44 protein-coding genes and 1 pseudogene (1 of these 45 running past the window's edge) are annotated in these 57,671 nt (G+C 49.9%); 18 read left to right on the top strand and 27 right to left on the bottom strand.

The annotated features are described in order from the left end of the window. Together DU481_RS08395 and DU481_RS08390 are read right to left on the bottom strand one after the other, a co-directional pair. Positions 1-1,193, bottom strand: partial view of a P-loop NTPase fold protein gene (locus DU481_RS08395; protein WP_350133721.1) — the 5' portion only. 508 nt of this gene lie to the left of the window's left edge; 1,193 of the gene's 1,701 nt are visible here — the first part of the coding sequence; the start codon lies at positions 1,191-1,193; the stop codon falls past the left edge of the window. Then, entirely contained in the window at positions 1,181-4,036 is a 2,856-nt protein-coding gene (locus DU481_RS08390; RefSeq protein WP_350133720.1) for a HEAT repeat domain-containing protein, read from the bottom strand. The genes DU481_RS08395 and DU481_RS08390 overlap by 13 nt, the downstream gene beginning before the upstream one ends. A gap of 322 nt (positions 4,037-4,358) precedes the next feature. On the opposite strand from DU481_RS08390, the gene DU481_RS08385 reads away from it, so the two are divergent. Continuing rightward, entirely contained in the window at positions 4,359-5,714 is a 1,356-nt protein-coding gene (locus tag DU481_RS08385) for a DUF3422 family protein (protein ID WP_350133718.1), read from the top strand. Between the two features lie 18 nt (positions 5,715-5,732). Here DU481_RS08385 and DU481_RS08380 read toward each other — a convergent pair whose 3' ends face one another. Then, positions 5,733-7,112: an L-serine ammonia-lyase gene (locus tag DU481_RS08380; RefSeq protein ID WP_350133716.1), complete on the bottom strand. Its 1,380-nt coding sequence runs from the start codon at positions 7,110-7,112 to the stop codon at positions 5,733-5,735. Positions 7,113-7,406: 294 nt separating this feature from the next. Here DU481_RS08380 and DU481_RS08375 point away from each other — a divergent pair, with 294 nt between their 5' ends. The 4 genes from DU481_RS08375 to DU481_RS08360 all read left to right on the top strand — a co-directional run bounded on the left by DU481_RS08375 (position 7,407) and on the right by DU481_RS08360 (position 14,220). Continuing rightward, the gene (locus tag DU481_RS08375; protein ID WP_107801582.1) at positions 7,407-7,631 is read left to right on the top strand and encodes a (2Fe-2S)-binding protein; all 225 of its coding nucleotides are present in this window, start codon (positions 7,407-7,409) and stop codon (positions 7,629-7,631) included. A 237-nt stretch (positions 7,632-7,868) separates the two neighbouring features. Then, positions 7,869-10,208, top strand: coding sequence for a TonB-dependent siderophore receptor (locus DU481_RS08370; RefSeq protein ID WP_350133715.1), 2,340 nt, complete (start codon positions 7,869-7,871; stop codon positions 10,206-10,208). 127 nt (positions 10,209-10,335) lie between these two features. Beyond that, positions 10,336-12,543 carry a hypothetical protein gene (locus DU481_RS08365; protein ID WP_350133713.1) on the top strand — a complete coding sequence of 736 codons (2,208 nt, stop codon included), beginning with the start codon at positions 10,336-10,338 and terminating at the stop codon, positions 12,541-12,543. Positions 12,544-12,777: 234 nt separating this feature from the next. Beyond that, the gene (locus tag DU481_RS08360; RefSeq protein ID WP_350133712.1) at positions 12,778-14,220 is read left to right on the top strand and encodes a hypothetical protein; all 1,443 of its coding nucleotides are present in this window, start codon (positions 12,778-12,780) and stop codon (positions 14,218-14,220) included. A 139-nt stretch (positions 14,221-14,359) separates the two neighbouring features. Here DU481_RS08360 and DU481_RS08355 read toward each other — a convergent pair whose 3' ends face one another. Continuing rightward, complete coding sequence (locus tag DU481_RS08355; RefSeq protein WP_350133711.1) at positions 14,360-14,971, bottom strand: calcium-binding protein; 612 nt, start codon at positions 14,969-14,971, stop codon at positions 14,360-14,362. Positions 14,972-15,152: 181 nt separating this feature from the next. Here DU481_RS08355 and DU481_RS08350 point away from each other — a divergent pair, with 181 nt between their 5' ends. After that, the gene (locus DU481_RS08350) at positions 15,153-16,697 is read left to right on the top strand and encodes an adenylyltransferase/cytidyltransferase family protein (protein ID WP_350133710.1); all 1,545 of its coding nucleotides are present in this window, start codon (positions 15,153-15,155) and stop codon (positions 16,695-16,697) included. Positions 16,698-16,754: 57 nt separating this feature from the next. Here the strand turns inward: DU481_RS08350 and DU481_RS08345 are convergent, their stop codons facing one another. The 5 genes from DU481_RS08345 to DU481_RS08325 form a co-directional block, all read right to left on the bottom strand. Continuing rightward, on the bottom strand, positions 16,755-17,909 hold the full coding sequence (locus DU481_RS08345) for a S1C family serine protease (RefSeq protein WP_090320329.1): 1,155 nt from the start codon (positions 17,907-17,909) through the stop codon (positions 16,755-16,757). A gap of 31 nt (positions 17,910-17,940) precedes the next feature. Further along, positions 17,941-18,372: a thioredoxin TrxC gene (gene trxC, locus DU481_RS08340; protein WP_350133709.1), complete on the bottom strand. Its 432-nt coding sequence runs from the start codon at positions 18,370-18,372 to the stop codon at positions 17,941-17,943. A gap of 42 nt (positions 18,373-18,414) precedes the next feature. Continuing rightward, positions 18,415-18,732: a chaperone modulator CbpM gene (locus DU481_RS08335; RefSeq protein WP_350133708.1), complete on the bottom strand. Its 318-nt coding sequence runs from the start codon at positions 18,730-18,732 to the stop codon at positions 18,415-18,417. Positions 18,733-18,735: 3 nt separating this feature from the next. Further along, positions 18,736-19,680, bottom strand: coding sequence for a DnaJ C-terminal domain-containing protein (locus DU481_RS08330; protein WP_350133707.1), 945 nt, complete (start codon positions 19,678-19,680; stop codon positions 18,736-18,738). 152 nt (positions 19,681-19,832) lie between these two features. After that, positions 19,833-20,996, bottom strand: a complete 1,164-nt coding sequence (locus tag DU481_RS08325; RefSeq protein WP_350133706.1) for an alkaline phosphatase PhoX — start codon at positions 20,994-20,996, stop codon at positions 19,833-19,835. Between the two features lie 100 nt (positions 20,997-21,096). Here DU481_RS08325 and DU481_RS08320 point away from each other — a divergent pair, with 100 nt between their 5' ends. Both DU481_RS08320 and DU481_RS08315 read left to right on the top strand, forming a co-directional pair. Next, positions 21,097-21,483: a multidrug ABC transporter permease gene (locus DU481_RS08320; RefSeq protein WP_350133705.1), complete on the top strand. Its 387-nt coding sequence runs from the start codon at positions 21,097-21,099 to the stop codon at positions 21,481-21,483. 23 nt (positions 21,484-21,506) lie between these two features. Next, the gene (locus DU481_RS08315; RefSeq protein ID WP_350133704.1) at positions 21,507-21,914 is read left to right on the top strand and encodes a hypothetical protein; all 408 of its coding nucleotides are present in this window, start codon (positions 21,507-21,509) and stop codon (positions 21,912-21,914) included. Between the two features lie 39 nt (positions 21,915-21,953). On the opposite strand, the gene DU481_RS08310 is transcribed toward DU481_RS08315, so the two are convergent. Further along, complete coding sequence (locus DU481_RS08310; protein WP_350133703.1) at positions 21,954-22,868, bottom strand: HDOD domain-containing protein; 915 nt, start codon at positions 22,866-22,868, stop codon at positions 21,954-21,956. Positions 22,869-23,257: 389 nt separating this feature from the next. Between DU481_RS08310 and DU481_RS08305 the strand changes: the two genes are divergently transcribed. After that, positions 23,258-25,636, top strand: coding sequence for a PAS domain S-box protein (locus DU481_RS08305; protein ID WP_350133702.1), 2,379 nt, complete (start codon positions 23,258-23,260; stop codon positions 25,634-25,636). 39 nt (positions 25,637-25,675) lie between these two features. On the opposite strand, the gene DU481_RS08300 is transcribed toward DU481_RS08305, so the two are convergent. From DU481_RS08300 to DU481_RS08290, 3 genes are all read right to left on the bottom strand, one after another. After that, positions 25,676-27,289 carry a multicopper oxidase family protein gene (locus tag DU481_RS08300; RefSeq protein WP_350133701.1) on the bottom strand — a complete coding sequence of 538 codons (1,614 nt, stop codon included), beginning with the start codon at positions 27,287-27,289 and terminating at the stop codon, positions 25,676-25,678. A gap of 196 nt (positions 27,290-27,485) precedes the next feature. Further along, positions 27,486-29,207 carry a flagellinolysin gene (locus DU481_RS08295; RefSeq protein ID WP_350133700.1) on the bottom strand — a complete coding sequence of 574 codons (1,722 nt, stop codon included), beginning with the start codon at positions 29,205-29,207 and terminating at the stop codon, positions 27,486-27,488. Positions 29,208-29,380: 173 nt separating this feature from the next. Continuing rightward, a complete protein-coding gene (locus DU481_RS08290) occupies positions 29,381-30,658 on the bottom strand; it encodes a DUF2130 domain-containing protein (protein ID WP_350133699.1) in 1,278 nt (425 codons plus the stop codon). Between the two features lie 235 nt (positions 30,659-30,893). Between DU481_RS08290 and DU481_RS08285 the strand changes: the two genes are divergently transcribed. Further along, positions 30,894-32,006: an HD domain-containing phosphohydrolase gene (locus DU481_RS08285; protein ID WP_350133698.1), complete on the top strand. Its 1,113-nt coding sequence runs from the start codon at positions 30,894-30,896 to the stop codon at positions 32,004-32,006. 35 nt (positions 32,007-32,041) lie between these two features. On the opposite strand, the gene chrA is transcribed toward DU481_RS08285, so the two are convergent. Together chrA and DU481_RS08275 are read right to left on the bottom strand one after the other, a co-directional pair. Beyond that, a complete protein-coding gene (gene chrA / locus DU481_RS08280) occupies positions 32,042-33,394 on the bottom strand; it encodes a chromate efflux transporter (protein WP_350133697.1) in 1,353 nt (450 codons plus the stop codon). 40 nt (positions 33,395-33,434) lie between these two features. Beyond that, the gene (locus DU481_RS08275; protein ID WP_350133696.1) at positions 33,435-34,526 is read right to left on the bottom strand and encodes an aminopeptidase; all 1,092 of its coding nucleotides are present in this window, start codon (positions 34,524-34,526) and stop codon (positions 33,435-33,437) included. Between the two features lie 392 nt (positions 34,527-34,918). On the opposite strand from DU481_RS08275, the gene DU481_RS08270 reads away from it, so the two are divergent. Next, positions 34,919-35,269, top strand: coding sequence for a DUF3579 domain-containing protein (locus DU481_RS08270; protein WP_350116777.1), 351 nt, complete (start codon positions 34,919-34,921; stop codon positions 35,267-35,269). 68 nt (positions 35,270-35,337) lie between these two features. Here DU481_RS08270 and DU481_RS08265 read toward each other — a convergent pair whose 3' ends face one another. Beyond that, a complete protein-coding gene (locus DU481_RS08265) occupies positions 35,338-37,428 on the bottom strand; it encodes a di-heme-cytochrome C peroxidase (RefSeq protein WP_350133695.1) in 2,091 nt (696 codons plus the stop codon). Positions 37,429-37,657: 229 nt separating this feature from the next. Here DU481_RS08265 and DU481_RS08260 point away from each other — a divergent pair, with 229 nt between their 5' ends. The 3 genes from DU481_RS08260 to DU481_RS08250 are packed head-to-tail and all read left to right on the top strand — an operon-like array spanning position 37,658 to position 43,287. Beyond that, positions 37,658-38,926 carry a TolC family protein gene (locus tag DU481_RS08260; RefSeq protein ID WP_350133694.1) on the top strand — a complete coding sequence of 423 codons (1,269 nt, stop codon included), beginning with the start codon at positions 37,658-37,660 and terminating at the stop codon, positions 38,924-38,926. Next, on the top strand, positions 38,923-40,089 hold the full coding sequence (locus tag DU481_RS08255) for an efflux RND transporter periplasmic adaptor subunit (RefSeq protein ID WP_090320281.1): 1,167 nt from the start codon (positions 38,923-38,925) through the stop codon (positions 40,087-40,089). Before DU481_RS08260 ends, DU481_RS08255 begins: the two co-directional genes overlap by 4 nt. Before the next feature lie 6 nt (positions 40,090-40,095). After that, complete coding sequence (locus DU481_RS08250; protein WP_350133693.1) at positions 40,096-43,287, top strand: efflux RND transporter permease subunit; 3,192 nt, start codon at positions 40,096-40,098, stop codon at positions 43,285-43,287. A 50-nt stretch (positions 43,288-43,337) separates the two neighbouring features. Here DU481_RS08250 and DU481_RS08245 read toward each other — a convergent pair whose 3' ends face one another. After that, positions 43,338-44,594, bottom strand: a complete 1,257-nt coding sequence (locus DU481_RS08245) for a putative Na+/H+ antiporter (protein WP_350133692.1) — start codon at positions 44,592-44,594, stop codon at positions 43,338-43,340. A gap of 327 nt (positions 44,595-44,921) precedes the next feature. Here DU481_RS08245 and DU481_RS08240 point away from each other — a divergent pair, with 327 nt between their 5' ends. Continuing rightward, positions 44,922-46,589, top strand: a complete 1,668-nt coding sequence (locus tag DU481_RS08240) for a sensor domain-containing diguanylate cyclase (RefSeq protein ID WP_350133691.1) — start codon at positions 44,922-44,924, stop codon at positions 46,587-46,589. 44 nt (positions 46,590-46,633) lie between these two features. Here DU481_RS08240 and DU481_RS08235 read toward each other — a convergent pair whose 3' ends face one another. From DU481_RS08235 to DU481_RS08205, 7 genes are all read right to left on the bottom strand, one after another. Continuing rightward, on the bottom strand, positions 46,634-46,834 hold the full coding sequence (locus DU481_RS08235) for a hypothetical protein (RefSeq protein WP_121167464.1): 201 nt from the start codon (positions 46,832-46,834) through the stop codon (positions 46,634-46,636). Between the two features lie 156 nt (positions 46,835-46,990). After that, positions 46,991-47,608, bottom strand: a complete 618-nt coding sequence (gene nudF, locus DU481_RS08230; RefSeq protein ID WP_350133690.1) for an ADP-ribose diphosphatase — start codon at positions 47,606-47,608, stop codon at positions 46,991-46,993. A 76-nt stretch (positions 47,609-47,684) separates the two neighbouring features. Continuing rightward, positions 47,685-47,915 carry a hypothetical protein gene (locus DU481_RS08225; RefSeq protein WP_350133689.1) on the bottom strand — a complete coding sequence of 77 codons (231 nt, stop codon included), beginning with the start codon at positions 47,913-47,915 and terminating at the stop codon, positions 47,685-47,687. A gap of 377 nt (positions 47,916-48,292) precedes the next feature. Further along, positions 48,293-48,724, bottom strand: a complete 432-nt coding sequence (locus tag DU481_RS08220; protein ID WP_350133688.1) for a glycine zipper family protein — start codon at positions 48,722-48,724, stop codon at positions 48,293-48,295. A 242-nt stretch (positions 48,725-48,966) separates the two neighbouring features. Continuing rightward, complete coding sequence (locus DU481_RS08215) at positions 48,967-50,022, bottom strand: cytochrome-c peroxidase (protein ID WP_350133687.1); 1,056 nt, start codon at positions 50,020-50,022, stop codon at positions 48,967-48,969. Between the two features lie 165 nt (positions 50,023-50,187). Next, positions 50,188-52,431 (bottom strand): bifunctional diguanylate cyclase/phosphodiesterase, encoded by a 2,244-nt coding sequence (locus tag DU481_RS08210; protein WP_350133686.1) that lies wholly within the window; start codon positions 52,429-52,431, stop codon positions 50,188-50,190. Between the two features lie 206 nt (positions 52,432-52,637). Further along, positions 52,638-53,030 (bottom strand): DUF4156 domain-containing protein, encoded by a 393-nt coding sequence (locus DU481_RS08205; RefSeq protein ID WP_350133685.1) that lies wholly within the window; start codon positions 53,028-53,030, stop codon positions 52,638-52,640. A gap of 216 nt (positions 53,031-53,246) precedes the next feature. Between DU481_RS08205 and DU481_RS08200 the strand changes: the two genes are divergently transcribed. After that, positions 53,247-53,810, top strand: coding sequence for a LemA family protein (locus tag DU481_RS08200; RefSeq protein WP_350133684.1), 564 nt, complete (start codon positions 53,247-53,249; stop codon positions 53,808-53,810). Positions 53,811-53,822: 12 nt separating this feature from the next. Then, on the top strand, positions 53,823-54,752 hold the full coding sequence (locus tag DU481_RS08195) for a GIDE domain-containing protein (protein WP_350133683.1): 930 nt from the start codon (positions 53,823-53,825) through the stop codon (positions 54,750-54,752). A gap of 21 nt (positions 54,753-54,773) precedes the next feature. On the opposite strand, the gene DU481_RS08190 is transcribed toward DU481_RS08195, so the two are convergent. Then, the gene (locus DU481_RS08190) at positions 54,774-56,264 is read right to left on the bottom strand and encodes a CYTH and CHAD domain-containing protein (protein WP_350133682.1); all 1,491 of its coding nucleotides are present in this window, start codon (positions 56,262-56,264) and stop codon (positions 54,774-54,776) included. A gap of 56 nt (positions 56,265-56,320) precedes the next feature. Further along, on the bottom strand, positions 56,321-57,139 hold the full coding sequence (locus DU481_RS08185; RefSeq protein ID WP_350133681.1) for a polyphosphate kinase 2 family protein: 819 nt from the start codon (positions 57,137-57,139) through the stop codon (positions 56,321-56,323). A gap of 129 nt (positions 57,140-57,268) precedes the next feature. Between DU481_RS08185 and DU481_RS08180 the strand changes: the two genes are divergently transcribed. Then, the gene (locus tag DU481_RS08180) at positions 57,269-57,580 is read left to right on the top strand and encodes a deoxyguanosinetriphosphate triphosphohydrolase family protein (protein WP_350133680.1); all 312 of its coding nucleotides are present in this window, start codon (positions 57,269-57,271) and stop codon (positions 57,578-57,580) included. On the opposite strand, the pseudogene DU481_RS08175 reads toward DU481_RS08180, so the two are convergent. Beyond that, a pseudogene (locus tag DU481_RS08175) lies at positions 57,577-57,671 on the bottom strand (IS1595 family transposase); the annotation flags it as partial. The gene DU481_RS08180 and the pseudogene DU481_RS08175 sit on opposite strands and share 4 nt — an antisense overlap.

The following is a 57,671-nucleotide window of genomic DNA, read 5'->3' as shown; positions in this document are numbered from 1 at the left end:
TACAGCGTGAGGATTGCCGGGTGATGAAATCCATCTTGATCGAGCCGGTTCCATAAAAAGACCGCCAAACGCTGATCTTCGTCGCTCCGCCATTGGCCCTTTTTATCCTTAAACTGCAACCTGCGGATAAATTCTTCCCGCAGTTGTTCCAGTGCCGCCGCATCGGCGGTTTTCTTGCGCCGCTCAAATTCCAAATAGCGGTACGGATTTTTTGCCAATTCTCCCCGGTTGCGGATCAACAACCAGCGCAGCAACAGATTCAAATCCGGTGTATGTTGTCTGGTTTGCGGATTGGTGTGCAATTCCTCCTTCAGGATCGCCATCCGCAGCACCGCTTCATTCCAGATCAATTTCAGCTTGCGCGGGTTATTGCCGAGCACCTCGCACAGCGGCCGGTAAGCGCGCAAAGTTTCCGCATCCGCGGACGGCAGCATCCGAACCAAATCCTCGCTGTGATGCGGCGGCAAGTCGAAAGCCAGTTGCACGAATTTTTCCAGATACGCTGCGCCGGAACCGGGAAAAGTTTTATCGATAGCATCCACCACCTGCTTGCGGTCCGCTGCGATAAAAAACAGACAGCCGTCGAGATGCAGAAACAGCTTGATTTGCTCGAGCAGATGGACGATTTGCGCCGGATCGTGGCAGCGATCGAGATCGTCGATCAGGAAAACCAGTCGCTTTTTCCCGGTAATGGTTTTGATCGCGGCAGCGATTTCTTCGTGGAAAAACCGGTTGTCACTGTTTTTCTCGGCGAGATTATTCAGTGAAATTTTCAACGGCATGCCGAGCCTGTCGAAGTCTAATGTCGCGGAAGTGCGTTTGAGAAATCGCATGGAGGTTTCCGTCATTTTCTTGATCAATGGCTTGAAAGCGTTTTCTTGCTGTGCCAGTAAAGCTAACAGCGGCACTAGCAAGGATTCTTCCTGGCTGTATAGCCAGGGGGAGAATTTGATGATTACCCACTTCGATGGATCATTCGCGGTATCCACATTTAGCTCATTAAGCCTGTTTTCCAGCATGCCGAGCAACGTGGATTTGCCGCTACCCCACTGGCCGAAGATGCCAGTAACGAACGGTGCATGATCATCGCGGTTCAGCACCGCCGTTTCAAGAGCGGTTAAATAACGCTGGAAATACAGACAATCGGAATCAATCCGGGCAGGTTGATCGCCCAATAGATTCAGTCTGGACATAGAGCGTATCCCAAATCAATTTCTTCGATAGCTTGTAGTGCCGTCCGGCGAACATCTGAATAATCATCCTGAAGAGCATGGATCAGTGTATCGACAGCGGCTTTATCGCCGACTTTCCCCAGTGCCTTGGCGGCCGTCAAGCGAACAGCCGGACCTTCGTCTTTAAGGGAATGGATCAGTGGATCGACAGCGGTTTTATCACCGATTTTTCCCAGCACCTTAGCTGTCATCCAACGAACATTTGAATCTTCATCCTTAAGGGCATGGATCAGTGGCTCGACAGCGGCTTTATCGCCGATTTCTCCCAGTGCCTCGACTGCCATCTGGCGAACATGTGAATCTTCATCCTTAAGGGAATGGATCAGTGGCTCGACAGCGGCTTTGTCGCCGATTTTCCTCAGTGCCTTGGCTGCCGACCAGCGAACATTTGAATCTTCATCCTTAAGGGAATGGATCAGTGGATTGACAGCGGCTTTGTCGCCGATTTCCCTCAGTGCCTTGGCTGCCGACCAGAGAGCATTTGAATCTTCATCCTTAAGGGAATGGATCAGTGGCTCGATAGCGGTTTTGTCGCCGATTGCTCCCAGCGCCTCGGCTGCCGTCCAGCAAACAATAAAATTTTCATCCTTAAGGGAATGGATCAGTGGCTCGATAGCGGCTTTGTCGCCGATTTTTCCCAGTACCTCGGCTGCTATCCTGCGAACATCTGAATTTTCATCCTTAAGGGAATGGATCAGTGGCTCGACAGCGGTTTTGTCGCCGATTTTTCCCAGTACCTCGGCTGCTATCCTGCGAACATCTGAATTTTCATCCTTAAGGGAATGGATCAGTGGCTCGATAGCGGCTTTGTCGCCGATTGCTCCCAGCGCCTCGGCTGCTATCCTGCGAACACCTGAATTTTCATCCTTAAGGGAATGAATCAGTGGATTGACAGCAGCTTTGTCGCCGATTGCTCCCAGCGCCCATGCTGTCGTCCAGCGAACTCTTGAATTTTCATCTTTAAGGCAATGGATCAGCGGATCGACAGCGGCTTTATCACCGATTTTCCCCAGTGCCTCGGCTATCATCCGGCGAACAGCCAAGTTTTTATCTGCGAGAGTCATAATCAATATTTGCAGTGTATTTGAACGATAGCGGATTCTTGCACCAGGTTGCCGGAGCAGTTGCAGAAATAATCCCCGGGTTGCTGCTTCACTGATGAAATATTCAATCCACTGGCGAAACATCCGGTCGGCGGTTTCCAGTTCCACTTTGGCTTCTTTCAGGCATAGAAAGGCGAAGCGGAAAGTGTAGTGCATCAGATCGTCGCGCGGATGCTTCTGACGCAGGATGGCTTCGATGAATTCGCTACCGGATTCCTCGTCTTTCGTGCCCGCATGCGCAGCGGCCAGTCGGATCACTTCGCGCCAGCGCGGCTCGAACAGATAACGACTCAGGTAGCGGTCGATATCGCGTTTTTTGCGCGTGATGGCGCGCGCAGCGAGGTATTCCTGGAAAGTCAGATGGAAAAAGCCGAATTCTTCGTTGCCGCGGTCGATCAGTAAGCCGGATACATCGCGGATCAGGTTCAGCAGTTGATCGGCTTTGTGCTCCGCTTCGCTTTCTGCCATGCCTTGCTGCGTGGTCAGAAACTGGCTGACGATGCCAGTCAGTTGCTTGCGCGGGATGCGGTTTTCCGGATAGTTTTCGTGCAACTGCAACGCGATTTCTTCCAATACGGCCTGCGTCTGATCTTTATCCAGACTGCCGGTTTGATCGTTGCGCTGGCGTTTTTTTATTTCCCAATTGAAAATGAACGTGTCGATGCACAGCTTGTAAAGCTCTACGCGCAGTTCCGGCAACGTCGCGCCCTGGCGCTGGATCAGGCCGATGATGGTGCACAGCAGCGGGTTGGCGGCGAGTAAGCGGATGCCGGGATTATGTTTGATTTGCTCGAGCAATTGCGCGGCTTTTTCATCGGCGCGTTTGAATGTGTGTTCGTCGTCCACGATGTCTTCGCTTTTTTCTACCGCGTAGCACCAACGCTGGAAAAATTGACTCATTTGCTCGTCGTTGAAAGGCTCCAGCGTGGCGGTGTTGAACCCGCCGCCGAGCGGCGCGGCGTCGTAACCGACGATGCGCGAGGTGACGACGAAGCGATTGCCGGGGTAATATTGACGCAGCGCTTCGATGGCTTGCACGGTGCGTTTCTGCACATGCTGATCGCGCTGTTCGTCCAGTCCATCGAGCAACCACAGCACGCGGCCGTCCGACAACCAGGTTTCAAATTGCGCGCGCAATTCCAGCCGTTCCTGCTCAGCGGTAAAACCCATTTCGCTGAAGCCGTATTGCGTCAGATATTCCAATAGGGCTTGTTCCTGCGGCCAGTGCATATGATTTTCCAGCTTCTGGCCGAGCAAACGTAGCGGCACGAAAACTGGCAAATAGCCGGAACCCGGATCGGTTTTGCAAGTAGTTGCTTCCTGCAACGCGAAGTGCTTCAGCAACGTGGTTTTGCCCGCACCCGGATCACCCAGGATTACCCAGGCGGCATGGCGTTGCCAGAGCGCATCGGTGGGAACACCTTGTTCGGTTTCCACACGCTGAGGATAGAAATGTTCCGGAATGTCTGCTACCTCCGGCATTGATTCACGAACCGGAAAGTTTTCCCGTTCGAGCCGGTCGCGTAGCGCTTGCGGTTTGTCCGAGTGGTTCATGCGCACCGTCAGGTTGATAAATACATCGTCCATTGACAGTTCGATCATGCGGTTTACCTGCATGACGCCGCGCGCATCGATGGCTTTGTTGTCCTGGATGACTCTGTCCAGATAGCGGGCAAGGATTGAAGGCGCGGTGGATGGCATGTTGTTTCCGGTGAGTGAGCTTGCGGAATTCTACTATACCGCAGGATTTTTACACGGAATCACGGGCGATTGATCAAGGCCATCGTCATTTTTGTTCTCACAAAACCTTCACAATTGCCGTGCTAGACTCGCTGCGTAGTACGTAGTATCTTCCTGAATGTTAGTCGATCAACGTTCTTTGAACGTTGATCTTTTTTATGGTGTGTAGCGGAGCTTCTGCTGCATTAACCCATTTCTCTGCAACCATTCCACAAAAGATTCATTTGCGGGTCATGAAAATTCGGTATGCTACAGGCTCGTTATATTTAGTCGGGCTATTGTTATGGATTCCCCTGCCTCGTTGTCATCCATTGCCACTGAATTAGGCGCGCTTGCCGAAGAAAAATTACTGGCGATTCCGGAATATGCGGAACGGCAGGATTTGCATGCCGAATTGAACGCGGTGGCGTATGAGTTGCTGGCGCCGCCGTTTGAGCTTTCGCATTTGGTCTTGTTGTCGGAACGCGACCGAGTCGACCAGGAACGTCAGCTGGTGGGTGAGCTATGTCTGCGCTACGGCATCAACCCACCAAATACGCATGAAAACGATTTCAGCGCGGATTGCGGTGAGTTTCGTTTGCGCTGGGAGCGACATACCGAATATTCAACCTATACCTTTTATCGCGCCAAGCCTTTTGATACGCCGTTTGCGCATCCCGCGATTGGGTATGTGCCGCAGGATTGGCTGGCGCAATTGCCGGGCGAATTGCTGGTGGCGACGCATATCGCGCTGGAGGATCGCTCGCACCCTAAACGCAGTTTGCATGAACTGGTCAATTTATTCGCTTCCGGGACGGTGATCGGCTCCAAAGTGGCGGGCGGCGCGGCTAGTGTATGGAGCGATAACCAGATTCATGCCGATAATTTCGGCCGTATTCTGATTCATGACGACAACTTGCGTAGCCGCCAGGTCGGACGGCTGGTGCAGCGTTTGCTGGAAATCGAGACTTACCGCATGCTGGCGATGCTGCCGCTGCCTGTGACGCGCAAGATCATACCGCAACTGGCGCGCGCTGATCAGCGTCTGGCCGAATTGACCGCAAACAGTGCCGGACTGACCTGCATCGAAGATGAGCAGAGCTTGCTCAATGAATTGACCCAGCTGGCAGCGGAAACCGAGCGTTTGTCGGCGCTCACCAGCCACCGCTTCAATGCTTCCAGAGCGTATTACGATATCGTCAAGTTGCGCATTACCGAATTGCGCGAGGAGCGTATCGAAGGGTTGCAGATGCTGCAAGAATTTATGATTCAGCGGTTGTCGTCGGCGATGGGGACGTGCGAGCTGGTGCATACCAAGCTGGAAACGCTGTCGACCCGTTTGGGCCGCGCATCGGCGTTACTGCGTACGCGTGTCGATTTGTCGATGGAAGGGCAGATCCGGGATTTGCTGAAATCCATGGACAATCGCGCGCACGTGCAACTGCGTATGCAAGAAACGGTGGAAGGCTTGTCCGTAGTGGTGTTGAGTTACTATCTACTGGGTATCGTGGGCTATGGATTGAAAGCGCTGAAAGCGGCGGGGCAGGATATCAATGTCGAATTGCTGACCGGTATTGCTATTCCTGTCGTGGTACTTGCTGTTTACTTTGTCGTGCGCGGCGTGCGTTCAGTGATCGGCAAATTGCACCGGGATAAGTGACCGGTGCATCTTCTTAATCTAGCATTCGGTAATGCTGACCGCTAAGCCGCCGAGCGACGTTTCCTTGTATTTCACTGACATTTCCAGTCCGGTTTGTTTCATCGCAGCGATGCAATTATCCAGCGACATAAAATGCTGGCCGTCGCCTCGGATAGCCAGCGATGACGCGGTGTACGCCTTGATCGCGCCGAAGCCGTTGCGTTCGATACAGGGTACCTGCACCAAGCTGCCCACCGGGTCGCAGGTCATGCCCAAGTGATGTTCCAATGCAATCTCCGCCGCATTCTCAATTTGTGCTGTCGAGCCGCCTTTGATTGCGCATAAACCGGCCGCCGCCATCGCGGAAGCGGAACCGACTTCACCCTGACAACCCACTTCGGCACCGGAAATCGAGCTGTTATGCTTGATCAAGCCACCGATCGCACCAGCCACCAATAGGAAATCGCGTACTTGTTCTTGCGTCGCACCTTCGTGTTTCACGGCATAATAAATGACCGCTGGAATAACGCCCGCAGCGCCGTTGGTCGGTGCGGTGACAACCATATGTCCCGCAGCATTTTCCTCGTTGACCGCCATCGCGTAAGCACACAGCCAATCGTTCAGGTTGGCTTTCTGCGGATTGTTTTGTAATTGCAGATACAAAGCGTGCGCGCGGCGTTTGATGTTGAGTCCGCCGGGTAATCGGCCTTCCGCCACCAAACCTTTTTCCAGGCAGGTGTGCATCGCGTCCCAAGTGGCGTCCAGACCATCGTTCAATGCTTTTTCATTCATGCGCTCAAGTTCATTGCTGCGTTTCATGGCTGCAATCGATAAGCCGCTGTCGGCTGCCATTTTCATCATCTGGTTGGCGGAGTCGAAAGGAAAGCCGCACGAACTGGTTGCTTCCATTTTGATCGGTGCAACGATCTGGCCAATCTCGGACAAAGTGGAGATGAAACCGCCGCCGATTGAGAAATAAGTTTCTGTCAGCAGCGTCTTGCCGGTTCCATCCAGCAACTGAAAAATCATACCGTTCGGATGCTCCGGCAGCGGCTCGCCACGATCGAAAATAATGTCTTCGGGTGGATTGAAATGAACGGTGACCGATTCGTTGATCGGCAGCGTATTTTGTTGCCAGAGTTTCTGGAACAGTTCATTGACGTCCAATTTGGCCAGTCCTCGCGGCGTGTATTCGTGCATGCCCAGAGTTACCGCGCGGTCGGTGGCGTGACCTTTGCCGGTAAACGCCAATGATCCGCGCAAAGTGCAGCGTACCTGCAAGAAAGCCGGAACCGGTTGGCCGGTAACAAAAGTCTGAACGCGGCCGCGAAAATCCTTGGCTGCAACCATGGGGCCCATGGTGTGCGAACTGGAGGGACCGATACCAATTTTGAAAAGATCAAGAACGCTGATAAACATTAAATTGCCTGTGAAAATTTAGAGAATCTGGATGATGTTCTGCGGAAAATGCGCACTGAAAATCGAAGCGCAGTAAGTATGCTATATGTCTTGCACCGACTCAACAAATTTTTGTTGATAACCAAGATAGGATTGACTATCAGGTATTTTATATTCAGTGATAGCCGGTTTGCTGGATATCTTGCATTTCATAAAGAAATGGGTATAATTAAGAATCATTCTCATTATTAATGATCATTAGATCGTTATTTTAAAGACAAGAATTTTTTAAATATAGATCGCAAGGTATTTAAAATGTATGTATGTATTTGCAAAGGTGTAACGGAAAGCGCGCTGCGTGAAGCAGTTTACCAAGGTGCGGGCCGGATGAGGGATTTAAAAGCCAGCTTGGGAGTAACGGAGCAGTGTGGTCTGTGCGCGTGCCATGCAAAAGAGGTTCTGGATCAAACATTGGTGCAGAAATCTCAGCTGCAAAATTTTACTCCTCAATCAACTCGCGTGTGCGAAACAGCGGTCTGAGGGAAATCTAAGAATAGTTTTGGCGCAATAAGGATTTCCCGGCTGACTGTGGAATCTTGCCGGTGAATCCGGGTTAGTTATTCAATTCATCGCATTTTAATAATAATATTTACCCTCGAATCGGGTAAGCACTGCAAAAATAATTTTGCACTCACTCTTGATATGACTATTCGTGGTTTTACTAGATACATCTGTTTCTGTGCAGTATTCGTTAGTGTGTGTCTAGCGGTAGCTTTCTTGCCTCAACCTAGCGTTGCACAATCAATAAACACTTCAGCGGCAGTGCGGACCTACGATATTTCTGCAGGCTATCTGCACGATGCACTCACGCAATTCTCACAACAAGCCGGAATTAAACTTGCCTTGGATCCTGCGCTATTGCAGGGGAAAGTCACGCATGGTTTGACGGGTGATTTTGATATCAAAGCTGCGCTCGATCAATTGCTGATTGGTTCTGGCTTGCAAGTGGCGCAGCGCGACGATGGTTTTGCCATCGTCGTAGTACCTTCGGCCTCTCCTGAACCGGCCGTTACCACATTGCCAGCAATACAAGTCACGGCGAGCAATACCAATCGCTACGCCGCGACCAGCACCAGTACCGCTACTAAGACTAACACTTTATTACGCGATGTGCCGCAATCGATCACCGTCATTACCGGAGATTTAATTAAAGATCAATCGATCCGCAGTCTTGCCGATGCGGTGCGCTATGTGCCGGGTGTCGGTGTTTCGCAAGGCGAGGGAAATCGCGATGCGCTGGTGTTTCGCGGCAACCGTTCGACCGGTGATTTTTTTATCGACGGCATCCGCGATGACGCCGAGTTCTACCGCGATCTGTATAACATTGACCGTGTGGAAGTGTTGAAGGGCGCTAATGGGATGATTTTCGGGCGTGGCGGCTCGGGCGGCGTGGTAAATCGTGTCACCAAAATGGCAAACTGGGAGCCGGTGCGGGAGTTTTCCTTCCAGGGCGGATCGTTTAATCAAAAACGTATGACTGCGGATGTGGGCTACGTGATTAATGATGTGGCCGCCGTCCGGTTGAATACGGTGTATGAGGATTCCGGCAGTTTCCGGGACGGTGTCAGCATGGAACGGCTTGGTATTGCGCCAACAGTAACCATCAAACCGACTAGCCGTACCAAAGTGGTGCTCAATATGGAGCGTTTCCACGACGACCGCACTGCCGATCGCGGAATCACATCGGTTGTGGGAAGAACCGGGCAAGTCACCGGCCCGGTGGATGTGAGCCGCTCGCAGTTTTTTGGCGATCCGAGGCGAAGTCTCGCGGAGATTGATGTACTGTCCTTCGGTTCTTTCATTGAGCATAAATTCGATTCCGGCATTACGCTGCAAAATCGCACACTCTATACCACCTACGACAAGTTCTATCAAAATGTATTCGCCAGCGGCGGATTCAATCCGCAAACCGGAATGTTGCCATTGGGCGCGTACAACAACACGACATCGCGCGATAATGTGTTTAATCAAACCAATTTTCTGTACTCGCTCAATACCGGTCCGATTTCCCATACCTTGCTGGCCGGTGTCGAGGTCGGGCGGCAAGAAACGCACAACCGGCGCGAGACCGGTTTATTCAATAACAGCGCGGCCGATACCAATTTTTTTGTGCCGCTCAGCAATCCGCTGACCAATGTACCAATTACTTTTAGAAATAGAAATTCGGGCGACGGCCTGGATGCATTGAATCGCAGCACCGTCAATGTGACCTCCTTGTATATTCAAGATCAGATCGAGATCATTCCTCAGCTGCAGGTAATTGCCGGGGTGCGATATGACTCATTTGAAGTCGATTTTCAGCAGAAGAATGGTCTCAAGGATCATCTAAAAACTAATGATGACTTGATCGCGCCGCGTTTCGGTGTGATCTTTAAACCGATCGAACCGGTATCGTTTTATGCCAGTTACAGTCAAGCCTACGTTCCACGCGCCGGCGATCAGTTGACGGCGTTAAATGTCACGGTGGAAACACTGAAGCCAGAGAAATTCACTACGATGGAAACCGGAGTTAAATGGGATATCCGTCCCGATCTGGCTTTCACCGGTGCAGTCTATCAACTGGATCGCACCAATGTGATTAATTCTGTGGTTGGCGGACAAACCTTTCTGACTAAAGGCCAGCGTACCGAAGGTGTTGAAATTAGCTTGGCAGGGCAACTCACCCAGAACTGGAGTGTCATGGGCGGCTATGCATATCAGACCGGTGAAATTACCAGCGACATACTCGGCATCGCTCGAAAGGGAGCAACAGTTGCGGAATTGCCGCGGCACACTTTTTCGGTATGGAGCCGTTACGACATTACGCCAAACATTGGCGCGGCATTTGGTGTCATCCATCGTGACAGTATGTTTGCATCGTTGACTAACCGGGTCAGCCTGCCGGATTTCACTCGGGTTGATGCCGCTTTATTTACGAAGTTTTCCAAAAGCTTTCGCGGGCAATTGAATATCGAAAATCTGTTCGATACCAAATATTTTGCAGCCGCGCATAACGATTTCAATATCACACCAGGTTCACCGATTGCCGTCCGAGCAAGCTTAATTGCTAATTTCTAATAAAAAATTTATTTGATAATATTAATAAGAATCATTATCATTATTATTAGCATTACTGTTCTTAATAAAAAAAGGAGTTTTTATGATGTTTAAGTTTAGTAGGTACAGCAATTCATGGATTTATTCAATGATTGCGGGTTTGTTTATTTTATTTGCCGGCATGAATCATGTGACGGCAGCATCCAATGTCGCGACCATTGAATCAGCCGTCACGGCTTTTAAAACTATTGGGACGTTGCGTAGAGAATTTCCGATTAATGGAGATGCAATCGCGGCGCAATATGCTGGCGCTTTGCAAACATTGACGCAAGAGATCGACACCGCCAATTCCTTGGCTTTAGATAAGGATGTGCTGGCAGCGATCGACGACATCAAAAACGACTATGCGCCAAGGCTCGCAGCACAAGTGATCGACAAAACCCTGCAGCGTGTTTTCTATCAAAGCATTTGGAATCGCATTGCTGCGATTCGCGACCAATTTGAAACCGGCACATCGGACGTTCTAGCAGCCATGCTGGATGAATCGGTGGCGGCCTTCCAAGCCATTTCCGGAACGGTGGCCAGAGAGAATCAAATCTTGACAGCCGACCGGCAAGCGCTGGAAGCAGGTAGCAATCCGGGGCTTGATGTCGAAGTGAACGATCAATTCTCCAAAATCAGAGCGGCTTTAAATAAAAGCAATTTGGAAGAGGATTTCATCACGGTGCAAATCGCGCGGTATGCGATCCGAATGTCGCTTGCGCGGGCTTATTATATTGGAGTGTTGCGTGAAGTCGCCGGCATTATTAAGCAGAGAGGTGTCGACCCCGATGAAACGAGCGTTTTGCAGAAAGAAGGCGAAATTTTTTATCGCATCATTGAATCGCTGGTAGCCAGAGGAAACCCTGCCGGTAGCTTGAGGATAAAAACGCAATTGACAGGCGATCCATCGAAAGTCGTTGCCGATGAGATTGTCAGCGAGTTAGGAAAAGGTTTTATTGGCCGCGTCGTTGCTGAAATGAATGGTCAAGCAAGTGCTATCACGGAAAAAGACCGCCCACATGCGGTGGCCGAAGCGGCGGGTGCCAAATATTTTGCCAGAGTCCTGTTGCCCGATCTCGAATTGCGATTGGGTGCCGCAGATCGTGGCAGTCTGGAAAATGAGCTGGAAAATTTAATGACTGCCAGCAATGAACTCAGTGCTCCTAAATCCGAACAAGCGCGTAATGCGATAACAGCAATCTTAACCAAGTACGAGAATGCACTGAATCGTGCTCAATATGAAGTAGCGCAACATACCCCCATCGTTGAGAATGCGCTTGCCGATTACCAGGCAATCGACAGTCTGCGGAATCAAGCGCCGATCGATGGAGATGCTATCGCAGCAAAATATGGCGCAGATCTGCAACAACTGACACAACTGGTCGACCAAATCTATGGGCAAACAATTGATCTGGATGTTTCGGCAGCCATTGCACAAGTTAAATCCGGTAATCAAATTCGTTTCGCTCTGCAAGTGATCGATAAGTCGCTACAGAAAATGTTTGCGCTGGTTGTATACAACCGTGTCACGCTGGTTCAGGAGCAGTTCGGCAATTTATCGACGGATGCGCTCGCGCTCGAATGGGACAGAGCATACACCGCGTACTCGGCGATTGCCAAAACGGTGAACAAAGAAGACAAAGTGCTTTCATCGGATAAACAATCAATTGTGTCGGGTAGCGATCCTGATCTCGACTATCAAGTGACCGCCGCCTTTATTCAAGGTAAACGTACTTTTGATAAAGCCGATATGGAAGATGGTCAATCATTGGCATTGGCGCGTGAAAATATCGTCATTCCGCTGGTCAGGAGTTTTCTGATCGGTGTGCTACGGGAAGTTCAAGGTATTGTCGAGAATAGAGCTGTCGATGTGGACGAGGCCAGGGAAAAACAAATCGAAGGCGAATATTTTTACCGCATCGTGGAAGGTTTTATCGCCCAAGATAATCCATCGGGAAGCAATCAGATCAAAGCTCAGTTCACGGGTGAACTGTCCAATGTGGTTGCCGACAAAATCGTGAGTGAAATCAGCAAAGGTATCCTGGGACAGGTAGAAAGAAGTATTCATCAAATCGAAGCCAATTTCACAGCCGATAAGAATCAAGCGATGTTGGCCTTGGAAAGATTGTCGCTGTATACCGGCGTTTTCTTAGCCGATCTCGGTCAGCGCTTGAATGCATCGAAACGCGCCAGTCTGGAAAATGCAATTCGCGACCTGAAAGACGCGATCAATAACGGCAATACCGATAGAGCCGTTGCATTGCGGTCAATAATGACCGGAATTCTTGCGGAATACGAGAGTAAGTTGTTGTAAGAGCAGATTCCCCTCCTCGCAGTCTTAGCCCTTCTGCGAGGAGGAATCGTGTTAAAGATTTACTCGCGGTATTTCAGATCCGGCTCCGCGATCGCGGAGCCAGCCGTAGCCAGCCACGACACCCCCTGTCTATAGCCAGCCATTTTCTCATCACTGACTTTCAAAAAAACTTGGTGTGTGGAGACATTACATTGCTAGGTTTTTTCAGTATTTTTTATAGGAGTAGTAAATCATATGAATAGGTGGCTGGTTGTTTCAATCTCATTGTCATTGTTACAGATGGCTGCAACCGCAAAAGTTTTCGCTAGCGGCGACTTTACTGAGATTAATCGCAGCAGATCAGAGAATCCCGTCAGTATCAGCGGTAGCAATCGTTATGGTACCGATAGAACTTACAGCAGTGCGGGTTTTATTGATTTAAACAATGCTTTTTTTAAACCTTTCGGCACCAATGGCCGGACCTGTGCATCGTGCCATGTGCCGACGGAAGGATGGGCGATTACGCCGAAGGGTATCAAAGAACGTTTTGAAAAAACGGCAGGTATGGATCCGGTTTTTCGTTTAGTGGACGGCGCCAATTCACCGCTGGCGGATGTGTCAACCGTGGAGAAACGCCGTCGAGCCTATAGCATGCTGTTGAATAAAGCTAATATCCGAGTCGGAATTGGCATACCTGCAGATGCCGAATTCGAACTGGTCGAAGCAGATGATCCTTACGGGTTTGCCAGCGCCGCCGAGTTGTCGTTATTCCGCCGACCGATGCCAACGACTAACCTTAAGTTTATTAGCGCAGTCATGTGGGAAGGGCGGGAAACTACTTTAGATCCAACTTCCATCGATTGTATTTACGGAACAACGACATGCTTTTCTCCAATTTCGTTTGATTTATCCACGCAAGCGAATCATGCCACATTGGGGCACGCCGAGGCACTGGCGGATCTTACCCAGGCGGAACGCGATGAGATCGTTGCGTTTGAAATGGGGTTGTTTACTGCACAAGTTAAAGATAACGCAGCTGGCAGTTTGACCGATGACGGTGCTCGAGGCGGGTCTAGAACTCTGATTGACCAAGTGTATTACTTTGGTATGAACGATACGCTGGCTGGCGATTATCGCACCGGTAAGCCTTTTAATCCCATCGTGATATCGTTGTACGATACGTGGACCCGATTCTCCAGCCGGTCACGGGATAGCCGAGAGAAAGCGCGCGGTGCGATTGCGCGAGGCCAGGCTTTGTTTAACAATAAACCGATTAAGATCCGCGGTGTGAAGGGTATCAATGACGATTTGGGGGTTGATGTATTAACCGGTACTTGTACAACTTGCCATAACACCCCTAACTCGGGTAATCACTCCACGCCCATGCCGTTGGATATCGGTATTTCCGATGCTTCCCGCCGTGCGCCGGACATGCCTTTGTATACACTCAGAAATAAAACCACCGGTGAAACTATTCAAACCACCGATCCAGGCCGCGCTTTGATCACTGGCCGATGGAAAGATATCGGCCGTTTTAAAGGTCCGGTATTGCGTGCGCTTGCATCGCGTCCGCCTTATTTCCACGACGGTTCGGCGAAAGATATAGCGGCGGCGATTGATTTCTACAACACACGATTCTCTATCGGATTGACCGACAGGGAAAAAGCCGATTTGGCTGCTTTTCTTGCAGCGCTGTGAACGGTTAATGATGAGGTGTGCCTTATCTGCTAAAGAAGCTGGTTCATAAGGCAATTTAACGGCCGATCCCGGGAAATCCGGGATCGGCCATTTTTTTGCAAGGAAAAACTAAAGGAGAAAGAGAAAAAACGCAGTGAGATTACAGGGTGAAAACAATCATGTCGGCGGTAATCGCATTTACGTTGACGCCGACCAGTTCAATGTTTGCAACACCGCCGAGAAATTCGGCAGTGAAACCGGTGTCGCCGTTATCTACAATATCAGTAATATAGGACAATAATTCCGGCACCGAATTGATTCCGAGAATTTCCGAATCGAAGAACAAGCGGTCTTCGCCTAAAGTAAAGTCGGAGATTCTGAATTGACCTGTGCCATAAAAACCGAAGATATCGTTGCCCGCGCCGCCGTTAAGCTGATCGCGATCATCCGGTGAACCGCCGGCCCGCAGAATATCGTTGCCGTTGCCGCCGAATAATCTTTCGGTACCGGTTTGTCCGTCGATGTCGTCATCGCCGTCGCCGCCTCTTAGGATGCCATTGCCGTCGCCTTCTCTGATGATGTCGTTACCGGCGCCGCCTTCGATTTCATCATGCCCTGCGCCGCCTGTTAGAATATTGTCCAGTTCGTCGCCGATAATGAGTAAATCATTGTCGTCAAATCCGGCGGACCCAAGACCTTCGAAAGGGATGCCGTCGATAAACTTGATGGATCCGGAGCCCAGATTCGGGCGAGGTGAAGTACTAACTGTCATAATATTTTCTCCAAATGCGTTAAAAATGTAAAACTTACACTCACTATATCAGCGCAAACAATAATGAGAATGATTCCTATTATAGTAAATAATGGTTAAAATGCAATGCTTATTATTGCTGATTATTGGAATTGAAAAGATTAAGTAGCTGGGAATAAAGTAATAGCTGCTAAACATAACTATGAAACTCGATGAATTATTATTGAAAGCAAAGGAATTAATCGCTGCGGGCAAATTTAACGATGCCGACGGAATTCTTGAACCGTTGAAAAGTGAATATCCGTTATCTCCAGATGTTGCGCGCTTGTGGTGTTCGTTGGCGATGCGCACGGGCCGGACGGACGATGTGCCCGCATACGCCGCAAAAATTTATGCGCATGTGCAAGGTGACTTTCACAAAGCACACTGGGCGCATGTGCTCGGAACCGCGAGTTTTATTTTGCTGGATTTATCCACCGCGCATGCGCATTTTACCTACGCGCTGAATCATCTGATGGCGCTGGCTAAATCCGGAAAAATCCCGCCGCAAAAAGAACAAGTCAAGTCCGGCCAAGCCGATGCGAATGTATTCGCTTCCGGAGAAGCGGAAAAATTGCTGTGGCGCACCTGTGCGGAGTTAGCTCGGCAGGATATTCCGGTATTTCCTTTTGCGGGCACGCTGTTGGGTCTGATCCGGAACGGGTGTTTACTCGATTTCGACAAAGATCTCGACATCGCCGTGCAAATGGAATTCTGGGACACTTGTTGTGCGGCATTGGAGCAGGCGGGCTGGGCGCGTGCACCGATGCGGATCGAATACGCCAATTATCGCGATTACGTGCACCCGGAGTTGGGGATTACGCTCGATGTCTGCGGTCTGCAAGCTCGGGGCAAACAGATCGTGGGCGGGTTTGCATTGCCAGGTTATCCCGATGAATATCAGCGGGTATCGGTTTTTCCCAAGTTCGATCTGACTCAGCGCGATACAGACTTTGGCACAGCCTGGTTTCCGCGTCAGCCGGAAAGAATTCTGACCGCATTCTACGGTGACTGGCGCACGCCGAATCCCAACTGGGATACCGTGATATCCGCCTGTAACCTAGAAAACTTTACCCAGCTCGTGCGTTGCTATGCCTACCATAGGCTGATACAGCGCTGGCTGCTGGGAGACTTGGCCAAAGCATGGTGTTACGCGCACCAGATTGTTTTGAAGGACCCCGACGACGTACTTGCACTGCGCAGCCGGCAGTGGATGGAGCGCGCCATGACGCGCCTGAATCGGGAAATTCCCGTATGGCCGAAAAATCGGCAGCAAAAACGCGTGTATACACGCATGGTGGCTGATCTGTTTCATGAAGGGCATGTGAGTTTCTTGCGTGCGGCGCGCGCATTGGGCACGCATCTGACGGTCTGCGTGGTTTCCGATGAACGCGTGGTGGAAAACAAAGGCAAATTGCCCGTCATGAAGCAAGCAGAACGCGCCGCCGTCGTGGCCGCCTGCAAGTATGTCGACGCCGTCATGACGGAAACCCCCGCGAGTGTCACCCCGGGATTCATGCAACAGAACGGCTTCGACATTTATACTTTCGCCTGCGCCTCGGAACAGGAACGCCGAGATAAATATAAACTGTGCGAAACCTTACCGCCGGAGATGATTCAGGAACTGACCTACACCCCCGGCATCTCCACATCCGAGCTGGTTGTGCGCATACTGAGCGGTGCGGGCAGCAAGGAAGCGGATACCTGATTGATTCAGATATGCGAGCAATTTCCAAGAGTAAGATCCGTCCCGATTAACTCGATATCACTCACCCGGTTGCAGTGTAACCGGCACTTCAATTTTCTCACCCCGGCGCAGCACCGTAAGCATGATGGTGTCGCCGACCTTGTAATTATCAATACGGTTCAGCAATTTTTCCACTGAGTCCATCGGTTTTCCGTCAACGGCAACGATAATGTCGTTGGCGATGATGTTGCCTTCCGGCGTCAATACGGCGCCTATCAGTCCGGCGGTATCGGCTGCGGAACCGGGGCCGATGCTTAGGATGACGACGCCGGTTACTTTCAGGTGTTGCGTCAGGCGGTTATTGAGTTTGCTGTCGACGGTGATGCCCATGGCCGGGCGAATATATTTGCCGCGGCTGATGATTTGCGGAACGACGCGGTTGACGGTATCGACCGGCACGGCAAAGCCAATCCCGGCGCTGGCGCCGCTCGGGCTGTAAATGGCGGTGTTGATGCCGATCAGACGGCCGGCGGAATCGAGCAGCGGGCCGCCGGAATTGCCGGGGTTAATGGCGGCATCGGTTTGAATCAGATTGTCGATGGTGCGGCCATCTCCGCCTGGTAAGGAACGATCCAATGCGGAGACAATGCCGGTGGTCAACGTCCAGTCCAGACCGAACGGATTGCCGATGGCGAATACTTTTTGTCCCACCTTAAGGTCGTTGCTTGTGCCGATCGGCACCGGGGCTGGCCGCTGGAAGCCGATGCCGATTTTCAGCACGGCGATGTCGTGCGCCGGGCTTGCGCCGACCAGGGAAGCCTTGTAATCGCGTCCGTCGGCCAGACGCACGGTGGCTTCGCTGGCGCCTTTAACCACGTGAAGATTGGTAATGATATGCCCGCTATCATCCCAGATAAACCCAGAGCCGGTGCCGCTAGGAACGGAAAAAATATTGCGCGACCACGCATCCATGACGCGCTGCCGGGTGGTGATAAACACTACGGAATCGCGCGAATTTTCAAACAATTCGATGGTGCTTTTCTCATCCTCGGCCAGGTTGCCGCGTGCTTGAACCACGCGTGGTTCCGCGCTCTCTTGCTGGTTCTGACCGGAAAAGAGATTGAAATGAAAAATATTCGGAAAATAGTGGTAAAGGAAGCTGTGAAAAAATAACACCAGCAATACACCGGCCAGCGTGTACCAGATTAAACGGGAAAAGAATCCGTTGGGCATGAATATTCGCTCCTTTGTTGATTATTTTTCATTATTTGTTATGGACTTGTGCCCATCGTACCAGATCGTGTCCGCTCATCGCGCCCGATTGCCGAGCGATTTCCCGGCCGCCTTTAAATAGTACCAAAGTTGGAATACTGCGAATGTTATACCGCGCGGCCAATCCTTGTTCTTCTTCGGTATTGACTTTGGCCAGGCGCATGACGGGTTCCAGCATAGCGGCTGCTTCGGCAAAAGCTGGAGCCATCATGCGGCAGGGGCCGCACCACGGTGCCCAAAAATCCACCAGCAGCGGAATGTCGTTATTGGTAATGTGCCGGTTGAAATGACTCTCCATTAACTCAATCGGTTGCGCGGCAAACAACGGCTGGTGGCAAGCACCACAATTAGGCGATGCGCTGAGGCGGTCTGCCGGTACGCGGTTGGTGGCATGGCAATGCGGGCACACGATATGTAAAGACATGGCGGGATTTCCTGTGTAGTTTATCTATCGGACGGATATGGCTTAATCTGCATCCAATCCGGATGCTTTCAGCCGGGCGCGCAGCGAATCGATTTCTTCGATCAGATCGGCGACCAAACCGGCCAATTCGGGATTGCCTTCGAAGTTGCGCTCAATCATGATGATTCTTTTGACGCGCACAAAACTGCGGCTATCGAATAGCCAGACATCCGGATCGGTGCCGGTGACGCCGTCATTCAGCAATAAACCCCACTGCACGCGTTCGATGACCCATTCCCGGCTAACGTGGCAGCTGTGCGCCAGTTCATCCAAACTGAACAGAGCATCTTCAAGTAAAACAGCATCGATTTCATGCGGCATGGCTTAGACTCCGAGATTCTGGCGCGGATTGAATGCGAGTTCCTGCGCCATCGTTTGGTAAAATTCACGCGCTTTTTCCGTCGCGGCGGGCGGCAGCACCACTTCCAGCACCAAATACAAATCGCCGGGCGTGGCCGCCGGAATGCCGCGGTCTTTTAAGCGCAATTTACGGCCGGATTGGGAATTTTCCGGCACCCGCACTTCGACTACGCCATCCGGCACCGGTATTTTGACCATTGCGCCGAGTGCCGCTTCCCACGGTGCGATGGGCAATGTGGCATAGACATCCTTGTTTTCGATCCGGTAACGATTGTGCGGATTGAAGTGCACTTCCAGAAACAGATCACCGGCGGCTGCTCCGGCATGACCCGGGCCGCCTTGTCCGGCCAGCCGGATTACTTGCCCGGCGTGCACGCCTTTCGGGATGCGCACATTCAAGGTATGTTCGGCGAGCACGGTGCGCCCCTGATTGTCGAGCTTCGGCATACGCAACGTCAGGCTGCGTGTGGCGCCATGATAACTGTCTTCCAATTCGAGCATGATTTTAGCGTGATGATCTTCGCCGCGCATGCGATGGTGCGCGTGGTGAGCGCCAGCGCCCATTTTTCCGCCGAATAATTGCGCAAAGAAATCGCTGAAATCCGCCGCCTGCGCACCATCAAATCCGCGCCCGCTGAATTCAAAACCGCTGTCCCATCCGGGTGGCGGCTGAAAATCGCTGCCTGGCTGAAATCCGCCTTGCCCGAGCTGATCGTAAGCGGCGCGTTTTTCCGGGTCGGAAAGTACGGCATAGGCTTCGTTGATTTCTTTCATTTTAGATTCGGCGTCCGTTTCCTTGGAAACATCCGGGTGGTACTTGCGCGCCAAGCGGCGGAACGACTTCTTGATTTCTTCCGCCGTCGCATCGCGGGAGACATCCAATGTTTTGTAGTAATCCTTAAATTCCAAGTTAATCCCCCTCGTTGATCACGCTGTTACCGCGCGTCTGCATTATTGCCGCTTCCATCCTGAAAATGAAGTTTCATGCATGGCCATAAAACCGGCCGGTGTTTCAGGTTAAATGGGTTCATGGTATCGATTTATCAAGTATCGATGCGTATTTAGAATGGCCCGGAAATTTCAAACGTCATGCCATCCTCAACGCGCCCGGTCTTACCGCGCTGCGAGCTGAAATACAGCCGCGAACCGCCGGGACTGAACGCCGGACCGGTGATTTCCGAACGGTCATGCCCAACCAGCTGTAAGAGCGGTAAAACCTTTCCGGCGGTCAGAACCACGATCTGCATATCGCCGCCATCCTCAGCCACGAGCAATTCACCCGCGGCATTGCCGGTGATATTGTCCACGCCGGTCAATACCGGCAAGAGGTATGAAGCCGCATTGTAGAGAATGCTCAGATGCTGCCGATGCGCATCGTACGCCCACACGCGGTTGTCGCCTTTGGTTGAGAAGTAAACGATGCCGTGGTGATACCAGATGCCCTCGCCGCCGTTAAAACGGGTGCTACTAGCGACCTGTTTACGCGTTGGTGTGGTGCTGGCGAGCGGATCGGGCAGGGCATGCCAGCGCACTGCGCCAATGCGGCCATCGATGACCTCGGCTACTTCCAGCACACCGTCGTCGAGATTGGGATTTCCGGCGGCATCGAATGTTCGCGCGGTGTAGCGATACAAACAGCCATCCGGTTGATCCTCGGTGAGATAAAGCTGTTTGTTCTGCATATCTACCGCGACCGCCTCGTGCCGGAATACACCGAGCGCGCTTCGGACTTGCGCTGCCTGGCGGCCAAACGGATCGCATTCCCACACCCGGCCGGTATCGGTTTCCTCACATGACAACCAGGTCTGCCACGGTGTATGCCCGCCCGCGCAATTGCGGTTAGTGTGACTCAGAACCGGATACGCATCGGCAATGTCACCTTGAGAATTGAAACGCAACGCGCCTGCGCCACCCGCCTGTTTATCCAGCTCGCTATTGGAAACATAAATCCAGCCGCCATCGGACGCGGCAAACGTAGCGCCGCCATCCGGCGCGGCATGCCAGCGGTAATCGAAAAGCTTCTGACCTGAATGCGCGACGATGCGCGAAGTAAAACCAGCGGGCAAACGCACACCGTTCCGGTCTGGCGGCAAGAGTTCACCCAGACCTGCCAGCGAAGTCGCCGACCGGACGGCGGACGACAGCAAGGCATTGCCAGCAAACGCACCCAATCCCATGAAACCGTACTGCAATAACTTGCGCCGCTGCGGATTAAATGTATTCATACAGACGATAGCCTCATGTGGTAAATCCAAGCGATAGGTGCACGGGAGATAGTTTACAATGCTGCGCTGTTAAATGACCACTCAACGGATATACGCTGCAATGATTCAGATCCTTAAACCACTCGTCTCTTTTTTGATGTTTTTGATTGTACTGTTTTTTATCAGCACGATTCTAACGATTACGACCGGCTTTCCTGCCTGGCTTTCCGCCACCGTTTCGGTTGTCTGCGCAACCTTCGCCGCGTGGTTTACTTGGAAACTGGTTGCTGGAGAAAGAATAAGCACTTTGGTTGCGGTTACCGGCGGCGCATTAATTCTGGGCGGACTATTTTTTACCCTGGGTTTCCTCGGGCCGATGGCCATTTCCAAAGACACCAACCAAGGGCCGATGATCGGACTCTTTATCGCAGCGCCACTGGGGCTAGTTGCGGGAGCGATTGGGGGATATGTTTATGCAGCGAGGCAGAATGCAGCTGCGGGAAATTGATGTTTCTCACCGTGTGATCACAAATGAAGCTGGAAAAAATAAAGTATTCAGATCTAAATTCGCGCCAGAAAGAAATTTTCAATTTCCAGAAAGTAGCTGGGCTTTTGGCGGACTATGGATTTAATTGCATTAAGCTTGCCGATGATTGGCGGGGCGCAGATTTTCTCGCATACCATAAAACTGGCAAGGAAACTCTCAAAGTACAGCTCAAGTCGAGACTTACAATTGCACGGAAATACATGGAGAAATCGCTATTTATGGCATTTCCAATAAATGATAGTTGGCATTTGATCGAGCACGATGAATTGGTTGCGATAGTTGAGATGCATACCGCATGGCTGAATTCAGAGTCTTGGCAGAAGCATGGGGCTTACAGCGCAAATAAACCAAATAAGAAGTTGATCGCAGCTTTACATAGCTCAAAATTGTAGTTAAGAATTCGAGTAATTGATTACAACAGAATCTTTGAATTAAATAATACTGGCCAATTGTTTGGCTTGCTCCGCGACACTGCTGATTTGCTCGGCAATATTGTCCGCTTTACCAGGGTCGATGCCAAGAGCGATCCATTCCTGTGGAGTAATTTCTTGCACGGTGGATTCGATTATCGCAAAATCCGGCAGCATTCGCTCGGCCAAGTTGACGAGCCGTACTAGTGGTTGGCCGATTTCAGCGTTCGCGCTATTGGGGATGTGGTGATAGCGGATGACGGCAATGATTTCAGCCGGTAATCCCCAATGGATGCCGAGTTGTGCGCCGATTTCGCCATGGTGCGTGCCGAGCAGCGCATGTTCTATTTCCAGCGGTGATGCATCCGATGGAGTGCTGAGTTTTTCGTAGAGTGCGTTGCACGTATCCTTGGCAATAAAATTAAGCACGTTGTAACCGATGTCGTGCAGCAATCCCGCGAGGAAGATCTGCTCGTCCACCGGTCTGGTTTTTACGGGCATGTGTTTGGCGATAACGCGCATGGCCGAGGCTATGGTCATGCTGTGAGCCCATAAATCGGCGGATCTCAATTTGCCTTCGGGTGGTTTGGTCAATGCCGAAACAGTTGCCATGCCGATGGCGACCGATTTTATTTGCGTCAAGCCGAGATACATGGCGGCATCGATGATCGACGTGATAATGCCAGGCGTGGCGAATAAAGCGGAATTTGATAATCCGATGATCTTGGCTGAGATCTGCGAGTCTTGTGCGACCAGCTTGAGCATCTGCGTTTCGCCATGGTCTGTGTTCAACGCCAGCCCGAGCAATTTTTGCGCAATGACCGGCATGGCTGGCAGCGTATTGATACGTGCGAGGATTTGTTCCAAATCGATAGGGCCGGATATGGCGGATTCTTCCGGCCGGTATTTCATTTCATTGCATGCAATCTGATTCATGTTGTTTACCTATTATTAATGCGTAACATTGATGCCGTTCCAAAATCATTAAGTTATCGATGGCCGGAATGCATGCCAGGATGTGTCATTATAAAAAGCTGGTGTGGTTTCTATAGGATAAATAGCGATGTGAAAGGTAATCTTTTTCGCGATTCTCTCGATACTGACGATGAAAATTAGTTTTCTCAGTGGCTTATCGTGATGAGCGGGATCGAATGGCGATTGTTATGAGAGATTGTGGGGGGCTATGATGAAAAATACCGAAGCGCCTGATGCTGTTGACCGGAAATGCGTGTACGGTTTGATACGATTGAGCGGATAATCATCGGTCAATTAACCTGTTACTTCGTTGCCCGGCCATGCTTTCTCATGCAAATTATTCGTGACTTATGATGCACAACGCCGCCGCTCGTTTCCTGTCTTGCCTGCACAACAGGCAATTCATTTTTTTACCGGTATTCGTGGTTGGAATTTGCCTTTTGCCGGTCGGATTCTATGTCGATCATTTGCATTCGCGAAACCAGGAGCGCGATCTGCGTGATGCGGTATTTACCCGGTTTAGCCTGTTGCGTGCCACCTTGGAAGGTAACATCACCAGTAATGCGCAACTGGTGCAAGGTCTGGTTGCGTCGGTTTCGGTTGAGCCGGATCTGCCGGCGGATAAATTTGCCCAATTGGCTCAATATCTGTTCAAAGGCCGTTCGCAATTGCGCAATATCGGCGCCGCGCCCGATTTAATCATAAAGTATATGTATCCGCTCGAAGGCAACGAAGCGGCCGTCGGTTTGAATTTCCGCAATCATCCCAAGCAACTCCAAGCCGTGTTACAAGCGCGCGACAATAAAAGTCTTCTGTTAGACGGGCCGGTTGATCTGGTTCAAGGTGGGCAAGGTTTTATCGCGCGTATTCCGGTATTTCTCGACCGTCAACAGTCTGGCGAGGGTAACGTATTCTGGGGCGTGATCTCCGCTGTGATCGATGTGGAGCAGTTATACCAGGCAAGCGGTTTACTGGCCCTTGCTGAGGAATTTGATATTGCGCTACGGCGGAACGGCGGGCCGGAAAACGGCAAGGTGTTTTTCGGAACCGATCAGATCTTCGATCAGCGTCCTGTACTACTCGATATCTCCTTGCCGGATAATGGTTCCTGGCAGATGGCGGCAGTCCCCAAAGGTGGCTGGGCCGCTGCGGGCGGCAATTCTATTTTTTTCCGGTTGGGCCTGATTCTGAGCGGCATTTTAATTCTCCTGCCGCTGGTTGCGATTGCCAGATTTCATCAGAAAAACCGGGATAGTGAGACACGACTGAGAGCGCTGTTCGTGATGTCACCGGTTGGTATCGCCTTAAACGATTATGCTACCGGTCGATTCATCGAATTCAATGATGCCTTGTTAGCGCCCACCGGTTATTCACGCGAGGAATTTCTTAATCTGACGTACTGGGATATTACACCGCCGGAGTATGCCGCCGATGAGGCGCGCCAGCTTGAGAGTTTGCGAGCGATGGGCAGTTTCGGTCCTTACCGGAAGGAATATATCCGCAAGGACGGCAGCCGGTATCAGGTTCAACTTAACGGTGTCGTGATCCGCGATGCTTCCGGCCGGGAATTGATCTGGTCGATTATCGAAGATATCACCGCGCGTTTGCAGGCGGAACAGGCGCTGCGGGAAAGTCAGGAACGATATCAACGCTTGGTGGAAGACATCGGCGGTAAATTTGTCATTTATAGCCATAAAGCGCTGACAGGGGAGCTCACCTACATCAGCAGCGGTGTCGATAAAGTTTTTGGTATTACGAAGGAAGAAGCCATCGGAAAATTCTGGGATGGCATCGTGAATTGGTATCCGGATTCGTTGGATCATGCTTATTCTGTCGTTACTCAGATTGCGCAAGGAAAGATTGATTTTGTGCAATTCGAAATGAATTTTGTTCATCCGGATGGCAGCGAACGCACGATCCTGGCCTCGGCGCATCCGGCCAGCGATGCTAACGGCGATCTGTGCATCGAGGGTATCGCCGAAGATATTACTGAGCGCAAGGCTGCCGAGGAGGCGCTTATCCATGCGCGACAGGAAGCGGAGCGGGCTAACCAAGCCAAATCGCAATTTCTTTCCAGTATGAGCCATGAGTTACGCACACCTCTGAATGCGATTCTGGGGTTTAGTCAGTTAATTGAACTGGAAGACCCTGACAATCAACATGTGAAGTACATCAGAGAAATCAGGAATGCGGGTACGCATTTGCTGGCGTTGATTAATGAAGTGCTGGATTTGGCCAGAATCGAATCAGGGCGGATCGATCTGAAATTGGAGCCGGTTGAGATTGGTCCGATTATCGAAGCGTGTATCAGCCTGGTGCGGACTCAAGCGGATAAGCTGGATGTTCAGCTGGTGCAAGCTGGTGTGGCCGGTAAGATTCTGCATACCGATCGAGTCCGGTTTAAGCAAGTCATTCTCAACCTGATATCCAACGCCGTTAAATACAACCGCAAAGGCGGCACAGTGCATATCGACGCGAGAGCGTCATCGGACAATCCAGGCTATTTGCGGATCCTCATTACCGATACCGGGACCGGTATCGCGACGCATAAAATGGCGGAGCTCTTTCAGCTGTTTAATCGATTGGATGCTACGAATAGCGGCATTGAAGGGACCGGTATCGGATTATCCATTTCGCGCCAGATTGTCGAGTTAATGGGCGGTACGGTCGGGGCCGACAGTGAATTGGGTGTGGGCAGTACTTTCTGGATTGAGTTGCCAGTGGAATAGGCGCGATAAGTTCATCAAGCCGATTCGCGATCAATCAAATCAACTGACAAAGAAATTGCGCATCATGCCCATATCTTCGTGCTCCAGGTTGTGGCAGTGATAAAGAAATAAGCCGGTATAGTCCTTGAAAGGTTTAATGATTTCCACTTCTTCGCCCGGCATGACCAAGACAGTATCTTTCCAGCCGCTGGTAATGAATCCGTCCTTGACCGTATCGTAAGCGCCGCCCGGGTTGTTTTGCTTGCGCGACAGGATCTGGAACTGCTGACCATGGAGGTGGACGGGATGCGGCAATGCCATCATCATACCCATGCCGCCACCCCGGCCGCCGCGCATTCCTCCTCCCATTCCTTGGCTATCATGGGATATTTTGATTTTCTGAACGGAATTCAGCGGAATTTTTTCCTGCTCGGAATAGTTTTGCATCTCAAACGTCTTACCGTTGAGATTGAATGCCATATGCCGCATGCCGATGGTAATCGGCACCGTGGTGCCGGGATGAGTAACATCCGCGGCAGTCAAGCGGCGCAATGGAACCAGTGTGGCCGGTAATGCGGGTGAGTCGCTGACTTGCTCGGTGATCTGGAATTTAACGACGGGGAACACGTCATTCTGGCTTGAAACCCCGTCCATCATACCCATCCGGCCCATACCATGGCGTCCGCCTCCCATACCTCCTCCCATATGCGCGGCAGATCCCTGATAGGCCAGATTTTGCAGCGTTAGATCGGAACCGGGTTTGCGGCCGCTGAAATCGACCCACAGTTCGACCCGCTCGGCGGGTGCGAGCATGATGTAGGGGAAAGTTTGCGGTTTTTCCAGTAACCCGCCATCGGTGCCGATCGCAATGAGCGGTGTGCCATCATTCCAACCCAGCTTGTAAATTCTGGAGTTTGATCCATTCAGTATGCGAAAGCGGTATGCCCGTGTTTTAACGGCGATGGCGCTGTCACTTTGGCCATTCACCAGGATCGTGTCGCCCAGAAAGCCGCGCATGCGTTGATGCATGTTCAACATGTAGCGTAATTGATTGCCCTGCGAGAAACTGCGATCTTGGATGACCAGCGGAATGTCATATTCACCGCTGGGTAATTCCAGTCTACGCTCAGCTTCGTCCGTAATGGTGATCAATCCGGCTAAGCCTTGATATACCTGAGAAGCCGTTAATTCATGGGTATGTGAATGATACCAGTTGGTACCGGCTGGGTTTTTTACCTCAAACTCGTAAACATACTGCTCGCCATGATGGATCGCATACATCGGATGGCCATCCATCACTTGTGGCACATGCATGCCATGCCAATGGGTAACGCACGGTTCCGGTAATTGGTTATGAAAGAATATCCGGACTTTCTGACCCTGTTCAAAATTGAGGATCGACCCTAAGTAACCGGGCAATTCCTTGAGTGCGGTCTGAGGCCCTTTGAGTAATTTTCCAGTGTATTTGAAAACGTGCGTATGAGCACCCGGCAAGATAGGAACATCCGCAGTCTGAGCGGTTAATGCAATTTCAACATCGGCTTTGAATGAATGGTCGGGCGTTTTATTAATAACGCGGTTTTCGGCAAATGCGAAACCGGGCATGGCGGCAGCCAAGGTACCTAAAGTGGTATATTGCAGGAACTGACGTCTTTTATAATCAATGTCTGTCATGATTAACCTCTCGTGTGATTAACGATGAATTTCGAGCGGTTCACACCAAATTGCGGATGATTCCGCTGTAACTATTTCCTGGAATTCAGTGTATCAGCTCAAACGTAATAAGCAACCGGATTTCAGGCTAATGAAGTGATTTGTGCGCAGAAACAACAGGATAAAAATGGAATGAGAAATCTGGAGTGTGACTAGCTTACTTGAGCAGTGCCATCAACATTTGCGGCGATGTATTGGCTTGCGCCAATACTGCTGTAGCGGCCTGCTGCATAATCTGTGTTTTGGTCAGGGTAGTCGTTTCTTGCGCGTAGTCGGCATCCTGGATGCGTGACCGGCTGGCTACGGTAGACTCGACACTGGTATTGTTGTTGGTAATGACCGATTCCAACCGGTTCAGCTGTGCACCGATCTTCGATCTTTCCTCATTAACATGATTCAAGGCAAGATCCATCATGTAGGTGGCAAATCCGGCATTATTAACCAGATCCACACTCTGGATACTCATCGCAGCAGTATTGACCGCTCCGAAAGTGACATTCATGGTGTTAGTTTTGTTTGCCCCTACTTGTAGTTGTTTGTTATTACCGACCGCGGCGGTGTTTATATTTTCCCAGATTTCGTTAAATCCACCGAGCGGATTGGTACCGCCTCTTGAAGCGGTATCGGAAATAACGCTTGTAGCGGTTTGGATTGCGCCTCCATCGGCATTTGAACCGCCAATCGCTCCGGTGTCGGTATCGGTCAGATCCATACCGGCAATGTATGCGGCGCCGTTCGCAACAAAATCGGCATTAAAGGCATCGGCGTTAGCATATAAGCCACCGGTCGCGGCGCTGATGGCATCGCTGAGTGTGGCGCTTTGATTCTGGTTTAAGTAAACCATGACATCCTTGATGCCCGAGCCGCCGTTATCCTTGATGACTTGATGTAAGTAGCGCACGGCGGAGTAGGCTGCGGAGTAATCATCCGAAGTTCCTCCCCAGGCTGCGCCGGCTGAGCCGAAAGTGGTTGCTTTAGCCATGACACCGCCGATGCCGACACTGCTGATCGAAGACTGCAAACGCTCGTCGGCGCCATGAATAAATTCCGCAGAGCCTTCCATAAACCATGTTTGATCTCCGGAGGGATCAAACATCGAACCGATATTCATGCTCCGGTACATCACCGCGTGCACCATTTCATGCGCAATAATCCGGTCGTTATAAAATGGCGCATTGCCGCCGTCGGGTAAATTGGGTGGCGTGAAGTCGCTCATATCGATCTGCAATTTGACATTAGTCGCCTTACCCGTATAGCTTCCGGGTACCGATCCTACCACCCGGGCAGCAGTTCCGCCCGCGCCATCGGTAAACGTTGTCAGCTCGATATTCATATCAGCGCCGTCGGCGGAAATGCCAAAATATTGCTGGATCTTGCTTTCCGCATCTTCCAGCCAGCCATTTTGTAATCCATACATAACAGCCAGTTGATCGGAATTGCCGAGAACACTGCTACCGGAATTATCGAATATTTTGTCGCCGTTGAATGTAGCCGTGGTGGAAACGCTTTCTATTTCCTGAATCAGTTGATTCGCTTCTTCTTGTAATGCTTTCTTGTCGCTGAGACTATTGGTTGAGTTTGCTGCTTGTATGGAAAGTTCACGGATGCGTTGCAATGCCGAAGTCACCGAAGTCAATGCACCATCGGCGGTTTGTAGCATCGAGATTCCATCACTGGCATTTCTGGTCGCCTGATTTAAGCCGCGAATTTGCGATGTCATCCGGTCCGAGATGGCGAGGCCCGCCGCGTCATCCCTAGCGTTGTTAATCCGCATACCCGATGACAGCCGTTCTAATGAACGGCCGAGATCGTTTGTAGTTGCGGATAAATACCGCGAACTATTCAGCGCTCCTAGATTTGTATTGATCGATAAACTCATTTTTTATCATATGGCGTTACAAGTACGCTTTTTTAACGAAAGCTGGTTAAATTTCTTTAGATACAAGAGTAATTTTCCTACTGAGTCAATCTTGGCTGATTGCATGAATTTTCCTGAAACTATTGTGGTGTGCGGGGAAAGGAAGTTTTTTGCAGTGGATATCAAATTGCTAGCTAAGGCTCGTTACCGGAGTCTTTCAAATCCAGCATCGGTAATTCCAATCCCTCGATGGCAGGTAGCGCGCGTCCTGCAATGCCTTGCAGATCGCCATACATACCTACAGTGGATTCAATGACGCCCTGAATTTGCATTTCCCGCTTGGCCCATAGCCGTGTCATGGCTTTGCGTTCTCTATCGAGATCAGCCTGCATGTCGGAGAATTTCTCAACAATGGCTTCGATGCGATGTTTGAATCTTGGTCCGGTCAAATACTGATAGACCAGCTCCATTTTGGTTTCCTGCCCTTCCTGGATTTGCCGTGTGCTGGCGATTTCGATCAGGGATTGGCGTAGAGCGATGACGAGCGGCAGCGCCAGACGAGGTTCGGTAATCCAGACACCATCGATTTGGCCGAATGTTTCGATCTCCTTCGGTAACGTGCTGGATACCAGCACAGCTATCTCCGCTTTCGCGGTGCGTTGATCGCCACGAAGTTTTGCCAGCCAACCGTCACTCCAATTCTTGGTTCTTTTGGATTCCCACAAAATCGAACCGCACCATTGTCCCAGCGGCCCCATGACTCTCTGTAGCACATCGCCGCCGAATTCGCCTTTTGCAACAGGCTCGATACTATCCAACGGGAATTTGAGCCGCAGCGTGGTTTCCAGTTCGAGCTCGAGAACTTCGCCTTGAAGTTGTTGCGAACCCTGATCGGCTCTGCGCTTCAGTTCCTCAATTTGCCGCTGCATTGACGCAATCTGCTCTTCTTTTTCACTGACTTTGAGCCGGAGACCGTCTTCGGCTTCTTGTTTTGCTTTTTGACGAACCAGAGCGATCGATTCCTGCAAGCGTTTTTCGACGGTTAAATCCAATTCCCGCTTGGCATCGTCCAGCTCGCGCTGTTTCCGGATCAAATCGACCTGCGCTTTTTGCGCTTCTTCCAGTTTGCTGTTGCGCTGCTGGAGAATTTCTTGCAATTCGACCAGTTCTTTTGATTTCGCTTCTAAGTCGTTTGCCATCGCCAATCTTGCTTTCTTGCCTTCCTCGGTGGCGATCAGTGCGCGTTCCGCCTGTAACTTGCTGGCAACTTGCTCATCAACAGTTTTCTGTGCGTCTTCCAGTGATCTCTGCTGGGCTTTGAGTGTGGCTTCGCGTTTGGAAACATCTGCTTCTTTTTGCGCCAATTTCGATTCATATTCTTGCCGCGTTGCTTGGATCAGCGGAGCGGCCAGAGATTCGGTGAGTTTGATTTCCGTTGCACAATTGGGGCAATGAATGGTGGGTTCGCTCATGTTGATTCCTTCGTAATCAGAATATCCGGAATTTTGTTGGGTACGGAATCATATCAGCTGGCGAATTGTTACTTTGGCTTATTGCTTGGCAAGCGAATTTTTTACTGCGCATAAGCTGAAATATCGGTTGAGGAGTGCGTCGGTCATGCCCGGAATGAACGGACGATGACCATTCAATAATCTGTCATTTTTGTCGTTATCAAGCGGTATTACAACTATAAAGAAACAAAGCATTATGGCCATCGATACAGCGCATTTAAAGATTCTGATTTGTGATGATTCTGTTACTAATATTTTGATATTGAGTAAGTTATTGGAATCTGAAGGGTACTATCATCATACCAGTTTGACCGATCCCACACGGGTTTTGCCTGCCATGCAGGAAAATAATTACGATTTGCTGTTGCTCGACATTGAAATGCCAAAAATGGATGGATTCGAGGTGATGCGGCAGATTAATGCGTCGCCGGTCAGCGAACAACTCGTGCCCATTCTGGTATTAACTGGAAAACAGGGCAACGAGACCCGGAATAAAGCACTGCTGTTGGGTGCGCAGGATTTTGTGAATAAACCGTTCGACCAAGCGGAAGTAATGCTGCGCGTAAAGAATTTGCTACGGGTAAGAGCTGCTTATTTAGTAAAGCAAGATATTGCAAAAGAACTGGAGAAAAAAGTAAAAGAGCGCACTTCAGAGCTGGATAAAGCCACGGATACATTAATCAACATCATGGCCAGAGTCAGCGAAATGCGTGATAACGATACTGGAAAGCATGTCATACGCGTGGGTAAATATGCGCGCATCCTCTCGGAAGCATTGGGTCTGCCCGCGCGTATTTGTTACTTGATCGAAAAGGCGGCACCTTTGCATGACATAGGCAAGATCGGTATCCCTGACCATATTTTGCTGAAACAAGGGAAGCTTACCGATATGGAATGGGAGAGAATGCGCAATCATGCGCAAATGGGCGCCGATTTGCTGGCCAGTCACGAATCCCTGATGGTGCAGCTAGCCGCGAGTATTGCGCTGTCGCATCATGAGCATTGGGATGGGAACGGTTATCCCAAACAACTGAGAGCAGCGTCGATTCCTATTGAAGGCCGTATCACAGCGATCAGTGATGTATTTGATGCGCTCACGTCACAAAGGCCATATAAAGAAGCGTGGCCGATGCAGAAAGCAATCGAATATATCGAGAGTAAAGCGGGAACGCATTTTGATCCTCAATTAGTGAAATTATTTATTGAGAATATCGATAAAATTATCGCAATACGGGAGCAATACAAAGATTTGACCGAGAATTCAATCCAGCAACCCATAGCTTCCCGGCCGACTGCCATGAGCAGTTAAAGTAGCATGCTGGCGGTTAACTCAAGCGTGCAGGTTCAATGCAGCAGCAAAGTATATCCTAACCCTACAGCGGCGCAGGCGCAGATGACCGTAACAATTCCGGCTTTATAGTTGAATAAAGCGACAAATGCACAGACTCCGACCAAAGCGGAGAACCATTCAAATCCGGCATTAAATCCTTGCGGCCACAGGACATGGTAAGCAAAGAATATTGCTAAGTTGACAATAACCCCGACAACCGCAGCCGTGATGCCAGTCAATGGTGCGGTAAATTTGAGGTCGTGACGGGTTGCTTCTACCGCAGGGCCGCCCAAAAGAATAAAAAGAAAAGACGGTAAGAATGTGAATAACGTCGCAACAACGGCGCCGCAAATTCCCGCTAACATCAGAAAATCCGGTCCGAAAAGCGCTCTAGTCCATCCGCCGACAAAACCGACAAATGCAACGATCATGATCAACGGGCCGGGTGTCGTTTCACCCAAGGCCAATCCGTCGATCATTTGTACCGGATTCAACCAGGCGTAATGTTCGACACCGCCTTGATAGACATAGGGTAAAACCGCATAGGCACCGCCGAAGGTCATTAGCGCGGCTTTGGTGAAAAACCAGCCCATTTGTGTCAACGTGCCATCCCAGCCATACTGCATGGTCAGCAATGACAGAACCCCGCCCCAGATGAAAAGTCCGATTACGATAAGCAGTATGAATTGGCTCCACCGGAAGATGGCGTGCTCCGGAATAGGGGTGTCATCATCAATCAAAGCCGGGCCGTAGGTATTTTTTGATTTTTCGTGATGTCCGCCTGCTCTGAATTTGTCCGGTGCATAGTGCGATCCGATGTATCCGATCAAGCCTGCTATCAGGACGATATAGGGAAAGGGAATGTTGAATGCAAAGATGGCAATGAACGCGGCGACCGAAATGGCACGCAGCAGATTGTTTTTCAACGCTCTCGAACCTATCCGGTAAGCCGCGAAAAGCACAATCGCCGTGACCGCAGGTTTGATGCCATACAAAATACCTGCGACAGCCGGCATTTCACTATAAACCAAGTAGATCCACGTCAGAATGATCAGAATCAAAAGTGATGGCAGTACGAACAGTGCACCGGCCATAATACCGCCCCAGGTGCCGTGCATTAGCCAGCCAATGTAGGTCGCTAGTTGCTGGGCTTCCGGGCCGGGCAGCACCATGGTGTAATTCAGTGCGTGCAAGAAACGTTGCTCGGAAATCCAGCGCCGTCTCTCGACCAATTCCTGGTGCATCATGCTGATCTGTCCAGCCGGTCCGCCAAAACTGATAAAACCCAATTTTAGCCAATAAACGAATGCTTCCATGAAAGATACGGGTTCGGGCCGGGTTTCGGTTTTTTGTTCTGCGGGTGGCATAGTGTGCGGTGAATAAGGAGGGTGGAATGGAGTGTAAAGATTATTGTTCGGCGGTTTTCCATGACTGACTGCCTTCGGCAGCTTTTTGCAGTATCAAATTCCGCTCATGTTTCGGCAGCTTGCTTAGTTTTGTTACCGTATCAAAGAATCGTTCCATATCCTGGTCATGCTGTTTCAGAATTCCCTGGAATGCCGGGAGTAATTGCGTATAAATCGAAACCGTTGCCAGCAAGGCATTATTTAGTGGCTGCGAAAACCATCGGTCGTAACTGCTGAGATCGTTTTTTCCGGCTTTCAGGTGCAAGAACTCGGTTCGTAATTCGTCGAAGATATGCGCCTTGCGTGTCCGTTTTTCAGTGTCACTCAAGTTCGACTGAAAAAGTTCTTGCAAGCGTTTGCGATGTTTCAGTACCAAACCGGTAAAGATTGTTTCTCTTTCCTGCCGTGCGGCTAAAGCAATTTGTTCCGTTGCAGTGCCGCTGCGTTCAAACCAGCGTTTTACACCTTCATGTTCCACCGCGGTGGCAAAGGATTCATTAAAAACAGTGTCACCGGATACATACATGACCTGGTGAGCCAGTTCGTGAAAGATCAAACGCGCCAGATCCATTTCCGAGTAGCCGATAAAAGTATTCAAGACCGGATCGCTGAACCAACCTAGCGTGGAATAAGCACGGATTCCCCCAACATGCACGTCATAGCCTTCCTTGCGGAGTTCTTCCGCATAGCGCTCGGCGCTTTCTTGTGAGAAAAAACCGCGATAGTTGACGCAACCGACCTGCACAAAGCACCATTCTTTCAGCTTGACGGAGAGTTCAGGGGCTGCAAAAACATTCCATACCACAAAGGGACGCTCTAAATCGGCATAACTGGTATAGCTCAGATTATCCGGCAACTTTAATTCGCGGCTGGCGAACTCACGCAGCTGTACCACCTTGGTGAGTGAATGTTTCAACTTTGGATCAATATCCGGGTTTGCAATTACTTTGCTGATCGGTTGCGAACGGTGTATGACGCCGAAATGTCCGTCGACAGCCTGGGCGTAATAAGGAAGATTGGTGCAAGCGCTGAGCCAGATGATCAGACTCGTGATCGCGGTAAGTAATAAGGTGCGTGGAATGCGTGCTAACACTTCGATTCCTGATGGAATAATACAGCTCGTGTAAACGCTGCGTTTGTATGCGCTGTCATCATGTTCATGGGATTCAACTCGATAAATGAGATAGATCAAACCTAGATCGAATTGTGTGCTATTCCGGTTGTGAAGTCATCAGATTCTAATTTCTCCGGTTAATTCCATCGCAATTTTTAAGCATCTGCTATCGGTGCTCTCTATTTTTCTCCAGTGGTGCCGATATAAGCATCTGGATTAAAAAGGAAAGAAAGCGCTCATGATGAATTTAGGCCGTGCTTGCAAAAGATTTTCTCACACCATGCTGGCGCGCCAGCGCAAGAGACCATTATGGCATCGATTTATTCCATTTTTAAATCTGCTTAATTTTTCTTCTCGACATGGTTTTGTGTATGCAAGCCGGATCTGAGTCTTTCCTCATTTTAGGTATTACCTCCGAGGGGCGGCCATTTCGCCCCAGTGACTGGGCGGAGCGGCTTTGCGGCGCGTTGGCTAGCTACGATAATCGAGGACGGTGGGTGTATTCGAATTATGCCCAGCCGGTCATTTGCCAAGGCAAGATAGGCGTGAGAGTGGAAAAGATACTGCAAGATGTCGATCCGGCCGCCTACCAATTTATTATGGCATTCGCATCCGGCAATCGTTTGAGAATAGAACCGGAGGAGGAAGTAATCCATCCACAGGAATCCGTTGTGGTGCAAGAGATTGTTGTGCCTGCGCGGAAACTGACATTTGCAATGTGATGGTATCGAAGGAAAACCGACTCCGATTAATTTCGGATTCTACGCAGCTGAGATTGCTTTCTACTTTCCTACAAAGACTTAAGATATTCCAGCAGATCCAGCCGTTGTTCCTTGGTTAACGCAGGCAGTAGTGTTCCATCCGGTAGCGGTGTGCGGCCGGAAGCATATTCATGACCGCTGTTGTGATTACCCCAAATGCTGGTACGGAACAAAAAACCGTCATAACCCGCTGATTTGAATCCCACCTTGTCCGGGTCAAATTCGCGCGATCCGACCATGAACTCATCCGGGCGGTATTCTCCTTCCGCTGGGTCATCCAGCCTTCTTTTCGGCAGCAGCAGATCGTACAGTGTCGGTACCGAGCCGTTGTGCAAGTAAGGGGCAGTTGCCCAGATGCCATTTAGCGGGCGAGCTTTATACGCCATGGCTGAGGCGAAAGGCTGCACGGTAGTGTCGGGTGTGTAGTAGCCGTTTTTCAGAGAAGGCTGTACTTCGTTATCAAAAAAGGTGTAGGCAAAATCAAATGATCGCTCAATCCATCGGCGCGCAAACCATTTATCGCTATCGGGTGTTGTCACCACATTGCGGGTTGCGGCGGTGAGCAGCGCAACCACGGGCGCCTGTTGTTGCAGCAATATATTTCCCGTGCCGACACTGACGTATTGATTCCGCAAGATACCGCTATAGCCGGTAAACTCAATGGCGTTTGCCGCCATTTTTGAATCGGTTTCAACCAAAGACACATCGATCATTTTAGCGACGACCCGGCGATCGAGATCGGCACGGTCAATTTCACTGTGACAAATGGAACAATAGCGTGAAAATAATTCGGCGCCTCGCGTCATTCGTAAGGTATCGATTTTAGGCAGGATGTGTTCCGGCCACTGTGGTGACTTTAATTTGCGCAAATGATTCTCCACCCGGCGCAAATTCCGGATATCAATGGAAGATTGAAAATCGATATGTTTGGAGCCGAATCCCTGCCCGCCTAATATTGAAGATAAGGTAAAGCCATCTTTTTCCTGCCAATCGAGCGTGCCGAATACACCGATCAATTGACCGGCATTGCGCGCCATCGGTCCCAATCCGCTGTTATCGACCCGGCCATTCCATTGAATATAATCGTGTTGCGGCACATCCCATAGAAACGGATAACTGACCGGCGCATCGGCCGGATTATAGATTTTATTGCGCAATTGAATGCTTTGTTTCCTGGTCAAGTACATTTGGGTCCGTTCGACAATATGGTCGCGATCGCCGCTGTTGAGAACAGGCTCCATGTCTGTCATTACTTGTGCCAGCTCTGCCGGGGAAAGTAATCCGGCAAGCAATTCACGCATTTGCTGCGCACTCATGAGGTGCTCAAGCACACGGTTGTAGATGCGTCCGAATGCATCCAGCCGGGCATAGCCGTAACGTGTCAATGGGCGCTGGATGTCCCGAGGGTTGTTGACGATGGTGTAGGTTTTGATGCGTTGCGCATATTGCTTGAGATCAGCTTGAATATCGTCCGCATTATTGTAATGGCCCTGTTGCAATACATTCGCTACAAAGCGTTCCAGTTTTTCCGGATTTTTCAGAGTGGCATACAAGGCTTCAGCCAGATCGATCATGAATGTTTCCATATCGGAATATGCCGGGCCACCGTCAATGCGGATTCCGGTGCCCTGGTAATTGATCTGGGTTGTGTGACAGGCTGCGCAAGTAAATCCCATGTACGCTTTGCCCTGATATTCATCCCGCACCATCCCGGCAGGTAAACCATCAGGATTGCTGCTGGTTTGGCGCTGCGGCAGATAACCGTAGCGATCTATGTTTTCATTTGCGCGGAACAAAGCGGACGAACTGGATTGCTCCAATACTAGGAAAAAACTGTACGGTAACAAATTGGAGCCTTGCGTTGCAGTATAGAACCACAGACTATCCGCGGCAGACCAGCCTTGATCAAGATAGGCAATCCGGGAAAACTGGCCGCCAAATTTATCGACGCCGCTGATGGGCGCGCCACGATTGGAATCATTGTCACGAAGCTCGTATAGCCGCCAAGATAAACCGGTTACAAGCCAGGCAATGGCTAATAAGCTGGAAATCAGCAATAAAATTTTTATTCGGGATAAATAACGACTAAATGGTTTGGGATACATTGGGATATATGTCATTGTTCAGCAATTATTCAGGATTCTTTTGCTTAAATGCCTGGTAACTGACAATCAATTGTCCTTAACTCATAGATGGTTATAAAAGTAACAAGAAGAGAATAATTGTTCCTGTTATTCAGAGTACTGAATTTTAAATTTCATATATGATGATTAGTAGTTAATTTTATGTGAAAATTATGTGAAGAATATGTGAAAAAGATAATGTTGTCGTAATAATTGAAAGGAACTTATGCAGATTTCCCCGTCTTTTTATTTAGTGTTAAGTATATTCTTAGCCATTTCACCGCTGCCTGCATTAGGACAATCGAAAGCCAAGCTTACAATCGAAGAGATACAACGAATAGGACTGGAAGCCAATGGTCTCGTTCAGGCTGCGCGTTCGCAGGTCAATATAGCCAAAGCTGGTGTGGTTGCCGCATCCGCATTCCTGAATCCGGAAGTGACTGTAACCGCTGGACCAGATAGTAATCGCTATTCGCTTGCTGTTACTGGGCCTACTTCCATGCAACGTTCATTAACGGTCAATCAGCCGATCGAGAATCCTTACATGCGGAGTGCTCGCATAGATGCATCGGAAGCTGGGGTGGATGCAAGCCGTGCAAGCTTAGATCAAGTGCGTGCCGATTTGGCGGCGCAGCTGCGTGTGAGAGCCTATGAGCTGATGTTGCGTCTGGAACAAGCAACGATCGAGCAGGGTATTTACGACTTATTGGAAAATTTACGGAATCGAATTGCCGCCAATGTTGAAAGAGGTGAGATCGCGCGGTTTGAATTGATTCGTGCTGAGACTGAATTGCAAAGCGCGGCAAATCGGGCACAAGCAGCACACCTGACTGCACAGCGCGCCCGGGTGATGCTGCTGCAATTGACAGCCGGTGCCATTCCAATTGATTTTGAGATTAGCGGCTCGTTGAAAGATCCGATCCTGCTGCCGCCATTAGCAGAGCTGCGCGAGCAAGTACCCAAGGTTAATCCCGAAGTAGTGCGGCTGCAAGCGGAACAGGAACGCGCCAGTCATCGAATCTCCCAGGAAAAAGCTTCAGTACTACCGCAGATCAGTGTGTTGTACACCAATTATCAAGACGCGCAATTCACATCCAATATTGCTGGTGCAAGCGTCAGAATTCCGATCTGGTATCGCCGTCGTGGTGAAATCGATACTGCTATTTATGACTCCGCGCGCATACGCGAAACACTTGAGTTTCGCCGCTATGAGATCAGCCAGCTATTTGAAGCTGCCTGGCAAGCCTTGCAGATTGCACAACGGCGCGTGGATTTATTTGAAGGTGGTTTGATCAAGGAAGCGGAAAATGTGGTGCAAGTCGCGCAAACCGCCTATCGGTTCGGTGAACGCGGGTTAATCGAGTTTTTGGATTCGCAACGTATTCTCCGGGGAATCTTGAGCGATTCCATGCAGGCACGTTTTGAGCTACAAACCGCTGCTGCTGAAATTGACCGTATACGCGCTCATTATCCCAAGGAGTTAGTCTCAGAATGAATTTCAAAATAATTTTTACCGGTTTTACCGTTGCTGTAACTTTATTGCTGACAGGGTGTGATAAAAGCGAATCTACTGACTCCGCTGACAAAGCTCAGCAAGAACCGGCTGAAGAACGAGACTTCAACAGTATTACCGCCCGTCCGGAAGTATTGAGCCGATTGCAAATCGGACAGCCATTCCTGGTCGATCTGGCGGACAAGATCCAAGTGCCGAGCCGGGTTCAAGTCGATGAGGAAAGAACGGCGCAAGTTGGTTCCTACGTGACAGGGCGTGTCGTTGAATTGTTTGTCATCCTGGGGGATTACGTCAAACCAGGGCAGAAACTGGCTCGCATTACCAGTCCTGATTTAACCAATTCTCAACTGGCTTATTTGCGCGCTTTATCGCGTGTAGTGGTCACTACCAAAGCGCTTGAGCGTGCGCACCATTTACTGACTGCCGATGCCATACCACTGGCTGAAGTGGAACGGCGGCAATCCGAGTTGGAAATTGCGCAAGCCGAACTGGGCGCAGCTGCTGATCAACTCAGGTTATTTGGTGTGGGCGAGGTGGAATTTAAAGAACTCAAGCGAAAAGGAAAAATTCTGCCGTGGTTGGATATCAAGTCAACGCGAGAAGGCTACATAATTGCGCGTAACGTACTTGTAGGTCAAATAGTACAACCCGCTGATCCGCTATTTCAGATTGCAGATCTATCTCACGTCTGGGTGGTTGGCGATGTGCCTGAACAAATCGCGCGTGATGTCGAATTGGAGCAACATGTTGAGATCAATGTTCCTGCATTGGGACCGCATCTTCTGGATGGCGTGATCATTTTTGTTTCGGATACCGTCAATCGCTTAACACGAACGGTGATGACGCGTGTCATGGTGGAAAATCCTGAACGGAAGCTGAAACCGGATATGCTGGCGAATATGCACATCACGGATCCGCAGCACAAAGTACTGGTTGTCCCTGAATCGGCCGTGGTTCGAGAGTTGAATCAGGACTATGTCTTTACCGTAATCAGCGATAATCATTTTCAGCGCGTGCCGGTTGAATTGGATAAAGAAGTGGCAACTTTACGCCCCGTGCTAAAAGGACTTACGATCGATCAACGAATTGTGACTGCCGGTGCATTTCATTTAGACAGTGAGCGCAAGCTTGCTGAACTGGAGTAGCCGGTTATGACCGCGATCGTTCGTGCAATGCTTAACCAGCGTTTGCTGGTGTTGATTATCGGGTTGATATTGTGTGCTGCCGGTGTTGGTGCGATTAAAACACTGACTGTGGATGCATTTCCGGATGTGACCAATATTCAAGTGCAAGTCGCCACGGTAGCAATTGGCCGCAGCCCCGAAGAAATGGAACGCTTGGTGACTGTGCCGGTGGAAATTGCCATGACCGGCTTGCCGGGATTGGTCGAAATGCGTTCGATGAACAAAAGTGGATTATCACTAATCACGTTGGTATTCACCGATCAGACCGATGTGTTTTTTGCGCGCCAGTTAGTGATGGAGCGAATTATAGATGTCACGCCGCGCCTGATACCCGGTATTACGCCAGTGCTTGGGGCGGTTTCTACCGGTCTGGGTGAAGTCTATCAATATACGATTGAACACCCGGATGATGGTAAGCGGACATTAACTGAAGAAGAATTGATGGAGCGGCGCACTGTTCAAGATTGGGTGGTGCGTCCGATGCTACGTTCAATCCGAGGGGTGGCGGAGATCAATTCTATCGGCGGGCATGTCAAGGAATACCAAGTGTACGTCGATCCGAATAAGTTGCGGCATTACGACCTGACGTTGACCGATGTGGATCGCGCTTTGGCGAGTAATAATGCTAATGCCAGCGGTAATATTCTGGCATTGCAATATGAACAATATCTGATTCGCGGTGTGGGCCTGATTTCCAGTTTGGAAGATATCCGCAATATTGTGCTCAGAGAAATGGATGGCGTACCGGTTTATGTGCGTGACGTTGCGCATGTGGCTTTTGGCGGGGAAGTGCGTCAGGGCGCCAGTATCACAAACGGTGACACTGAATCGGTCGCCGGCATCGTGATGATGCTGCGCGGCGGTAATGCCAAGGAAATCGTCGGGAGAATCAAGGAGAGAGTCAAAGAAATTAATGAGGGTGGGATCCTACCCGACGGCTTGCAGATCGTACCGTTTTACGATCGCACCGATCTGGTCGATGCCGCATTAGGGACGGTGCAAAGCACCCTGATAGAGTCGTTAATTCTGGTAATTGTGGTGTTATCGCTTTTTCTCGGTACCGTGCGCACCAGTTTTGTCGTGTGTTTCACACTGATTATCACGCCACTGATTACTTTTCTGGTGATGAATCATTACGGTATGCCCGCCAATTTGATGTCACTTGGCGGATTGACCATCGCGCTGGGTATGATGGTCGATCCGACGGTGGTCGTGGTTGAGAATATTTATCAGCGCCTGGGAGAAGCCAAAGACACCGGAAAATCCAAATTCAATGTAATCGTGGATGCGACAGCTGAGGTGGGTACGCCGGTTATTTTCGGCTTAATCGTGACCGTGCTGGTATTTTTGCCTTTGATGACGCTTGAAGGCATGGAAGGAAAAACCTTCAGTCCATTGGCGGTGACTATTTCGATTTCGCTGTTTATTGCATTACTGGTATCGCTATTGCTGTCTCCGGTGCTTTGTGACTATCTGCTAAAAGGCGGCAGTGAGCAAGACACCAAGATCATCGCCGTGATGAAAAATGCCTATCTGTACACTTACGATTTGGCCAACCGCAATCAGAAGAAAACCATGATCATCGCAATTTCCGCACTGATGGCGGCATTTGCGCTGTTTCCGTTACTTGGCAAATCGTTTATTCCGATCATGAAGGAAGGTTCTATCACACCGGTGATTATTCGTGCGCCGTCAATTTCTTTGGACGAAGCCATCAAAATTGAAACCGAGGCCATGAAAGCGATTGCTGCGGTCCCCGGTGTTAAATCAGTTGTTTCCAAATTGGGGCGCGGCGATACCCCTGCCGATCCGGCTTCGCAGAACGAATCCGATCCGATTGCCAATCTCGATCTGATTGGATCCGGCCGTACTCAGGCGGAAATCGAAGAGGATATCCGTAAAGCGCTGACTGTGTTGCCGGGCGTCAATATCGTGATCTCTCAACCCATCGCGCAGCGGGTGGATGAGATGGTTACCGGGGTGCGCTCGCAAGTCGCTGTCAAAATTTTTGGCGATGACCTGGAAGAATTGCGTAAATTGTCCGAACAAGTCGCGCGTATCGTCAAATCAACCCGTGGTGCGCGGGATATCCGTATTGAACGTTTGTCAGGGCAACAAGAATTAACCATCAATATCGACCGTCGTGCAATTGCCCGTCATGGCCTCAATGTATCTGATGTCAATGAAATGATTGCCACCGCCGTGGGGGGCAAAGCAGTTACGCAGGTTTTCGAAGGAGAGCGGCGTTTTACGCTGTTGCTGAGATTCCCGGAAGAGTTTCGCCATGATGTGGAAGCCATCAAGGAATTGCTGCTTAGACCAGCTATCGATGGCGCACGAGCTGGAATGGGAGCTGGCGGCATGCTGGTGCCGCTCAGTGCGGTAGCGGAAATTAAAGTAATCGATGGTCCCGCGATTATCTCGCGCGAGTTTGCTAAGCGCCGTGTAGTTGTTGGCGCCAATGTGCATGAGCGCGACTTGGGTGGTTTCGTCGCCGAACTCCAGCAACGGACGGCCAAAGAAATTAAATTACCGCCAGGCTATTATTTTGCCTGGGGCGGGCAGTTTGAAAACATGGAACGTGCGATGGCGAAATTGGCGGTCATTGTGCCGATAACGCTAGCCGCTATTTTCTTCCTGCTGTTCATGCTGTTTAACTCGATCAAAATGGCCGTACTCATTTATCTGGCACTGCCTTTTGCATCGGTTGGCGGGATAGTCGGGCTATTTGTAACCGGTCAATACTTATCAGTACCGGCATCGGTAGGTTTTATTGCGGTGTGGGGGACTTCCATTTTGAACGGTGTGGTGCTGATTTCTTTTCTGCGCGAGTTGCGTGAGAAAGGTTTCAGCGTGCAAGAAGCCGCGAGGAGAGCCTGTGCGCAACGCTTTCGCCCCGTCATGATGACAGCCGCTACAACGGTGCTCGGTTTGGCGCCCTTTTTGACAGCAACAGGGCTGGGTTCCGAAGTGCAGAAACCACTCGCAATCGTCGTGATTTTCGGGCTAATGACGGCGACAATGATGACGATGGTGGTAATGCCGATGATTTATCGCTGGTTTGACGATATACCGGATAAGAAAAATGAACCGGAACAGAATCAGCCGGAATCGCTACCTTCAGCGGATACATTGCAAAGCCCGGTCAAAGAAGCTTAATGCTCGGTGGATAAACAGCGCTGCAAGCCATCTTGCAGCGCTGTTTTTATTTAGAGTACGCGAAACGCAATGATAGTCACTAGGGTTGGCGGCAGTGCTGCGATTAATAAGCCCAGCGGATGAATGGATTGTTCATGAAATTTGCCTTTTAGAATCGCAAAGCCTGCCGGATTCGGCGCATTGGCAATAACCGTCAGTCCACCGCCGGTTACTGCACCTGCAACCAATGCGATTTTGAACTCTTCGCTGAGTCCTTCAACCAGCGATCCCAGATAAGTGAGCGCGGCATTGTCCGTGACGGCGGTTAATGCCGTAGCGCCAAAAAAGACCGCCGTATCATCCATTTCCAGCAACAACGGTTGCAACCACCACTGTTGTTGTCCGCCCAATACCACCAATCCTCCCAGGAAGAACGCAACCAGCAGCGCTTCGCGTAAAATCAATGGATTTTGATATTGCTGATAGGCGGCGGTAAATCCCAGGAAGAACAGAAAAATGCCCATAAATGCCGCAGGATGGTGTGCGAATAGAACAATCAGCGCTAGAAATACGATATGTATCAATACCACCGGCAAAGGAGTTTGCGATGCCGCGACAGTATCCTTCTGACTGACGTGTCCCAGTTCGTGGCGGAATAACCAAGTTACTGCAAATGCATTGACAACAACAGCCAATGCCGCTTTCCAACCGAAAGTAGTCATCATGAACCAAATGTCCCAATTCCATTTTCCGGCCACCATTAATACCGGCGGTGCTGCAAAGGGTGTTAATGTGCCGCCGATTGAGATGTTGACAAATAACACACCGACCGTGGCATATTTCAAGCGAGTGGATACTTCCTTGCTGAATAATGTGTCGCGTAGCATCAGCGCTGCCAGCGTCATGGCGGCGGGTTCCGTGATGAAAGAACCGAGCAACGGAACAAAGGCCAGCAATAGAAAGTACATTGCTGTGCCGGTATTTACTGGCAGAACAATGGCTGCGCCTCGAACAGAGGCCGCCGCAAAATCCAGAATCGGGCGTGTGCCGGCAATCACCATGATGACGAATACAAACATGGGTTCAGTGAAGTCACGGGATTCGAGGTAGGTTATTGCTTCATGTTTCCCGTTTGCGGCGAATATAAACAGGATTAAGACCATCGCCCAAAAACCGAACACGACTTCCACTTCGCCCAGCAAATGCCAGATACCGGCGTGTTGCGGCTGACGATGCGCCAGATGTTCAAAGAATTTGGTTGAGAAGGTGTGAATGATTGCCAGAGCGAATAACGCCGCGGCGATGAGTTGTATAGTCGTTGGATTCATCGTAATGATTATAAATAGTCAGGTGTGCGGTGAAGATAACATGCTTTTGTTACAGCATAATCAAACTTTTTATAACCAGTAAAAATGCTGGATACTTTTGGGGTTATAGGGTCTGTAGGAAATGGATGGGTTACGGATACGAAATTTTTTCGTATCGTGGAGAAGGGGTATAATCTGCAATTTTTATAGATTGTAATTTACTATCGTCCCCTTCGACATAATTAGGTTATTCAGTATTCAATCCACGTGCGATTTATTTATCCCATTCTTAACCGTCAGAACGAACGTTTCATAAAGAAGCTATTCGTGCTGCTAAGTATGATGCTCATGTCAGTTTTCTGGTGTCTGACGGCAAGTGCGGCAATTAATGTGGCGGAAGAATACAAGGAAACAATCGGTCAGCATATCCGGGTTTATCAGGATGAAGGTATTCACTGGCGCATGCAGGATGCCTTGGTAGCATATCGAGATGGCCGGTTCTCACAATCCGGTAGTTCAGTGATCAATTTCGGGATTGGCGCAAAACCGGTATGGCTGGCATTTAGCGTCAAAAACGATGGACATAACGCGGTGCGCCGGAATCTTCTTCTGGAAACTTCCTGGCTGGATAAAGTCGATATTTATTTCTTGCGTCAGGATGAGCTGACCGGCAGCTATCATACGGGAGATAGCTTATTATTTTCCCAGCGCCCGCTGAATCACCGGTTTTTTGTCGCCGGTCATGATTTTAGCGTCGGTGAGACGACCGTGTTGATCCGGGTGGAATCCGATGATGACATGGTTTTGCCGCTTTACTTCATCAGCAACGAGGCACTGGCGGATAGAGATCAATGGCAGGCGTATAGCTATGGTTTCATGTACGGTGTGATCTTGGCTTTGGTTGCTTACAACGTGATGCTTTATGTTGGATTGCGTACCAGCCCCTATCTGTTTTACTCGCTGTATCTGCTGTTCTTTCTGCTGTTGAACACCGCTTATACCGGCCATGGTTATCAATGGCTATGGCCGGAATCGCCGCAATGGCAGAAATGGGCCAATCCGGTATTGATCATGGCCTGTACTGTCAGCGGATTTGCATTCGCATTGCAATTTCTGAATATCAAAGCGGCTTGGCCCCGTGTATATCGCTTTATCATCGCCAGCTCGGTTGTTTTTTGCGCACTCATGCTGCTAGCGATGTTGGCTGGCGAATTTGTCGTGTCGCTGCTGATATCGCTGGTGTTCATCTTCTTTTTCTATATTTCTTCGATCGTGTTGGGTGTCATTTCGCTGCAAGCCGGTAATCAATTCGCCAAGTATTTTCTGCTGGCGTCGATTTTCACGATATGCGGCGGTGCTATTACCGCCAATGCTGTTTGGGGATTGATTCCGTTTACCGAATGGACTTACCGGGCGACCGATATCGGCATGATGATGGACGCCATCTTACTGGCGCTGGCATTGGGCGAACGCTTTAATATCAATCAGAACGAGAAATTATTGGCGGAAAAAATGGCCGGTATCGATTCACTGACCAATCTGAATAACCGGCGGTCTTTTTATAAATATGTACAACCGATCTGGGCCATGGGGCTACGCAGCAAGAGTAGTACCTCCGTCATCATTCTGGATATCGACAATTTCAAGTTACTCAATGATACTTACGGTCATGCCTTGGGGGACCGGGTTTTGGTGCAATTGGCGGAAACCTTGCAGAAAGAAGCGCGCAGCGGGGATATCCTGGCGCGTTGGGGGGGCGAGGAATTCCTGATTTTTCTGCCGGAAACCCGTTTAGCCGATGCAATTGCCATTGCAGAACGGATGCGTAATAAAGTCAACGCGATTCAACTGACAAGCATCAAAGGTGAAAAGCTTTTATTTACCGCCAGTTTTGGCGTTGCCCATACCTTAGTGACCAATGTATCGCTGGATGAATTGATTTCCCAGGCGGATCAACAGCTTTACCGCGCCAAGAAACAGGGACGTAATTGCGTGTGCTCGGATCAATCTGATTGAGGATAAAGGCATTAGATGCCGATCCATCGGTTGGATGGCAGCACTTAATGCAATTCCTGAGAGTCCGCGATGATTTCATCGTCTTCATCCTCGGCATCGAGTTGATCACAGCTATCTTCCAACTCATCAATCAATCCCACGATCCGGCTATCCGGAATCATGCCATCGGCTAATACGCTGTCATCATCAATATCCGAAGGATCAGCATTATCCTCATCATCAAACGAAAGTCTTTTCAATGCCACGGCAAACCTCCTTGCGATGTGGGTTGAATACACTCTCATTAGAACATATGGCGGTGAAGTGGAAAGGAAGGATTAGAAAGGATTCTTTGTAATAATTCCGGGCTTTGAAAAGAGCATTCAGAAAAGGCTAATCCGGATGATTTCAGTGCGGTGCCGCTAAGTTACGGAGATTGGTTGTGATAGCCACTGGGTTCGCACTTGTTCTCGATTCAAGGCCAGCCACTGTAATGCAATGATGGCACTGGCCGAATTGATCCGGCCCGATTGTAGAAATGTGAATGCAGTATCCAGCGGAACGACATGCACTTTGATGTCTTCGTCTTCTTCGGGAGCACCATGAATACCACCGGCCTGTGTCGCATCGGCCCGGCCACAAAACAGGGCAATGCGTTCGCTGGTGCCACCGGGACTGACCAGGAAGTCGCACACTGGGAGCAAGTCGGTGATGATGCAATCGGCTTCTTCGATGCTTTCGCGTTTGACTACGTCTTGCGCAGTTTCACCGCTTTCGATCATGCCAGCGACGATTTCCAGCAGCCAAGGCCCGCCCGGTGCGGTTAGCGCGCCAACACGGAATTGTTCGATCAGGATGACTGCATCGCGAATTGGATCATACGGCAGGACGGCGGCGGCATGGCCACGTTCGAACAGTTCACGAGCCAGCGGGCGGCTCCAGCCGCCATTGAACAGCCGATGACGCAACCGGTATTTTTCTATCCGGAAGAAACCTTCAAAACAAATCGTTTTCTCTAAAATTTCTACATCTGCACTCACAGCGGTTTATCCCCTGCGGAAAAATTGTCATGCTGTGCTCGCTATGCCGCAAGCAGTGCTATTGCAGCGGCTAGAGCTAACGCAATCCCAACGTATCGAGTGTCACGTCGTCATCCTCGTCCAGATCATTTTTGACGGTCTCGAATTCGTCATCGTCAAATTCATCTTTGGCAGTTTCAAATTCATCGATTATTTTTGCAAATTTTCCGGGCGGTATTTTGCTATCCGTTAGAACATCATCCTCATCATTCAAACTATCAATAGGATAGATACTGTCGTCATCATCGAAAGAAAGTTCTTTAATCATTGCCATTACCTCCATGTCAATATTTTTGAAGATACGCTATTGATAACAGACCCTGCCGCTGAAACAATTAAAGATCACCCGGGGCTTTTCCCGGTAATTCTGAGGTTTGAATAATATTCATCAAAAAATCATTTGCTAAGCGGTGCTTCTTAATTATAAATATATGCTATTTGATTTTTCCTGGAGGAGAAAGTTTGCTCATGAAATAGCGCTACTGGTATTTGGAATAGGTGTGCAACTCATGGACGAAGAAACAAAAATATGATTGTGCAATATTGTTCATCATCTTAAAGGGGCTATCGTTCAATTATCTGGCATAGTGATTTTGCTGATATTGCCGGGATAACGAGCGGTATGTGAACGATCATCGTTTCCGGTTATTCCCAGCCAGTCACTTCATAACCTTTCTCTTTCAGGCAGCGCGATACAAAATTGGTATACGCTTGACTGGGTTGTGAGGGTTTCGAGGAAAACAGAATTCCTCGTAATAGTCCCGCAACCGCGCCACTGGCTGCGCCCACTAAAGAACCCTGCCCGGCTGCACCGTATATCGCCCCGCCTGCTGCACCGCTTACGGCCCCCATACCGGCGCCCATTGCGGTGCTGCTAGCCACATCACCCAATTGATCGCCGCCTTCCTTGGCGCCGGCTGATTCAGCCATTTTTCTGCAATCTTCAATGTCTTTTTCAGCAGCTGCTTTGCCGACAGATAGAAAATGCGTGTTCGGATATATAACAGGTCCAGTGCTTGAGCAGGCCGATAAGCCCAGAAAGATGGATCCCGCGATCAACGTTATTCCCAATTTCATTGTTTCACCTCCGGTTTAACAAATAATACTGACTGAGTGGATAGTATAGCGGTTATGGTGCTCACTATTCTGCAAAGAAAGCAGTTGCCGGATAAAGCATAGCCGATGCGGATTAAAAATTGCAGAGGGGGGTGAGGAAACTTATTTGCGATGAAATGGGGGGTGCATGTAAAAATGCCGCTGTCTATCCATCTGGCAGCGGCATCCGTCAAATTAGCCAATAACAATCAAACGCTGAGGTTTTATTTGCTATCTTTCGCGGTTAAGGCGCCCAGGAAGGCTTTGACATCCTCGACAAAACCAGGGCCCACTTTCCGTCCGAGCTGGTGTTCCGCCATTTCTTCGATGGCTTCATCCAATGTTTTGATCGAACCGTCATGAAAGTAAGGTGCTGTTTTGGTGATGTTTCTGAGGCTAGGTACTTTAAATACTTTTTTGTCGGTTTCCAGTCCGGTTACAGCAAACCTGCCTTCATCGGATGTTTTATATTCTTCGACAAGACCGATTTTTTTATAGGAATTGCCACCGATGGCCACGCCGTTATGACAATTGGCGCATCCCATATGGACGAATTTTTGCAAGCCTCTTTTTTCGGCATCATTCAACGCATTTTCATCGCCTTTGAGAAAATCGTCAAAGCGTGATGGGGTAATCAGCGTGCGCTCAAAAGCGCCGATGGCTTTACCAATATTTTTGTATTGAATCGGATCTTTTTCATCTTTGAATGCTTCGGCAAACATGGCTTTGTATTCGTCGATTTTTTTCAGTTTGTCGACAACCGCAGCTTCACTCGGCATGCCCATTTCGATCGGATTCAAAATCGGTCCCAACGCTTGCTCTTCAACGTCTTTCGCGCGTCCATCCCAGAATTGGGCGATATGCAGCGCGGCATTGAACGTGGTGGGAGAATTTCTGCCGCCGCGTTTTCCTTCATGACCCGGTGATGTAGGTTGGCTGTCGACACCGAAATTATTCAGCTGATGGCAGGAATTACAGGAAATGGTGTCATTCACTGATAGTTTGGGATCGAGATACAGTTTTTTGCCCAATGCGATTAAAGCAGCATTCTTTTTTTCGTCGATAATCGATGCCGGCAAGGGTTCAAAGAATTGTTTTAACGTGGTTTTATCGAGCTTGTGGTGGCCGCCGTGCATCATGCCGCCCATCCCGTGATGGCCGTCATCATGCATTTCGCTATGATGGTCGTCCTTTTTTTTCGCATCACCTTGATGATCATGCCCGCTTTGAGCATAACTGTATGAACTTACTATGAGTGCCAGGAATAAAAATATTTTCATATGACCTCCAAAAAAATTAACATTAGCACTTTGATCGATTTTATTGAATAAGCAAAATGCTTAATTGCAGACAATTACTTACAGGAGAAACGTTTTTTTATCTTTCTTGTCCGGTTTTCAGCGGAATCGCTGAAGGACGGAGACGAGATACTAGCGGATTTGTTTCTATTGTAGAAGGAGTGTTTCAAATTTATCGGCAGTCATCGGTTTGCTGAAAAAATTACCTTGCCCGAAATCGCAGCCCATAGAAGTCAATAATTCTTTTTGCAAATCCGTCTCGACGCCTTCGGCGATGACCTTCATGCCCAAGCGATGCGCCATTGTAATAACCGCTTCGCACAGAATTCTATCGTTGGATTTGCTGTCCAGATTGGAAATGAATGAACGGTCGATTTTGAGATAATCGATATCAAATTTCTTCAGATAGGACAGTGAGGAATAACCCGTGCCGAAATCATCGATGGCCACCTGGACACCTGCATCGCGGTAATTTAATAATTGTTTAACTACCAATTCGTGCACATCGAGCAGCAAGTTTTCAGTAATTTCAACAATGATGCTCTGCCCATCCAAGCCGCGCTCGTTGAGGTGGCTGACCCAATCGCTCATTTTGCTGATGAATTGCTTGGGTGACTTATTGATACTGATCTGAAAACCGGCGTTGAAATGGGTTTGCCAGAGGGCGACCTGATTGACCGCTTGTTTGAAAACCCAATCGCCGATATCGGTGATGAGATTGGTTTCTTCCGCGATGCTGATAAATTCCCCTGGATACACAGTGCCTCGTTCTGGGTGCTGCCAGCGGATTAAGGCTTCTGCTTTGTAGACATTGCCAGTTGCCAGTTCCACGATTGGTTGATATAGCAGATAAAGTTGCTGATCCCGTAGTGCACTGCGCAATTCGTACGCGGTTCTCGAACGGATTTCGGTTGCCGCGCGCATATTCGATGTGAAACAGCTCCAGCAGTTGCGGCCATTGTTTTTGGCGGCATACATGGCTTGGTCGGCATTCTTCATCAATATTTCAACGTTATTTGCATCATCGGGGAAAAACGTGGCGCCGATACTCGCGGAAACATAGGCTTGCTTGGTATTGAGATGAAACGGTTTGGCTAATTCCAGCAAGATCATTTGCATGATCTTTTCGGCGCTGCGTTGCTCGCTGATCCCGTTCAGTATGATGGTAAATTCGTCTCCGCCCAGGCGCGCCACGGTATCGGTTTCCCGCACGCAGCTGCTCAGCCGCTTGGCTGCCTCCGCCAGCAGCGCATCGCCCACGCTATGCCCCAATGAATCGTTCACTTCCTTGAAACGGTCAAGATCGATAAACAACACCGCCAATCCCGCGCCGATCCGGGTTGCATTTTTAATGTCATGATTTAACCGGTCGTAGAACATATTGCGGTTCGGTAATCCGGTCAGTGAATCGTAATTGGCTTGCCGCCAGATAATTTCATCCGACTTTTTCTTGCTGGTAATATCGGAAAAGTTGATCAGGTAATAGCTGATCCGGCCATCTTTGCTGCGTACCGGAATTACATTGAACCACGCGGGATACTCCCGCCCCTGCTTATGGCGGTTCCAGATTTCGCCATACCAGTGGTTATGCTGCTTGACGCTCTGCCAAATTTTCTGAAAAAAATTGCTGCCGTGCCTGATGGATGTGACGATGGTTACAGATTTTCCGACGATCTCTTCATCCACATAGCCGGTTATTTTGTACAGCGCCTTGTTAATCGAGATGATGATTTTGTTGGCATCCGCGATCATGATCGCTTCGGTACTGTTTTCAAAAACCTTGCTGGAAAGATACAACTGCTCGTTGACTTTCTTTTGTTCCAGTGCGATTCCGATAATAAATGAACCGATTTCCAGCAGCTTGCGGTGAAAAGTGCTGGGTAAGCGATGCTCAAAACTGGACAGCGCAAACGATCCGATGCATTCGCCGCCTTTGCTGCGTACCGGTATGGACCAGCAGGAAAGGATATTGAAATCGATCGCCAGTTGGCGGATATTCTGCCAGCGCGGATCGTCCAGCGTGCTTTCGACAAAAACCGGCTCCTGGTGAAAAACGGCATTGCCGCAGGAACCGGCTCCCGGGCCCGGACGTAGACCATTGAGTTGCACAATGCACACTTCGGGAACACTGGGTGCGGCAAACACATTCATGCATTGCTTTTCCTTGTCCAATAGCATGACCGATGCCACCGCGTTATCCAGCAGTTGCTCCATCAGCAAGCAGACTTTCTCGCAAATTTCCTTGTAGTCATTTCCCAGCACCACCAGCTGAAGGATTTCTTGCTGAAATTGGAGGATCCTGCTCTGTTCGGTATTGGTCAGGTCAAAATAATTGGTCGGTGCAAAAATATGCCCGGATAAATCCTTATTCACAGGAATGTTCTTACTCATTTGCGGTTAGCATTGCCAGCAAGGTTTCATGAAGGATTAACAATGGATTGAATGCCGGATAGGATGTCAATAGATGAGCTGAGTTGGCCGGAATTATACGACAAGTTACTCACATGTTCAAAAACTTACTGCCAGGATAATAACTTACATTTTTCTGCATTTGCGTATCGCTGCATGGAAATAGTTGTCAGCGGATTGTTTCAGGATTATTTGCAGCGATATACATTACCGACAAATATGATTTCCTTATCAGCCCCGGGTATTTCATACCGTCCAGAGTTATTGGAGTAAATGATATGCACGGTGTCGCCGCCCAGTTGCTGCGCTTCACTTCTTAAGTTGTTGCGGGCTTTGATCAGCCGGTCCACATAGGGGGTATTGTCTTCTCCGCTCTCGTTTTCTTTCGAAGAACCCTTCACTTTACCGAGTAACTCGCATCCATCGGGACCTTGTTCACCGACCACCATTGTGACGGTCCTGGTTTTTTCCGGTTGCGACGGAGCTTCGCCCGTTTGTGCTGAAGCGCCGGTACAGCCCAGGATGATTGAAACGAACACTGCTGCTTGGGTTAACGGGTTTAATTCTTTGCAGATACTCATTGATGACTCCTGATACATACGGATTGTATTCTTAAAGCCGGTTAGCATAGAGAAGCGCAGTATCGCCCGTCAATAGCATTCGTCGAAGCTCGGCCCGATAATGGCGGTAATAGGAGGAAATAAAGCCACTACCGGCATCTTTTCCAGCGGCTTCCCGGATTATCGGTACTGTATATTGCAGCAATGTAACTAACTGGAGGTGTGACGTTGGATATCATGATTTATATTTCCCTGGCGGGATTTGCCATCGTGTTTGTGTACGGCATCATGCTGTACAACAGTTTGGTGGATATTAAGCACAGCGTATCGCAGGCATGGTCGAATATCGATATTCTTTTGAAGCAGCGCCATGATGAACTGCCTAAGCTGGTGGAGACCTGCAAGCAGTATATGGGTTTTGAACAGGAAACGCTGAAGCGAGTGATTGCGGCGCGTTCGCAGGTCGCTAGCGCGCGGGAAACCGGTAATATCGGTGCGCTGGGCGCGGCGGAAAATATGCTGCGCATGGGATTGGGCAATCTGTTTGCCGTGGCGGAAGACTATCCCGAGTTGAAAGCCAGCGAGAAATTCCGCCACTTGCAGGCGCGTATCAGCGGATTGGAAAACAGCATCGCCGATCGTCGCGAATACTACAACGAAGCCGTCAAAATCAACAACGTGCGCATCGAGCAGTTCCCCGATGTCATCATCGCCAATTGGTTTAAATTCAAACCGCGCGATCTGCTGGAATTCAGCGATACCGATAAGCAGGATGTCAATATCGGCAAGCTGTTTGGTTGACGTGGAGGACGCATGAATCAAATACTGGCTGAGATCCCGCCGCAGGATTATCCCTATGTGCTGGGTGCGGTGATCGTTGCGGCATTGACCGGTTTTTATTTTTTTATGCATCACTGGAAACGGCTGCGCATCATTGAAGATACGCCGACCGCTAAATTACGCTCGGCGCATCAGGGTTATGTTGAACTGGAAGGAAAAGGGCAATTCATCGATGACCGGCCGATTTACGCACCGTTATCCAATCACCCGTGTCTTTGGTATCGCAGTGAGATTGCACAGCAGGAAACATTTACCGAAAGAGGCCGTACGCAAACGCGCTGGAATGTGGTGTACACCAATACCAGCGATCACCGTTTCAGGCTTACCGATGGTGTCAGCAGTTGCTATGTCGATCCGGATCACGCGGAAATCAACGGTATCGAGAAACTAGTGTGGTATGGCAATAGCGAATGGCCAACCCGGACGCAAATACTGGAAAGCCAGTCGATCGTTCATGCCATGACCAACAACTACCGCTACAGCGAGTGGTTGATACTGCCCGGGCAGCCGCTGTACATATTGGGGCAATTCAGCACCTGGTCTGCTGCAACACAAAAATCAATGCGCGATGTGATGATTAATGTGATCAACGATTGGAAAAAGGATCAAGCCGCGTTGCGGGACCGGTTCGACAGCAACAAGGATGGCAACATCGACCAGCAGGAATGGGAAGTGGCGCGATCCGCAGCGCACGCCGCAGCGCAGCAGATTCACGATGAGTTGGCATTGGAGCCGGATACCAGCATCATGGCGAAACCAAACAATCCGTCACGGCCTTTTATTATCTCGATGTATCCGCAAGCCCTGTTGGCACGGAAATACCGCCGGAGCGGCTATGCCGCCTTGGCGGCGTGCATCCTATCGATCTGCGCTGCCGCCTGGCTGGTGCATGCGCATGGATGATCCGCTTAATCGCTATGCTTACTAATGCCAGAACAATCTGGATCGCGCCAGGCGATGCCACAAGGCCGGAGATAACCGTGGATGCTGCGCGGCTTCGGATGCCAATACGCCACTGAGGCGGCCAAACTCAAAGCCGAGCGCGGCGGATTTATGCGGTAGCTTGTACAGTAACTGCAGCGCGATACGCCGGTCGTTCTCGATTCCCAATTCGTCTTGTAAAGCGGCCAAGGCGATCAAGAATCGATTCACCCGTTTTCCATATAGCGGTGCAAACGCTTCCACGCAGTAACGCATCTTTTTGGCGGCGATGCGCGCAAAATGGCGCTCGGCCGGATCCAGCCGGGCAAAACCGCGGCAGCATGTGCGCAGCTTCTGCCAGCGTTTCTCCAGTATGACTTCAGCCCATGTTGCGGTAGTGCGCATGTGTTCATTGACCGGTGCTGTCAAAAGACTGCGGCCGATGTCGAGCATGAGCTGGGTGAACGCCGGTGCCAGCAATAATGCTTGCGCTCGTTGCCTCGCTTGCGCAGCGGTATTGTGCAACAAAGCCAATGCGGTTTCGGAAACGGCGGTATTTTCTGCTGATGAAGCCAGAACGGGCAGGATGCCGGGTAGAGTTTCTTGGTGAAACACATCCCAGTCGCGCGCTGGATTCAGTGCGTGTGTCAATACGCGCAATGGTTGTTCCCAAGCAGGTATTTCTTGTCCCAACGATTTCGCCAATTGCGCACCAGCACGTAAACGGCGCAACGCAATGCGCAGCTGATGCAGGTACTCGATATTCTCTGCTTGTTCGAGAAAGCCGGGTACGTTGGCGGATAATTGCACCAACGCCGCTTGCACCATGACATGCCATGCTTCACCCGCTGGTTGGTCCCGGCCAATGTCCGGGCGGATGGCTTTGACCGGACTGGGACTAAGCGCGCCGCACAGGATATAGCCGCGTTCCGCTTTGCTGCGCGGTTCGATATGCAATGGCGCTTGTTGCAGTAATTGCGTTGCAACATCAAATAAAAATTCCGCCGGACCGGATTTGAGCTCAATCTCCACTTCGCAAATATCGCGTGATAACTCAGCGGCGAAGATTTTGCCGGTATCGAGTGCCACTTCCGCTTGCGTGGCACCATCGCCGATTTGCCACGTTGTGCGCCGGAATTCGGTGGTGAATACTGGCGCGATGCGCTTGAGTTTGATTCCGGCGAGCAGATCCAGCGCCGTTGGCGGCAATGCGGAGAAATCCGGGTGGCCGCCGTCTGCAACGACCATTTCCCATTCCGGCCGGCTCGTCAACGCGCCGACCGATTGCGCTTCGGCTTTCAACGTTTGAATCCACTGGTTGTTCACCCGGCGTACGCGCAGCGCGATGCCGCGCCGCATCAAATCAAACTTCGGGGTATCGAAATAAATGCTGAGCAGTGCATGCTGTCGCGGCGTGCTGGCGTTCAATAGGGGATGGCGCCGGATGCGGGTCGCATGGCGTGGCTGCAAAGCCAGCTTGAGCTCGATTTCCATAAAATCTTTTCACTGGGATAATGCCGCTGCGAGCGGCGGCTGAAGTGGATACTGTACTACTCAATCTTCAAGGTATCAAAATTGATTCCGGCGGGCGCGGGCGGTGTTTTCAGTTTCATGTTTTCCAGCGCATTGACCACCTGCTGTGCAATAACCAGATTGCGGTACCACTTGAAGTTGGCCGGCACGATATGCCAGGGTGCGAGATCGGTACTGGTGGCGCTGAGCATGGCTTCGAATGCTTCGATATAGTTTTTCCAGAATTTACGTTCTTCGATGTCGCCTTCGTTGAATTTCCAGCGTTTTTCCGGGTTGTTGATGCGCTCCTCCAGTCGTTTTTTCTGCTCATCCTTGGAAATATGCAGAAAAAACTTCAGAATGCATGTGCCGCTTTCGGACAACAGTTCCTCAAATTCATTGATCTGATTAAACCGTTGCTGTACTACCTTGTCCGAAATCAAGCCATGCACGCGTGTGATCAGCACATCTTCGTAATGCGAGCGGTTGAAAATGCCGATCTGGCCTTTCTCCGGCGCTTTCTGATGCACGCGCCACAAAAAATCGTGTTTCAGCTCCTCCGTCGACGGCGTCTTGAACGTCACCACTTTGCAGCCTTGCGGATTGACGCCCGACATCACATGCTTGATGACGCCATCCTTGCCACTGGTATCCATGCCCTGCAACACGATCAGCAACGCGCGGTTGCCGTTGGCGAACAAACGCTCCTGCAATTCATCCAGCTTGCCGATCAATTTTTCCGTAACGGCTTTGGCTTTTTCCTTACCTTGCGTGGTTTTCTCGAAATCGCCAGTATCACCGGGATCGCATTGCGATAGATCAAGCTTGCTGCCGGGTTTTATTGGGTGGTTTTTCATTCAATTCCTTACTTATTGGAGAACAACAAACCTGACAAATCAGGTTGTAAACATTATTATGCTGATCGTTTTCCAATTTCAAGCTAAGTTTTAGCTTGAAATTGGTTTTATAAAACATGGAGAGTACCAATGGAATGGTCAAAACTACTATCGAGTTCACGGCTTTGTCGAAGTGATGAGCAAAATAAAGATGTTAGATCGGAATTTCAAAGAGACTATGATCGTATTGTTTATTCAAGCGCTTTTCGTCGACTTCAAGATAAGACACAAGTTTTTCCTCTTGCAGAAAGTGATTATGTGCGAACACGCTTGACACATAGTATTGAAGTTTCTTGCGTGGGGCGATCACTTGGTACTCTGGCCGGTAAATTGGTAATAGACAAAGAAGCTTCTCTCCAGACTATTCAACCATCAGAATTTGGAAGGGTCTTAGGAAGTTAAAGCGGGTTTAAACGTAACAATTTAAGAATTTCATGATAGAGATTATCACGGCGATGATTAAAACGAAATTCGGTTTCTTTCAAGTGCAGGT

The sequence above is a fragment of the Nitrosomonas sp. genome (genome assembly GCF_040240425.1).
In the GTDB taxonomy this organism is placed as follows: Bacteria; Pseudomonadota; Gammaproteobacteria; order Burkholderiales; family Nitrosomonadaceae; genus Nitrosomonas.
Note: the sequence above shows the minus strand (reverse complement) of the source record. Positions and strands in the feature narration are given on the sequence as shown.

Excerpts from the sequence above, each read along its gene's own strand:
- DU481_RS08305 (WP_350133702.1), top strand. The coding sequence starts at position 23,258 with ATGATGCACAACGCCGCCGCTCGTTTCCTGTCTTGCCTGCACAACAGG.
- DU481_RS08200 (WP_350133684.1), top strand. The coding sequence starts at position 53,247 with ATGATTTATATTTCCCTGGCGGGATTTGCCATCGTGTTTGTGTACGGC.
- DU481_RS08260 (WP_350133694.1), top strand. The coding sequence starts at position 37,658 with ATGCAGATTTCCCCGTCTTTTTATTTAGTGTTAAGTATATTCTTAGCC.
- DU481_RS08385 (WP_350133718.1), top strand. The coding sequence starts at position 4,359 with ATGGATTCCCCTGCCTCGTTGTCATCCATTGCCACTGAATTAGGCGCG.
- DU481_RS08270 (WP_350116777.1), top strand. The coding sequence starts at position 34,919 with ATGCAAGCCGGATCTGAGTCTTTCCTCATTTTAGGTATTACCTCCGAG.
- DU481_RS08195 (WP_350133683.1), top strand. The coding sequence starts at position 53,823 with ATGAATCAAATACTGGCTGAGATCCCGCCGCAGGATTATCCCTATGTG.
- DU481_RS08220 (WP_350133688.1), bottom strand. The coding sequence starts at position 48,724 with ATGAAATTGGGAATAACGTTGATCGCGGGATCCATCTTTCTGGGCTTA.
- DU481_RS08215 (WP_350133687.1), bottom strand. The coding sequence starts at position 50,022 with ATGAAAATATTTTTATTCCTGGCACTCATAGTAAGTTCATACAGTTAT.
- DU481_RS08295 (WP_350133700.1), bottom strand. The coding sequence starts at position 29,207 with ATGAGTTTATCGATCAATACAAATCTAGGAGCGCTGAATAGTTCGCGG.
- DU481_RS08240 (WP_350133691.1), top strand. The coding sequence starts at position 44,922 with ATGTCAGTTTTCTGGTGTCTGACGGCAAGTGCGGCAATTAATGTGGCG.
- DU481_RS08355 (WP_350133711.1), bottom strand. The coding sequence starts at position 14,971 with ATGACAGTTAGTACTTCACCTCGCCCGAATCTGGGCTCCGGATCCATC.
- DU481_RS08265 (WP_350133695.1), bottom strand. The coding sequence starts at position 37,428 with ATGACATATATCCCAATGTATCCCAAACCATTTAGTCGTTATTTATCC.
- DU481_RS08350 (WP_350133710.1), top strand. The coding sequence starts at position 15,153 with ATGAAACTCGATGAATTATTATTGAAAGCAAAGGAATTAATCGCTGCG.
- DU481_RS08205 (WP_350133685.1), bottom strand. The coding sequence starts at position 53,030 with ATGAGTATCTGCAAAGAATTAAACCCGTTAACCCAAGCAGCAGTGTTC.
- DU481_RS08320 (WP_350133705.1), top strand. The coding sequence starts at position 21,097 with ATGATTCAGATCCTTAAACCACTCGTCTCTTTTTTGATGTTTTTGATT.
- DU481_RS08345 (WP_090320329.1), bottom strand. The coding sequence starts at position 17,909 with ATGCCCAACGGATTCTTTTCCCGTTTAATCTGGTACACGCTGGCCGGT.
- DU481_RS08210 (WP_350133686.1), bottom strand. The coding sequence starts at position 52,431 with ATGAGTAAGAACATTCCTGTGAATAAGGATTTATCCGGGCATATTTTT.
- DU481_RS08380 (WP_350133716.1), bottom strand. The coding sequence starts at position 7,112 with ATGTTTATCAGCGTTCTTGATCTTTTCAAAATTGGTATCGGTCCCTCC.
- DU481_RS08285 (WP_350133698.1), top strand. The coding sequence starts at position 30,894 with ATGGCCATCGATACAGCGCATTTAAAGATTCTGATTTGTGATGATTCT.
- DU481_RS08250 (WP_350133693.1), top strand. The coding sequence starts at position 40,096 with ATGACCGCGATCGTTCGTGCAATGCTTAACCAGCGTTTGCTGGTGTTG.
- DU481_RS08335 (WP_350133708.1), bottom strand. The coding sequence starts at position 18,732 with ATGCCGCATGAAATCGATGCTGTTTTACTTGAAGATGCTCTGTTCAGT.
- chrA (WP_350133697.1), bottom strand. The coding sequence starts at position 33,394 with ATGCCACCCGCAGAACAAAAAACCGAAACCCGGCCCGAACCCGTATCT.
- DU481_RS08315 (WP_350133704.1), top strand. The coding sequence starts at position 21,507 with ATGAAGCTGGAAAAAATAAAGTATTCAGATCTAAATTCGCGCCAGAAA.
- DU481_RS08325 (WP_350133706.1), bottom strand. The coding sequence starts at position 20,996 with ATGAATACATTTAATCCGCAGCGGCGCAAGTTATTGCAGTACGGTTTC.
- DU481_RS08185 (WP_350133681.1), bottom strand. The coding sequence starts at position 57,139 with ATGAAAAACCACCCAATAAAACCCGGCAGCAAGCTTGATCTATCGCAA.
- DU481_RS08255 (WP_090320281.1), top strand. The coding sequence starts at position 38,923 with ATGAATTTCAAAATAATTTTTACCGGTTTTACCGTTGCTGTAACTTTA.
- DU481_RS08290 (WP_350133699.1), bottom strand. The coding sequence starts at position 30,658 with ATGAGCGAACCCACCATTCATTGCCCCAATTGTGCAACGGAAATCAAA.
- trxC (WP_350133709.1), bottom strand. The coding sequence starts at position 18,372 with ATGTCTTTACATATCGTGTGCCCGCATTGCCATGCCACCAACCGCGTA.
- DU481_RS08365 (WP_350133713.1), top strand. The coding sequence starts at position 10,336 with ATGATTGCGGGTTTGTTTATTTTATTTGCCGGCATGAATCATGTGACG.
- DU481_RS08225 (WP_350133689.1), bottom strand. The coding sequence starts at position 47,915 with ATGATTAAAGAACTTTCTTTCGATGATGACGACAGTATCTATCCTATT.
- DU481_RS08375 (WP_107801582.1), top strand. The coding sequence starts at position 7,407 with ATGTATGTATGTATTTGCAAAGGTGTAACGGAAAGCGCGCTGCGTGAA.
- DU481_RS08190 (WP_350133682.1), bottom strand. The coding sequence starts at position 56,264 with ATGGAAATCGAGCTCAAGCTGGCTTTGCAGCCACGCCATGCGACCCGC.
- DU481_RS08245 (WP_350133692.1), bottom strand. The coding sequence starts at position 44,594 with ATGAATCCAACGACTATACAACTCATCGCCGCGGCGTTATTCGCTCTG.
- DU481_RS08390 (WP_350133720.1), bottom strand. The coding sequence starts at position 4,036 with ATGCCATCCACCGCGCCTTCAATCCTTGCCCGCTATCTGGACAGAGTC.
- DU481_RS08180 (WP_350133680.1), top strand. The coding sequence starts at position 57,269 with ATGGAATGGTCAAAACTACTATCGAGTTCACGGCTTTGTCGAAGTGAT.
- DU481_RS08310 (WP_350133703.1), bottom strand. The coding sequence starts at position 22,868 with ATGAATCAGATTGCATGCAATGAAATGAAATACCGGCCGGAAGAATCC.
- DU481_RS08360 (WP_350133712.1), top strand. The coding sequence starts at position 12,778 with ATGAATAGGTGGCTGGTTGTTTCAATCTCATTGTCATTGTTACAGATG.
- DU481_RS08300 (WP_350133701.1), bottom strand. The coding sequence starts at position 27,289 with ATGACAGACATTGATTATAAAAGACGTCAGTTCCTGCAATATACCACT.